Here is a 55,621-nt window from a genome sequence, read left to right as displayed (position 1 = left end):
GGGAGTTCTTCCACGACGACAACGTGGCGGTGCCGATCGTTGACCGGATCATCCACCACTCACACCTCTACCTGCTCGGCGGGGAGAGCTACCGGCTGAAGCAGAAGACGCTCAGCTGACGGTCATGGGTGGGTCAATTTTGTTGACCGCTGGTGGGTCATTTCTGATGGCCATTGACACTTGAGTCTAATGCTTTTTCATCGTCGGTAGGTGTTATTGTCTTGCAGTACGATTTTGATAATTATGATATATGCGCCGACGAGGCGGCTAGCCTCAAGAATCAGGGGCTTTGAAGTATAACTGGCTTGCTCGTTGTCAGCCGGCATCTGCACGCATGGGTGCTGGTTGATTGGTGAGTTGCAACAGGGAAAGTTGCTTATGACTACCTATGTAGTATCGCGTCACCCAGGGGCTGTGCAGTGGCTGGTACAGCAAGGGGTGGCTTTGGATCATTGTTTGCCGCATTTGCATGGGCAAGAGCTGCGGGCAGGTGACCGTGTGGTTGGCACGCTACCACTGCAGCTGGCCTGTTGGGTTTGTGAGCAGGGTGCCGAGTATTGGCACCTGGGTATGGATATTCCCGCGCAGTGGCGTGGCCAGGAGCTCACACCGGCGCAGATGGATGCCTGCCGGGCGCGGCTTGAGCGCTTTGAGATCCAGCGAATATCTGTGCCCAAAGTCTGGTAAAGTCAGGGCGAGTCGGTGTCAGTGATCTACTGCCAAGGAGTGCCTGATGACACGTGTGTTACTGACCCAGATTGGTAAGCCCCGCCTCGCGCGGGGTAGCCAAGAGCTGGATGCGCAATACGAGACCACTACCTATGAATTGGATGGTCAGAGGTTCACCACCCCAATGATGGGCTTTGGGTTGGCTGAGCTGATGAAACCGGACCGCATGGTGGTGCTGGGTACTACGGGCAGTGCCTGGTCGTCGCTGATTGGCGTGATGCTGGAACGTCTTGATGAGAACGAGCAGGACACTGCACTGGAGCTGATGGCGGAACTTCAGGAACAAGAAAACGAAGATGGTGTGACCGCCAAGTGGCTGGAGCGGTTGAGTTCACACCTGACCCGATGGCATGGCTTTCTTGTGGATTGCCAACTGACTCCCTACCTGGAGAGCGATCCGAGACGTGATACGGCCAATTATCTCACGGTGCTGGATAGCGTAATTGAGCATGAGGATCGCCTCCTGATCGATGTGACCCATGGGCTGCGCTACCATCCAATGCTGGGCTTGCTTGCCGCGCAGTACTTTGCCGTAGTGCGTCAGACTACCTTGGAAGGGATTTTCTATGGGGCATTTGATCGCAGTGAGGCTCATGGTGGTGTCACCCCAGTGCTGCGACTGGATGGCATGCTGGAGGTGCTGAGATGGGTTCAGGCGCTCAACAGTTTCGATAAAGATGGTGACTACGGCGTCTTTACCGAGCTGCTGCAAGAGGACCAGGTTCCTCCTGCTGTATGCGGTGCCATGCAGCAGGCGGCGTTTTTCGAGCGGGTGACCAATGCCTCCAAGGCGCGTGAACAGCTTACTCCACTGCACCAGTATGCTTTCGATTCCGGTGAACAGCCTTTGTCAGTACTGTTTGCACCAGCGCTTCAACAGCGCATCGCTTGGTCGAGGGTCTCTGGCCGCGGCAATATCGAACTGCGCCTGGCCAAGCAGTACCTGAAGCGGCGTGACTACTTGCGTGCGGCGATCTATGCCCAAGAGGGTTATATCAGTAAGCGTCTAGATCATGAGCGAGACAACGTTGATGACTTCGAGCGGCGGCGAGAAATCTTGGATGCCGCAGGTCACCCCAAGGCTTTCTATCAGCTGAAGAAGCTACGTAACGCTCTAGCACATGGGCAGCGCAATTCAGATCACGCTGTGGGTAGACTTCTGCAACATGAAGATGAGCTTCACAGTACGCTGAAACATGTGCTCGTGGCGCTGGAAAATGGCTGAAAACTGGTGGAGTGCTGATTGATTCACGCCGGCCTTCGGGCCGGCGTGAATGTTCAGCAGGGGTGTCGCCTGCCTACACTTCCTTGTACAGCTCGGCGCCCTCCTGGCGGAACTTCTCCGCCTGCTCTTCCATGCCCTTCATGACGGCTTCCTGGTCGCCGTCGAGGCCGTTGTCTCGCGCATAGTCGCGGACCTCCTGGCTGATCTTCATGGAGCAGAACTTGGGGCCGCACATGGAGCAGAAGTGGGCCACCTTGGCGGAGTCCTTGGGCAGGGTCTCGTCGTGGTACTCCCGGGCGGTGTCCGGGTCCAGGCCGAGGTTGAACTGGTCCTCCCAGCGGAACTCGAAGCGCGCCTTGGACAGCGCATTGTCGCGGCGCTGGGCGGCAGGGTGGCCCTTGGCGAGATCCGCGGCGTGGGCGGCGATCTTGTAGGTGATGATGCCGGTCTTGACGTCATCCTTGTTGGGCAGGCCCAGGTGCTCCTTGGGGGTCACATAGCAGAGCATGGCGCAGCCGTACCAGCCGATCATCGCCGCGCCGATGCCCGAGGTGATGTGGTCGTAGCCGGGGGCGATGTCGGTGGTCAGCGGGCCGAGGGTATAGAAGGGCGCCTCGTGGCACTCTTCGAGCTGCTTGTCCATGTTCTCCTTGATCAGGTGCATCGGCACATGGCCCGGCCCCTCGATCATCACCTGGACGTCGTGCTTCCAGGCGATCTTGGTCAGCTCGCCCAGGGTCTCGAGCTCGGCGAACTGGGCCTCGTCGTTGGCATCGGCCACCGAGCCCGGGCGCAGGCCGTCACCCAGCGAGAAGGCCACGTCGTAGCGCTTGCAGATCTCGCAGATCTCCTCGAAGTGGGTATAGAGGAAGCTTTCGCGGTGGTGGTAGAGACACCACTTGGCCATGATCGAGCCGCCCCGGGAGACGATGCCGGTGACCCGCTTGGCGGTGAGCGGCACATAGCGCAGCAGCACGCCGGCGTGGATGGTGAAGTAGTCCACCCCCTGTTCGGCCTGTTCGATCAGGGTGTCGCGGAACACTTCCCAGGTGAGGTCCTCGGCCACGCCGTTGACCTTCTCCAGCGCCTGGTAGATCGGCACGGTGCCGATGGGCACCGGGGCGTTGCGGATGATCCACTCGCGAGTCTCGTGGATGTTCTGCCCGGTGGAGAGATCCATGACGGTGTCCGAGCCCCAGCGGATGCCCCAGGTCATCTTGTCGACCTCGTCCTCGATGGAGGAGGTGACCGCCGAGTTGCCCAGGTTGCCGTTGATCTTCACCAGGAAGTTGCGGCCGATGATCATCGGCTCGGATTCCGGATGGTTGATGTTGCAGGGGATGATCGCCCGGCCGGCGGCGACTTCGGCGCGCACGAACTCCGGGGTGATCTCCTCGGGCAGGCGGGCGCCGAAGCCCTGGCCCGGGTGCTGGTGGCCCAGGATGCGCTCCACCTCAGCGGTGCCCAGCGCCTGCCGGCGCTGGTTTTCGCGGATGGCGATAAACTCCATCTCCGGGGTGATGATCCCTTGGCGGGCATAGTGCAGCTGGGTGACGTTCTTCCCCGCCTTGGCGCGCCGCGGCGTGCGGGTCAGGTCGAAGCGCAGCTGGGCCAGGGTCGGGTCGTTGGCGCGGCGCTTGCCGTATTCGGAGGTGGGGCCGTCGAGGAACTCGGTGTCGCCGCGCTCCTCGATCCAGGCGCGGCGCAGCTCGGGAAGGCCCTTTCGCAGATCGACGCTGACCTCGGGGTCGGTATAGGGGCCGGAGGTATCGTAGACCAGCAGCGGCGGATTCTCCTCGTCGGCGCCGGAGGTCTTGGTCGGCGACAGCGAGATCTCGCGGAAGGGCACGCGGATATCCGGGCGTGAGCCTTCGACATAGACCTTGCGCGAGCCGGGCAGCGGCTGGATGGCGGCCTCGTCGACCTTGGCGGTCTCGGCGAGGAAGTGGGCGGTCTTGCTCATATGGTGTCTCCCTAGAGTTGTCAGGGGCTTATCAGGGAGGACAGCTGGGGAGGACAGGGGCAGGGCGGGCCTGGGTGGCCGTGCTGCGTGTCGCTTGATCCCTACGCTGGTCCTAGCCAGTTCAGGTTCAACGGGATCCATGCTTGGGCACATGATCTCAGCCGTCGGTAACGGCACCCCGTCAAGCGTTCAGTGCCCGCCGCTGTCGGCGAGCGGTGTGATCACAGCAGGCGCCTGACGACTCGTCCCGGGGCTGTTCCGGCGGCAGGTCTCTGCGGAGGCGCTGTAAACCCTTCCCTGGGCGCTACATTTGCCTTCCCTGGCAAATGACCTCCGCTGCGACCTGCCCCCGGCGCCCCTCTTGTCGGCGCCACTGCAATGCTCTTTGGGCAGATAAGGGTCAGTCAGCGCGGTCCAACCCCATCTGCCAGAAGTCGATTTCGAGGCGCGTGGCGTCACGGAAGATCCGCGTCAGTTCCTCGAAGCGCGCCGGGGTGACATCGGCCAGGCGGGCGTTGAGCCACTCAAGCTCGGCGTCCATGGCGGCCTGGAACTCCTCGCCCTCGTACATGGCGATCCAGGCGTCATAGGGGTTGGCCTCACCGCGCAGGGTGGAGGGCCGAGCGTTGAGCCAGTTGGCGATCTCGCCATAGCCCACCAGGCAGGGGGCGAGTGCCACGTGAAGGTCGAGCAGGTCGCCGCGGTTGCCGGTATCCAGCACGTAGCGGGTGTAGGCCATGGTGGCCCGGGCCTCGGGCAGGCTGGCGAGCGCCTCCTCGGTGATGCCCCACTCGCGGCAGTAGCCCACGTGGAGGCCGAGCTCCACGTCGACGATGGCCTTGAGGCCCTCATGGGCCTGGCGCAGGTCGGCAAGCGTCGGGCTCTTGTAGGCGGCCAGCGCATAGGCGCGGGCGAAGTGAATCAGGAACAGGTAGTCCTGCTTCAGGTAGTGACGGAAGGCGTCCTCGTCGAGGGTGCCGTCGCCCAGGCCGCGCACGAAGTCATGCTCGATATAGGCCCGCCAGTCGTCGTGAATGGCGGCCGTCAGGTCGTCGAAGCGATAGCCCATTGGCGTCTCCGCTGGTCGGTGACGATCCGGTGCGAGGGCTGCGAAGGGCGAGGGGAGGCAAGGTCGGGTAAGGGGCGTTAAAGGGTACCCGACACGGCCTGATTCCCTACGCCGGTTCATGCCGCCGTCCTTGTCAAGGACGGGCTCACCCGGATCAGGTTCCACGGGATCGGCGCTGGTGACAGCGGTGGTCGTCTCGCCGCTGTCTGCGCCATCTCAGCCGGATTCACCGGCACCCCGTCAAGCTAAGCGCCAGTCTAGCAGGACGGTCAGGGGTTGCCAGCCCCAGGTGGAATCATTTTTCAGAAATATTTTTCATTTTCTGTTCCGCCATAGCCAACGCACGTCCACCGCGAAGGAACCCGCCAGCCCGACTAGCGCCGTGGCCGCCAGCCAACCGGCGACCTGGGCGCCGAGGGGCGGCAGCAGGCCGAGCATCAGCGCCACGACCTGCCAGACGCAGACCGCCTTGCGGCGCCGGCTCTCCGGCAGCGGGGCGCGCAGCCAGGCGTGGCGGTGCCCGGCCAGCACGAAGCCGTAGCGCATAAGGCCGATGCCCAGCACCCAGGGCCCGACCTTGCCCAGCGACAGCAGCGCCAGGCACAGCACCAGGATGAAGAAGGCGTCCAGCTCCATGTCGAAGCGTGCGCCGAAGGCGCTGGCGCTGCCGGTGCGTCGCGCCACCCAGCCATCGGCGCCGTCCAGCAGCAGGGCCAGCAGCGCCAGGCCGGCCAGCGGCCAGGGGTGGCGCGCCAGCAGCGCCGGGTCGACCAGGGCGCCGGCCAGCAGCGCCACCACCACACCGCGTAAGAGGGTGAGGCGGTTGGCCCAGCCCAGCCCCCGCCGGTCCGGCCAGGCGTGCTGGATGAGCCCGGCCATGGCCAGGTAGACGAGCGTGGCGAGACTCGGCACCCAGCGGCTGGCCTGCAGCCACAGCGTCAGCAGCACGCCCAGCACGAGCACGCTGGCCAGTCCGGCCAGCAGCTCACTCAGCGTGGAGAGGGGGCCGGCCGGGGGGCGGCGTTTGTCGCTATGCTGACGAGATACAGGGGGCATGGGGCTCACCGGGCTATCGGAGTACGAGAAATAATTGATGCAGTAATGTATAGCTGTACCATTATTGTGAAAGAAATTTGCTGGCAATGAAGCCGATGTGCGCTGCCAGTTGTCATGAAGAAGGAGGTGTGACGAACCAGCGCCATTATCGGTCCCAGAGTCAGGATGAGTATCGCAGAGGAGACGCCATGCGTGACGCGACCGCCACCGCCTATTGGATTCTCGCCCCCGGCCGCGGGGCGCTACGCGAAGAGCCGCTGCCGTTGCCGGCGAGCGGCCAGGTGGAGGTGCGTGCCCTGTACGGCGGTATCAGTCGCGGCACCGAAGCGCTGGTCTTCCGGGGGGAGGTGCCGGTCAGCGAATACGCCCGCATGCGTGCGCCCTTTCAGGTCGGTGATTTCCCCGGCCCGGTGAAGTATGGCTACGTCAGCGTCGGCCGGGTGGAAGCGGGAGATGCCGACCTGCTGGGCCGTGAGGTGTTTTGCCTGCACCCCCACCAGGACCGCTACGTGGTGCCCCGCGCGGCGGTGGTGCCGCTGCCCGAGGGGGTGCCGGCCGCCCGGGCGGTGCTGGCGGCCAACATGGAAACCGCCCTCAACGGCCTGTGGGACGCCGCTCCCGTCCTGGGCGAGCGCATCACCGTGATCGGCGCTGGCGTGGTAGGGGTGTTGATGGCCTGGCTGTGTGCGGCGATGCCCGGCACCCGGGTGCAGCTGGTGGACGTGGCGCCCCAGCGGGCCGGCGTGGCCGAGGCGCTGGGACTCGACTTCCGCTGCCCCGAGCAGGCCGATGCCGAGCGCGACCGGGTGATTCACGCCAGCGGCAGCGCCGAGGGCCTGCGGTTGGCGCTCACGCTGGCCGGCCTCGAGGCGCGGGTGGTGGAGATGAGCTGGTTCGGCAGCCGCGAGGTGACGCTGCCGCTGGGCGAGGCCTTCCATTCCCGTCGGCTGACCCTGCAGGCCAGCCAGGTGGGCAGGCTGCCCGTCGCCCAGCGGCCACGCTGGGACCACCGCCGCCGGTTGACGCTGGCCCTGGAGCTGCTGCGCGAGGCGCGCCTGGAGGCCCTGATCAGCGGCGAAAGCGACTTTCAGGCGCTGCCCGAGCTGATGCCGCGCCTGGCGGCCGGCGCCGGCGAGGTGCTCTGCCATCGGCTGCGCTATTCCTCCGCGCCCGTCCCGCGGTCCGCCTGATTCCTTCTGCCATGGAGATTCTGCATGTACAGCCTGACCGTTCGTGACCACTTCATGATCGCCCACAGCTTCCAGGGCGCTGTCTTTGGTCCCGCTCAGCGGACCCACGGCGCCACCTATGTGGTGGATGTCACCTTCCAGCGCCGCGAGCTGGATGACGACGACCTGGTGGTGGACATCGGCCTGGCCGGGGCCGCTCTGAAGCGGGTGCTGGATGAGTACAACTTCCACAATCTGGACGACCTGGAGGCCTTCCAGGGGCGCAATACCACCACCGAGTTCATGGCCCGTGTGATCTTCGAGCGGCTGGTGGAGGCGATTGGTCAAGGCGAGCTGGGCCCGGGCGCCGAGGCGCTGGCCGCCATGCGAGTCACGCTGCACGAGTCGCATGTCGCCTGGGCCAGCTACGAGGCCGAGCTATGACCCTCGCGTCCGCGACCGCCGAGCTGACGCTGATTGTCGCCGGCGACCCCGACCAGCTGACCGGTGGCTATCTCTATGACGCGCGCATCGTCGCGGCGCTGCGCGAGCGGGGCTGGCGGGTCGAGGTGGCGGGCCTTGCGGGGCGCTTCCCCGACCCCGATGCCCTGGCCAGGGCGAGCATGGCCGCGGCGCTGGCGGCGCTGCCCGATGGTGCCCGGGTGGTGATCGACGGCCTGGCCCTGGGTGGGCTGCCCGAGGTCGTCGCGCCCCACGCCGACCGGCTGAGGCTTATCGCCCTGGTGCACCATCCGCTGGCCGACGAGACCGGCCTGGATGACGCCACCCGGGAGCGCCTGCGACACAGCGAGACCCGCGCCCTGGCGCTGGCGCGGCGAGTGATTGCCACCAGCGCCTATACCGCCCGTGGCCTGGCGCGCTTCGGGGTGCCGCCGTCCCGGGTGGCGGTGGTCGAGCCCGGCGTCGACCCCGCCCCGCTGGCCGATACGGCCGCGTCCCAGGCGCGGCGGGAAGGCCCCCAGCGGCTGCTCTGCGTGGCGACCCTGACGCCGCGCAAGGGGCACGACCTGCTGGTCGAGGCGCTGGCCTCGCTGAGGCAGCATGACTGGCGCTGCGACTGCATCGGCGGGCTGTCCCGCGACCCGGCGCATGCCGCCCGGGTCGCCCAGCGAATTCGTCACCACCGCCTGGAAGCGCGGCTGCGGCTTTGCGGCGAGCAGGGGCCCGAGGCACTGGCGGCGGCCTACCGCCAGGCGGATCTCTTCGTGCTGGCCTCCCACTACGAGGGCTACGGCATGGTGGTCACCGAGGCGCTGGCCCGGGGCCTGCCGGTGATCACCACCACCGGCGGCGCCCTGGCCGACACCCTGCCGGCAACGGCGGGCCTGGCGGTGGCGCCCGGCGACAGCCATGGGTTGGCCGTGGCGCTGGCGCGCTGGTTCGAGGAGCCGGAGCTGCGGGCGCGGTTGCGCCACGGTGCCCGGCAGGCCCGCGCGCGCCTGGGCGACTGGTCCGATGCCGGTGCCGCCTTCGCGGCGGCGCTCTCCGACCCATCGGAGGTGGTGCCATGAACGCCCCCGCCGCCAATAGCCGTTTCAGCGCCGACTGGCTCGCCCAGCGCGAGGCGCTGGACGCCCGCTCGCGCAGCCAGCGGCTGACCGGCCTGGCCGCCGAGTGGCTGGCCGCCCGTCCCGCCCCCTTTGGTCTGGTCGACCTGGGCAGCGGCACCGGCAGCAATCCGCGTTTCCTGGCCCCGCGCCTGCCCGGCCCCCAGCGCTGGCGGCTGGTCGATCACGATGCCGCCCTGCTGGCCCGCGCCCGACGCTCCCGCCTGCACGACGCCGCCGGTCGGCGGGTGGCGATGGAGATCCGCTGCCGCAGCCTGGCGCCCTTCGATGCGACGCTGCTGGAGGGGGCGTCGCTGATCACCGCCTCGGCGCTGTTCGACCTGGTGTCGCGGCCCTGGTGCGAGGCGCTGATCGACGCCGCGGCCCGGCGCGGTCAGGCGCTGCTGGTCGCCCTCAGCGTCGACGGCGACTGGGCGTTTCTGGATGCCCAGGGCCAGCGCTGCGACGATGACGCGGACGCCGAGGTGCGGACGCTGTTCCAAGCCCACCAGCACCGCGACAAGGGGCTGGGCGCCGCCCTGGGCGGTGAGGCCCCGGCGCTGTTGGCCGAGCTCATGGTCGCCGCCGGCTACCGGGTGGCATCCGCCGCCACCCCCTGGCATCTGGCGGCCGGCGGGGAGACGGCGTGCACCCTGGGCCTGACCCTGGTGGAGGGCTGGGCCGCGGCGGCGCTGGAGCAGGCCCCGTCACAGCGTGCCTGGCTGACCAGCTGGCGCCAGCGGCGCTGCGCCGAACTGGCGGCCGGTGAATGCGGGATCAGCGTGGGGCACCGCGACCTGTTCGCCTGGCCCGGCCGGGACGGCGTCGGGGGGCGCGCATGAGACGCCGCCTGCTGGCACGCCTGTGGCGGCCGCTGGCCAGCCTGCTGCTGCTGGCGGCGCTGGCCGTCTGGCTGGACCCACGCGCGGTGATCGCCGAGGTCGAGCGTCTCTCACCGGGCTGGGCCCTGCTGGCCCTGGTGCTGACGCTGCCGCAGGTGGCGCTGTCCGCCTGGCGCTGGCGCTTCACCGCGCGCCTGCTGGCGGTGCCCCTGGATTGGGGGCGGGCGCTGCGCGACTACTACCTGGCGATGTTTCTCAATCAGGTGCTGCCCGGCGGGGTGATGGGCGACGCCGCCCGGGCCTGGCGTCACTCCCAGGCCAGCGGCCGGCAGGGCGCCGCCTGGCGGGCGGTGATCATCGAGCGCGCCTCGGGCCAGCTGGCGGTGCTGCTGCTGACCCTGCTGGTGCTGGCGGCCTCACCGCTGTGGCACGGCGTGATGGCCGAGATGGCGGCCTGGGCCGCCGGTTCATCGCCCTGGCGGCTGGTCGCCTGGCTGCTGCCGATCGTGCTGGTCGGTTTGGCAGTGGGGCTGCTGGGACGCCGGCTGGTCCGCTACCCGCCCCGGGCGCTGATTGGGCTCGGCGGGGATCTGTATCGCAGCCTGCTGGCGACCTCGGCGTGGCCGCGCCAGCTGGCCGGCTCGCTGCTGGTGGTGATCAGCTATGCGCTGGTGTTCGTCTGCGCCGCCCGGGCCATCGGGGTCACCCTGCCGACCACGACCCTGCTGGCGCTGGTGCCGCCGGTGCTGCTGGCGATGCTGCTGCCGCTGACGCTGGCCGGCTGGGGGGTGCGCGAAAGCGCCGCGGCACTGGTCTGGGCGCTGGTCGGGCTGCCGGCGGCCCAGGGAGTGGCGGTGTCGCTGGCCTACGGCGCCCTGGTGCTGCTGGCCAGCCTGCCGGGCGGGCTGTGCGTGCTGGCGGAGATGCTGCGCGGGCGGCGGCGCGGGCAGCGGCGTGGGCCGGGCGGAGCCTCAGGCGTTGCGGAGGATCAGGTCGAAGAGGGTGTCGTCGCCGCAGCGAAAGGTTCGCGCCCGCGGGCGTCGGGCGTCGTCGAGGGTGGCGATCGGCGCAAGCGTCAGGCCGGGGCGACCGGAGCCGATCAGCAGCGGCGCCACCAGCAGGTGCAGGCGGTCGAGCACTCCGGCCTCGAGAAAACGCGATACCGTGACCCCGCCGCCCTCGATCAGCACCCGGGGGAGGCCCCGCTCGGCCAGGGCCTCGAGCACCGCGGCGGGCGAGAAGCCGTCGCCCGCCAGCGGCAGGGTCAGACGCGTCACATGACGCCCCGTGGGCGTGGCCGGCATGGTGTCGGGGCCCACCAGGTGCAGGGTCGGGGCAGCCGCGTCGCGCAGCAGGCGGACATGCCCCGGTACCCGGCCCCGGGGATCGAGGATCACCCGTACCGGTTGGCGGCCGGGCACGTGGCGCACCGTGAGCAGCGGGTCGTCGGCGACGACGGTGCCGGCGCCCACCACCACGGCGTCGAGCAGGGCGCGCAGGCGGTGCAGGTGGGTGCGGCTCTCCAGGCCGTTGATATAGTGGGAGTGACCGCTCTGGGTGGCGATGCGGCCATCCAGGCTCTGGCCCAGCTGGGCCACGGCCAGCCGCTCGCGGTGGGTGGCCAGCGGCACCAGGCAGTCGAGCAGCTCGCGGGTGGCGTCGCCGACGGCGTCGCGCGCCTGCCAGGCGCCTTGGGCGTCGAGCCACAGCCGGTCGTCTTCCGGCGGCCGCTCGTGGTCACGCAGGCGGCACAGCCATTGCCAGGCCGCATCGCTTTCCAGGGTGTCGGGCGCCGTTGCGCTCATGGAGCCTCCGGGTCGGATTCAGCGTTTCATCATGCGTAGTCCGCCACGGCGGCACAAGGCACGCAAGGAGATCGTCATGCATCAGGTAGAACGCGCCATCTTCGATATTCGCCGTGGCCTGCCGGTCCTGCTGGTGGCCGGCGAGGAGCGCGTGCTGGTCCAGGCCCTGGAGGGGGCCGGCGACGGCGTGCCGACACGGCTGGCCGAACAGGCCGGCACGGCGCCGGCGCTGGTGCTCAGCCAGCATCGGCTGACGCTGCTGGGGGGGCAGGCGCGCAGCGCTCCGGCGCGACTGTCGCTGCCGCCAGGGCTGAGCGGGCGGCGCCTGGCCGCGCTGGCCTTTGGCGCCGAAACACTGCCGGCGCCAGAGCGTCGGGCGTGGCGCGCTCGGCTGCGGCCGGCGGAGCTTGCCGACCGCGGGGCCCTGGCGCTGATGCGTCGAGCGCTGCTGATTCCCTCGGCGCTGGTCGCGCGGGTCAGCGCGGCGCGGTGGGCGGCGGTAGAGGCGTCGCTGGCCAGCGGCGAGTTGCTGGCGGTGGACGCCGAGGCCGCCGAGCGCTGCCTGGATAACACCGGCGGCATGCTCAAGCGGGTCAGCGAGGCGCATATTCCCTTGGCCGACGCCTTCGACACCCGCTTCATCCTGTTCCGCGAGCCCGACGGGTTGCGCGAGCACGTGGCGGTGGTGATCGGTGAGCCCGAGACCGGGGCGGCCCCGGTGCCGCTGCGGCTGCATTCGGCCTGTCTCACCGGTGATCTGTTCGGTAGCCTGCGCTGCGACTGTGGCGAGCAGCTGCGCAACGCCGTGGCCGAGATCGAGGCGCTGGGCGGCGGCGTGCTGCTCTACCTGGCCCAGGAGGGGCGCGGCATCGGCCTGGCCAACAAGCTGCGCGCCTATACCCTGCAGGACGGCGGCCTGGACACCCTGGATGCCGACCACACCCTGGGCTTCGGCGAGGACGAACGACACTACGGGGTGGCGGTGGACATGCTCAAGGCGCTTGGCATCCGCCGGGTGCAGCTGCTGACCAACAACCCGCGCAAGGTGACCGCGCTGGCGGACGGCGGCATCGAGGTGGTGGCGCGCCAGGCCCTCTACGGCAGCCTCAACGACCACAACCGGCGCTATCTCAGCGCCAAGGCCGAGCGCGCCGGCCACCTGCTCGACGAGGTGCTCAGGGTCCGCCGCTGAGGCGCTTGAGCCGCATGGCGCGGGTCTCGTGAAGGATGCGGGCGATGCGCTGGGCGTAGTGGGCGACCAGGCGTTCGCCCAGTGCGGCGGTGCCCAGGTGGGCGTTGCCCACTACCCCCTCGGGGTGCAGGTCCTCGGCCAGCCAGGCGAAGGCGGCCTCGCCCTCCGGGCCCAGCAGCTGACCCTCTTCCGCCATGGCCTGGCCCCGGGAGCGACGCGCTTCAAGGTGTTCGAGGCGCACCTTGTCCGGTGCCAGGTGGCGCATCAGCGCGGTCTCCACGGCGCCGCCGTGCAGCCCGTGGCGCAGCTCCTCGGCGGGCAGGCCGTCGCCTGGCAGGGTCTCCGGCGGTGCCATGCGCATGTAGTGCAGCTTGACCACCAGCATGCCGTGGCGGCGTCGCAGCGCCAGGGCGGTGCTGTCCATCACCGCCTTGTTGCCGCCGTGGCTGTTGAGCAACACCAGCCGCGAGAGACCGGCGCGGGCCACGGCGTCGCCGTGGGCCTCCAGAAGGGCGGTGGCCAGTGCCGGCGACAGGCTCAGGGTACCGGGAAAACTCAGGTGTTCCTCGCTGGCGCCCACCGCCAGGGGGGGCAGCTGTACCAGGGGAAAGCCGTCGGGCAGGTGTGCCAGCGCCGCGGCCAGCAGCCCTTCGCCGATATCGAGGTCGGTGGAGAGCGGCAGATGGGGGCCGTGCTGCTCGATGGCGCCGAGCACCATCACCGCCACGCTGTCGCCGTCGAGCCCGGCGATCTCGCGGCTGGTCAGGTCCTGCCAGTGGGGAAAGGCGGTAAGGGGGGCGTCATGCATCCGTTTGCCTCCTCGGGTGGGGGGAGTCGAGTCGCGCATAGAGATCGCCGGAGGCCAGGCCGTCGGCGCCGCTGGCCAGCCAGGCGCGGGTCGCCGCCGGAGAGCGCCAGTCCGGCCAGCGCAATCGGCGCCCCTCGCCGGCGATAGCGTTATAGCGATAGTCGCCCAGGGTGGCCAGGCGTGCCACGCAGGCGTCGGCCACCTCCAGGGCACCGGCGACGAACTCCACCGAGACGCCGGCCAGCGGCTGGCTGAGCCCGGCCAGCACCTCGGCCTCGAAGCCTTCCACGTCGATCTTGCAGAAGCGCGGCACGCCGTGCTCGGCGATCAGTGCGTCGAGGGTGGTGACCGGCACCCTCAGACGCTCCTCCCAGCGCACCTGGCGAAAGCCGGGGTTGCGCTCGCCAATGGCCTGGCGCCAGCCATGGGCCAGGGTCGAGACCGTCGGCGTGGCGCGGCTGATGGCCAGTTCGGCCTCCCCGGGGTGTGCGCCGGCCGCCACCGGCAGCAGGGTCACGGTAGCGTGCCGGCCCACCAGTCGGGTAAGCCAGCGGTAGAGCGCCGGCTGGGGCTCCAGGGCCACGACCCGGGCGCCGAGCCCGGCGAAGGCCGCGGTGCGGTCGCCCAGATGGGCGCCGATATCGAACACCAGATCGCCCGGGTCGATGAAGTCGGCATACAGTCGGCGCAGGGCGCGCTGGCGGCCGGGGCGCCAGTAGACGAGCAGTGAGCGGGCCAGGCCGTAGCCGCGGCGCAGGGGAGTGACCAAGGGCATGTCGGCGTGTCTCATGGGCGGGGTGACGGTGTGGCGGCGCCGTGGGGCGAGCGACGCGAGAGCCGCGCCAGCGGCATGTCGCCGGGGCGCTCGGGCGGGGGCGGCAGCGGTGGGTCGCCGGGAGTGGCGCTCGTCACTGCGTCCTGGGCGAGCAGCGCGGCGTCCTCGGCCCGGGGCCGCAGGGTCAGAAGGCCGAGCCGTGCCAGCCCGTCGGCCGGCCGGCGCTCGCCGCTCCAGCGGGCCAGCAGCGGGGCCAGCAGCAGGCCGCCCCAGATGGGGCTGAGCCACCACAGCAGCGCCGGGGCCAGCCAGCCCACCAGCCCCGCCCAGAGGGCGCCCAGCAGCATGGCGGGCGCGGTGTGACGCAGGGCGTCGGCCCAGGCCACCGCGCGACCCTCCCGGGCCTGGGCGCCCCACTCCACGCGGGCGCCGGTGAGCACGCCCAGCACGAAGGCGCTGTGGAAGAGCATCATCACCGGCGCCAGCAGCACCGCGACCAGGGCTTCCAGCAGGGCGCTGGCCAGCAGGCGCAGGCGGCCGCCGAAGGGCTCGGGGCGCCTGACCAGGGCCAGCAGCAGGCCCATCAGCTTGGGCAGCAGCAGCAGGCCCAGGGTGGTGGCGAAGAGTATTGCGATCAGCTCGGGGCGCGCCTGGGGCCAGAGCGGGAAGAGCTGCTCGGGGTGGGGGAAGTAGGTCACCTGGCGCTGGGCGCGCAGCACGGCGTCGAGGCTGCCCAGCAGCAGCACGGCCAGCCACAGCAAGGAGGAGATAAAGGCCATGGCGCCCATCACGAAGTGGAGGCGGCTCATAACCTGCAGCCCCGGAGCGGCCAGCAGGCGCAAGTGCTGCAGGTTGCCCTGGGTCCAGCGCCGGTCGCGACGGGCATAGTCGAGCAGGTTGCCGGGCATCTCCTCGTAGCTGCCGGCGATGCGGGTATCGAGCTGGACCTCCCAGCCGGCGCGGCGCAGCAGCGCGGCCTCGACGAAGTCGTGGCTGAGGATTTCGCCGCCCAGCGGCGGCCGCCCGCGCAGTTCGGGCAGGCCGCAGTGAGCCATGAAGGCGTGCAGCCTAAGGATGGCGTTGTGGCCCCAGTAGTTGGCGGCATCGCCCTGCCAGCTGCTCTGGCCGGCGGCGAGCATGGGGGCGTAGAGCGCGGCGGCGAACTGGGCCAGGCGACCGAAGAGGGTGGCCTGACGGGCGGGCAGCGGTACGCTCTGAATCAGCCCCACCTCGGGGCGTGCCTGCAGGGCGCGGACCAGGTCCAGCAGGGCCTCGCCGCTCATGCGGCTGTCGGCATCCAGCACCACCATGAAGTCGTAGCGCCGGCCCCAGCGGCGGCAGAACTCGGCCAGGTTGCCGGCCTTGCGCCCCCGGTTGTCGGCGCGGCGCCGATAGTGCACGACAAGCCGGTCGGCCAGGCGCCGCTGCAGGGCGGCGATCGCCGCGGCTTCCCGTGCGGCGAGGGCCGTATCGGTGGTATCGCTGAGCACGAAGCCTTCGAAGTGGTGGGCCTCACCGGTGGCGATCAGGGCGTTGGCGGTGGCTTCCAGGTTGGCCACCACGGCGTCCGGCGGCTCGTTATGGATCGGCATCGCCAGCACGGTGCGCTGCCGGATCGGCAGTGCCCGTTCGTGGGCACGGCTCGGCAGTCGCGCCAGGGTCAGCGGGTCGCGCCCGCTGAGGGTCACGACGAAGCCGAAGGCCGCCGACCAGAAGGCGGCGGTGATCCAGGCGAAGGTCAGGGTGAACAGTGCCAGGATGATCGCCGCCAGTACCCCGAGGCCGTCGGCGTCCAGGATGCGCCACATCAGCAGAGCGCCGACCAGGGTGGTGGCGGCTACCAGGGAGGCAAACAGGGCACGCCGCGTGCGCAGCCAGGGCAGCCGCGTCTCGCCTTTGCCGCGCTGGGCGCCGAGCTCAGCGCGATTCGTCCGGGTACCAGACATGGTTCCAGGTCTCGCTGATGGTGTCGCCGTAGAGACGCAGCCGCAGGCGCATGTCGGCGGGCTGGCCCCCCTCGGGGTCGAGCCGGAAGCTGGCCCGCCAGCCGCGGCCGTCGGGCAGCGGCTGGGTCTGCAGGTGGCGCACCCGACCGCGGCTGAGGTCGAGCTCGGCCTGGACGGGCTGGTCCGGGGCCAGCCCCTCCAGCTCGCCACCGCGAAAGTCGATCATGAAGTGACGTCGGCTGCGCGGCGGCGGGTCGCTCTGGCCGGGGACGGCGCCCCAGCCGTGGCGGGTGCGCACCACTCGGGCCTGCGGCGCCTCGGGCAGCGAGGCGCCGAAGGTGTGGGTGCGATAGCGAAAGCGGCGCGCTTCGCCGGCCTTCAGCGGCGTGTCGCCGATCCAGTAGGCGACGATATTGTCGTGGGTCTCGTCGGGGGCGGGGATCTCCACGAGCTCGACCCGACCGGCCCCCCAGTCGCCGAGGGGTTCGACCCACTGGCTGGGGCGGCGCTCGTAGCGGGCTTCCAGGTCCAGGTAGCGGGCGAAGTCGCGGCTGCGCTGCACCAGCCCGAAGCCGGCCGGAGCGGCGTCCAGGAACTGGGAGACGCGCAGCTGACGGGGATTGGTGAGCGGCCGCCAGATCCACTCGCCGCGGCCGGTGTGTATCAGCAGCCCCTCGGAGTCGTGCACCGCCGGGCGATGGTCGTCGATGGGGCCAGCGCTGGTGTCGCCGTGGGCGAACATGCTGGTCAGCGGCGCCACGCCGAGCTTCGCCAGGTCCCGCCGGGCGAACAGCCGGGCTTCCACCTCGACCCCGATGTCGCGCCCCGGGGCGATGTCGAAGCGGTAGGCCCCGGCCAGGGAAGGGCTGTCGAGCAGTGCCAGCACCGTCATGCGGCTGGCTTCGGGGGCCGGGCGGACCAGCCAGAACTCGCGAAAGGCAGGAAACTCCTCGCCGTGGGGCAGGGCGGTGTCGATAGCCAGCCCCCGGGCCGACAGCCCATAACCCTGGTCGCGGCCCACTAGGCGGAAATAGCTGGCGCCGAGAAACACCGCGAACTCGTCCTGATATTCGGCGCGATGGAGCGGAAAGTGCAGGCGAAAGCCGGCGTGGCCGGCCCCGTCCAGATCCTGCTCGAGCAGCTCGGCAGCCTGGCCGTCGTAGCGGAAGCGCTGCGGGTCGAAGGTGAGCGGTGTTGTGTCGCCCTCTTCCACCAGATGGAGCTGCACGGGGGTGTCGAACAGGAAGCCGGTGTGGAACAGCTGGATCGAGAACAGCCCAGCGTCGTGCCACAGCGCCGCCTCGGGGTCGAAGCGAATCTGCCGGTAGGTATCGTAGTCGAGATCACGCAGCGCCTCGGGCAGGGCGGCGGCCCCGCGGCGATAGGCGGCCTCGGCGCGCGCCTGCGCCTGCTCGGTGACGCGATCGAACAGCGCGTCGATCTCGGCCGTCTCGCCGCCCTCCGCGCCCGCTGGGGGGGCAGCCATCAGGGCGAGCCCCAGGGCCAGGCCGAAGCGTCGCTTGCGCTGGTGCATTCACGTTCTCCTCCGCCGCTCGCCATCTCCTGGCCTCAGTGTCGCCGCTGATGCCGTTTCCTGCACGGGGCGGCAAGGCTGGTAATTATTGAGACATGGGTTGTACGTTGATTGCTGAAATGTACACCTGATTCCGGTGGGCTACCATTCGGGTGATGCCGTCTTTCCCATCGCCGCCGAGGAGTGCCGCCATGCTGCGCCTGCTGATCGGTGCCGCCCTGCTCAATGTCGCGCTGCTGCTGCCGTTGTGGCTGCGCTTCGGCGAGCTGTCGCCGCGCTGGCTGGCCCTGGAGGCCCTGCTGCTGGCGGCGCTGTTCGCGCTGTTGCCGGCGCGGGGACCGGCGAGTTGGCTGCGCTGGCCGGCGCTGGCGGCGGTGGCACTGGCGCTGCTGGCTGGGCTTGGTGATGCGGCGACCCATCAGGCGCTGGGGCGCTCGCTCAACCTCTACTTGGACCTCCCGCTGCTGCGATCGGTTTACCATCTGCTGGCGGGCAACCTGGGGACTCCCCTGGCGGTGCTCGCCCTGCTCCTGGCGGTGGTAGCGCTGGTGGGGCTGCTGTGGGGGCTGTGGCGGGGGCTCGCCGCGCTGCAGGGGCGGGCGCGTCGAGGCGCCGCCCTGGGGCTGGCGCTGTTGCTGGTCGTGGGGAGCGGGGCGCTGCTCGCCGCGGAACTCAACCAGGCGCGGCTGGTGCCGGTGGCGCGAGCCCCGCTGGTGGACACCCTGCGCTTCCAGGGCCAGCAGCTGATCGAGACCCACCGGGCGCGACGTGACTTCACGGCGCGCCTGGCAGACGCCCCCGGCCCGGTTCGGGAGCTGTCGGGGCTGGCCGGTCGCGACGTGCTGCTGGTGTTCGTCGAGTCCTACGGTGTTTCGGCGGTGAACGACGAGCGCTATGCCGAAGTCATCCTGCCGCGTCTCGACGACATGGCGGCCCGGCTGGAGACGGCCGGCCTGGCGGTGGTCTCGGGGACCCTGGACGCGCCGATCCGCGGCGGTCAGTCGTGGCTGGCCCACGCCAGCACGCTCAGTGGGCTGTGGATCGACAGTCAGCTCTGGTACCGCCTGATGCTGGCCAGCGAACGCCCCACCCTGGTGGACGATTTTCGCGCCAGCGGCCACCGCACCCTGACGGTGATGCCGGCGATCACCCTGGCCTGGCCGGAAGGGGAGGCCTACGGCTTCGACGAGATCCATGCCGCCGCGGACATCGACTACGCCGGGCCGCCGCTCAACTGGGTGACCATGCCCGACCAGTTCACGCTTTACTATTTCGAGCGCCATATTCGACAGCCGGCGGCCGCGCCGCTATTCGCCCAGATCGCCCTGATCTCGAGCCACGCGCCCTGGACGCCGATCCTGCCGGTGCTCGACGACTGGGACGAGGTCGGCGACGGCAGCGTTTTCCAGCGCTGGGCCGATGCCGGCGACCCGCCCGAGGTGCTGTGGCAGGACCTGGAGCGGGTGCGCGAGCACTACGCCCTGTCGGTGGACTACTCGCTCAACGCCAGCATGCGCTGGATCGAGGACTTTCTGGGCGACGACAGCCTGCTGATCCTGCTCGGTGACCACCAGGCGGCGCCGCTGATCACCGGCGACGACGCCAGCGGTGGGGTGCCGGTGCATGTCATCAGCGGTGACCCGGCGTTGCTCGCGCCCTTCGAGGCGCGCGGCTTCGTCCCCGGCATGCTGCCGCCAGAGCGCGAGGAGCACCCGGGCATGGACCGCCTGCGCGCTTGGCTGCATGAGGACTTCGGCGGATGATTCCGGTGACTCTAGCCGACAGGCACAGTGTGCAGTTGGGAGAGCATGGCCGGATGGTGGATATTGAAGATCACGCCCCTTGAGGATTGGTGGGCAGGGCGGCCACCGCGGATATCTCCACCAGCAGCTCCGGGCTGGCCATGCGGGCCTCTACGCAGGCCGCACACCCTCCCCTGGCAGGGGCCCATGCCGGCGCGGCAGAAGGCCTTGGCCTGGTTGGGTCCCTGGCATCCGGCCTCGGCGATTTGGCGAAGTTCGCCTGCTGTGACTTATGGCAGTGGTCCGCCAGACAGCCGCTGGAACTGATCGAAGTGCAGTCCGGCGGCTACCTGGGCGAGGACGACATCGTGCGGCTCGATGACGACTAAGGGCGGGAGTGAGGGCTACTCCAGGCCATGCAGCGCTTTCCAGTTGCCGGGATACAGTGCATAGCCGAACAGCGCATGGCCGCCATAGACCAATTCGGTGCCCTCGGGAATCCACAGCATCTGACCCGGCGTGATGATATGCGTCTCGCCCGCGGCGGTGACCTCGAGCTTGCCTTCGATCACGAAGATCACCTCGTCATAGAGCACGGTCCAGGCGACGTCGGCGCCTTCCCAGCGTGCGAAGCCGGCGCCCAGGGTCTCGCTCAGGGTGGTATCGACGGTACGGCCGACTTCGGCGTGACCGGGCGGTCCGCCGCGATGGCGGAAGGTGGTGTCACGGTGGTCGAACTTGATGGCGCGCGTGGGCATGTCACTCATGGGGTCGTCTCCTGTGCCAGGGGTGAAGCGTGAGGCGTGAGGGGTTAAGGAGTCACACACAAGCGCCCGGCCGCCAGCGGTGGCCAGGCGCTCACATGCTTGAGGGTCGGGGCTGACTTACAGTTCGGCTCGGCTGGCCCAGGCCGCGTGCTTCATGCGCGTTTTCACCCCGAGGCTCAGGAAGGGCTCCGGCGGATTGCGTGCCGGCTTGCCGGAGACCGCCAGCATATCGGCCAGCTGACTGGAATCCTGGCCGGTGGCCAGCTCGGCGAGCAGCTTGCCGGAAATGGTGCCGCGGGCCGCGCCAACGCTCTGATGCACGCCGGACATCCAGGCGTTATCACCGACCTTGCCGAAGAAGGCGGTGTAGTTTCGCGACAACCCGCACGCGCCGCCCCAGGTGGCCGCGAAGGGCACATGGGTGAGCTCCGGGTAGCGGGCCTCGAAAGAGACCCGATGCCCTTGGCGGATGCGGGTCCGCTCGGCCAGGTCGTCGTGGTAGCGAGGCACGAATCGGTACTGGTTGCGAATGATCAGCCGGCGGTCCGGGGTCAGCCGCACCGTGGTGCCGGCATGGTCGGCAGGGGTCAGGCCAAAGTGGTGGGGCGCAGCAGAGAACAGCGCCATCTCTGACTCGGTCAGTTCTCGGGTCATGCTGGCGAAGGTCATGACCGGCAGCATGCGCGCCTTGAGGAAGCCGAACTCCTGGGAATAGATGTTGGAGCCCAGCAGCAGCTTGGTGGCACGGATCTCACCCTCCGGCGTCGTGGCACACCACTGCCCGCCCGAGTGGGTGAGGTTGACCACCGGGGAGTGTTCATGGAGCTCGACATTGGCTGGCAGGGTCTCACCGAGCCCGCGAACCAGGGCAGCGGGCTGCATCAGGGCGGTATTGGCCGTGTAGATGGCTGCGGCGTAGTGGCGAGTGCCGAGAATCGGCGCCAGCTCGTCGCGCTCCAGGCGGCGATAGGGATAGTCGAAATCCCTGAGCAGTGTCTCGTAGTGGTCGAGGTACTTGAGGCCGCGCTCGCCCACCGCCCCCTGATACTTGCCGGCCAAGGACCAGCCACAGTCGAGAGCGTGGCGCCGGACCAGGGTCTGGAGATCCTCCACCGCCGCACGATTGAGCGATAGCAGCTTCTGCTTGCGCTCGAGATCGTCGCCCTCGAGATCGCGCTTATGGGGCAGGTCGATGACGAAGCCGGTGTTACGTCCCGAAGCGCCCTGACCGACGCGCAGGGCCTCGAGCAGCACCACCCGCTCGCCGGGGCGCAGCTCGGCCACGCGCCGGGCCGCGGCGAGGCCAGTGAAGCCGGCGCCGATCACCAGCCAGTCGGCCGTGGTAGACGCATTGAGACGATTCGCCGGAGCAGGTTCTGGCAATAGCTGATACCAGCCATTGCACTTGTCATCCTGGGGAATGATGGAAGTTGTCATTGTGGACTCCCGCGCACGGCGCGACGTCGTCACCGCGTATCCGGTGTTGTCAGGGGAGCGTCAAGGTGCTCATCACACCTTGACGCGTTTTCTATCCCGTTCAGGCGGCCAGATCCTGACCACAGGCCTTGACCCAGTCGCTGCGACGGGCCATGGCGGCCTCACCCACCAGGGCGAAGCCCAGCAGTCGACCAATGGCGTCATGGGCACCGGCCTCGATGCCATCGGCGGTGACGGTAACGCGCCAGCTCACCTTGGCCTCTGCCGGGGGCGCCACCACGCAGATCGGCGCCGCCGGCGTCTTGACCATCACCGGCATCACCGGATAACTGACCGTTGTCGGCGTGCCGGTCAGGGTCGCCGCCAGGGCCCTTATGCCCGCATTGATCGGCGCCAGGTAGGGCAGTAGTTGGCCGTCGATCTCCACGGCGTCGCCCAGCGCGAAGACGTCCGGCCGCGAGGTGGCGAGCTGATCATCCACCCGGATGCCGCGCCCGCAGTCGATACCGGCCGCCTGGGCCAGGTCGAGGTTGGGCACCAGTCCCACGGCGCTTAGCACCAGGTCCGCCTCGAGCTCGCTGCCATCGGTCAGGATCAGCCGGTAGCCGGCCGCCTCGGCGGCCACGCTGGCCACCGAGCGGGACAGGTGCCAGCCCACGCCAAGCCGGGAGAGCGCTTCGCGCAGGACCTGGCTGCCCGCCTCGGGGAGCAGCCGCGGCAGCGGGCGCTCGGCGAGGCCTACCACTTCGACCGCGTGGCCCGCCCGGGCTAGGTCATTGGCGAACTCGCAACCGATCAGGCCATCGCCGATGATCGCCACCCGCGCCGGGCGCTCCAGGGCGTCGAGGCGCCGGCGCATCTCGCCATAGTCGCCGCGGTCGTTGACCGAGAGCAGTGCGTCCGCCTCGCCCGCTACCGGGATGCGGATCGGGCGGGCGCCGGTGGCCAGGACCAGCTGGCCGTACTCCAGCTCACCGAGGCGGGTATGCAGGCACTTTGCCTCGGCGTCGATGCGCGCCACCGGGCAGAAGGCGTGCACGCGGATACTCAGGCGCTTCTCGATGGATAGCGCCGACTCGTCGAGCAGTGTCTCGGCGCTCTTGCCCAGCGCCAGGGCATTGGACAGCGCTGGCTTCGAGTAGAGACCACCGTCATCGGCGGTAACCACATGAATCTCGCGGTGACTGTCGACGGCACGCACCGCCTCGGCCAGCCCGTAGCCCGCATGGCCGCTGCCGATAATCACCAACGGGCCCTGGGGCCTGTGGGCGGCCACGGCATCGACCAGCGGCGCCGGAGCCACTGCAGCGCCGGCCGCCAGCGGGATGTCATCGGTGATCTCGAGCATGTCGAAATCCATCTTGCCCACGCCGCAGTCGGGACACAGCCAGTCGTCCGGGACGTCTTCCCAGCGGGTGCCGGCAGCGATGCCGTCGTTGGGCCAGCCCTCGGCCTCGTCGTAGATCAGGCCGCAGATGATGCAGAGCCACTTCTTCATCGGGAGCTCCTTCACGCGCCCTTGACGCGGATGGCGATATTGCGGGTCTGGACGTAGCTGTAGAGCGCCTCCTGGCCTTTCTCGCGACCGAAGCCCGAAAGCCCGACGCCACCGAAGGGCGTTTCCACCCCGCCGGCGAACCACTCATTGATGAACACCTGTCCGCCACGCAGGCGCCGCGCGGTGCGCAGGGCCCTGTCCAACTGGCTGTCGAAGACGCCGGCCACCAGACCGAACTGGGTGCCATTGGCCAGCTCGACGGCCTCGTCTTCCGTATCGAAGGGATGGATCACCAGTACCGGGCCGAAGACTTCCTGTTGGAAGATCTCGCTGTCCACGGCGACATCGGTGAACAGGGTCGGCTGCATAAAGTAGCCGCGGGTTCCGGAGACCCGCTCGCCGCCGGTCAGGCAGGTGGCGCCCGCCTGGATGGCACGCCGACACATGCCCTCGACCTGGTCGAGCTGCTCCCGGGAGACCAGAGGGGTCAGGTCCGGGTTGTCCACGCCGGGACCGATGGATAGGCCCTCGGCGAGCACGCGGGCACGCTCAATGACCTCGTTGAAGCGCGAGCGGTGCACCAGCAGGCGGGACAGGGCCGAGCAGACCTGGCCGGCATTGAAGAAGATGCCTGCCTTGACGCTGTCGATGACCTGCTCGATATCGGCATCGGCATGCACGATAGCCGCCGACTTGCCGCCCAGCTCCATGACGCTGGGCGTGGCCCGCTCGGCGGCATCGCGCAGGATGCGCTGGCCGGTGGGCACCGAGCCGGTGAAGACAATCTGGTTGGTATCGGGATGTTGGACCAGATGGGCGCCGACGACCGACCCCGTGCCGCACAGTAGGTTGACGGCCCCCTTGGGCAGGCCCGCGCGCTCGCAGGCCGTCATCAGGAAGGTCATGGCCAACGGCGAGACTTCCGGCGACTTGATCACCACGGCATTGCCGGCGGCGAGCGCCGGCGCCAGGGAGCGGGCGCAGATCGACGGCGGGAAGTTCCAGGGCACGATCTGCACCGAGACACCCAGCGGCTCATAGCTGGTGAAGTCCAGGTAACCATCGCCAAGTGGAATCGACACGCCTTCGATCTTGTCGGCCATCCCGGCGTAGTACTCGAAGTAGCGCGCCGCCTCGATGAATTCACCGCGGGCTACCTCAAGTGACTTGCCGTTCTCCCGACACAGCACCAGGGCGGCCTCGTCGGTCAGCGCCCGGATCTGATCGGCGATGGCCAGCAGCCAGGTGACACGCTGGGCCGGGCGTACCGCGCTCAATTCACCCGACGCGACGCAGCGGCGAGCCGCCGCCATGGCGGCATCGGCATCGGCGATGCTGGCCTCGGCGATCTCGGCATAGGGCGCGTCGGTGGCCGGGTCATGGATGACGCGCCAGGTGTCGGCGCCCGTCCAGGCGCCGCCGATGTAGTTGTAGTAGCGGTCGAGTGTGCTCATCAGGGGCTCCAGGACGGACAAAGTCAGGCTGCTGTTGCTTCAGTGCGGACGCGGCGCGCCACCCACTGATGGAAGTAATGGGTCGGATGGTCCAGCACCGGCGAGAAGACGCCGCCCTGGAAGCCCGGAGACTGACGACCACGCTGCATGCCTTCCACCGCACCGATATCCTCGCCAAACACCACCCGCCAGGACTCCAGGGTCGAGGTGCGGCAAGCGGCATACTCATCCTGGGTGGCCTCGTCGCCGACGTAGTAGACCCGCAGGTGCTCGACGGTCTTACCGGCGGAGACCGGCTCGAGCATCATGGCAAAGGCGTGGTCGGCCTGGATGCCCAGCAGCACATTGGGGAAGAAGGAGACGTATTCGGCGTGTTCCAGCTTGTCCTGGGGCCAGGACGGGAACTTGGGCAGGCGGGTGCCGGCCACGTTGGAGAGGCGGTAGGCCAGGCTGCCCTGTCCGGAGAAGTGCTCGCCGAACTGGATGTTGTAGTGGTCCTCGAGCCGCGAGTAGCTGTTCAGGCTGGGGTGGACCCAGGGAAGATGATAGCTCTCGCAGTAGTTCTCGACCGCCAGCTTCCAGTTACAGTTGACGGTGATCTCGAGATTGCCGCCCATATTGACGCGACGCAGCAGCGCGAAGCCGTCGGCACCGATAAAATCGCGCCAGCGGTTCTCAAGCGGTGCCACGTGCTGGGCAAATTCCGGCGCCTGGCCGTCCAGGTTGATGAACACCATGTCCATCCACACGGCGCTGCGCACCGGCTTGAGGCCATGCTTCTCGCATTTGAAGCTGTCCACCTTGTGCTGGCCAACGCCGCCGATATGCGGAGTCCCGCGCAGGTTGCCGTTCAGGTCATAGGTCCAGGAGTGGTAGGGGCAGCGAATCACGCCCTGCACTTCGCCCTCCTCGGCGACCAGCTGCATGCCGCGATGGCTGCAGACGTTATGAAACACCTGGGTGTCACCATCCTTGTTGCGCATCAGCAGCAGCGGCAGCCCCATGAAATCGACCGGCTTGACGTAGCCGTTCTTGATCAGATCGCTGGCAAACCCGACGCAGGTCCAGGTACTGGCCATCAGGCGGTCGCGCTCCTCAGCAAAGAAGGCATCGCTGACGTAGGCGGTGTTGGGCATGCCGGTGGCTTCTTCGATCGGGGCAAGCACACGGTCGAGGTGCTGGGCGGGGATCAGGGGCAGGGTGGTATCGGTCATGGGGCACTCGCTTGGACGGCTAGTTGTTGGCGTTGCTGGTAGCCACCGGGCTGAGACTGCCTCAGCGAGCCGGTTGGTGCTGGCGAGTCTGGGAGCGTCGACCCTCTGATGACAATCGATGATTCCGCATCAATGGATGACAAAAACTCATGCGGTGAAATGCCCGCTAACCGATCAAAAAATGACCTTGCTCAACAATTAGTTAAAAAAAAGATCCGGCAACTGATCCAGGGCAATGAAATGAATGAGAAAAACTCATCCATGCATGACAAAAAATGCCTTGCCCATGCGGCGAGACTGCCTTCACTCTGCGCGCCTGGCGTCCGCTTCCCCAGCGGCTCGCCCGACCTGACGACATCACGACAACAACACCCATTGCCAATCGAGAAACATGCCATGCGCGCAGAAAGCGGCCTGTTCAAAGGCCTCAATCCCACGGTGACCATCGCCTCCAAGGTGCTGGTCATCGGCTTTGTCATCTTCTGTGCGGTGCTGGCCGACCAGGCCGGTGCCATATTCCAGCAAGCCTCGACGGCCGTACTGAACAATGCCAAGTGGTTCTACCTTGGCCTGGTCAGTGCGGTGCTGTTCTTCCTGCTCTACCTGATGGTCAGCCGTTTTGGCCACATCCGGCTGGGCAAGGACGACGAGAGACCGGAGTTCAGCTTCATTTCCTGGGTCAGCATGCTGTTCTCCGGTGGCATGGGCATCGGACTGATCTTCTGGTCGGTCGCCGAGCCCATGTGGCACTACGCCGACAATCCCTTCACCCAGGGCATGAGCGAAGAATCGGCCGCCATGGCCATGCGCCTGACCTTCTTCCACTGGGGTCTGCATCCCTGGGCGGTCTTCATCATCGTGGCGTTGTCGCTGGCCTATTTCGCCTACCGCAAGGGACTGCCGCTGACCCTGCGCTCCATTCTCTACCCCTTTATCGGCGACCGTATCTACGGCCCCATCGGCCACACCGTGGATATCCTGACGGTGGCCATCACCGCCTTCGGCGTGTCCCAGTCCCTGGGTCTTGGCGTGGTTCAGATGAACAGTGGCCTGAACAAAGTCTTCGGACTGCCGATTGGCATTGGCGTGCAGCTGACCATGATCGCGCTGATCATGTTCTTCGCCATCGCGTCGGTGATGTCGGGGGTCGGGCGTGGTATCCGGCGCCTCTCCGAGTGGAACATGGTGTTGTCGGTGGTGATCGTGCTGGTAGTGCTGGCTATCGGCCCCACCCGCTATATGCTCAATACTTTTCTTCAGAGCACCGGTGACTATGCCAACAACCTGGTCGGCATGAGCCTGTGGAGCGATGTGAATGCCGACAGCGGCTGGCAGAACTGGTGGACGGCCTTCTACTGGCCGTGGTGGATGACCTGGGCCCCCTTCGTGGGCATGTTCATTGCGCGCATCTCCCGGGGACGCACCATTCGTGAGCTCATCGGCGGCGCCCTGATCGTGCCGACCCTGGTGACATTCATCTGGATGTCAGTGTTTGGGGGCAGCGCCCTGCATGAAGAGCAGCAGGCCTACCAGGCCCATGAGCAGGCCATCGCCAGCGGTGAACTGGCGGCCGACAGCGAGTTCATGGGCGGGGCGATCCTGCAGGCCACCCAGGAGGACAACACCCTGGCCCTGTTCACGCTGTTCGAGGCGCTCGACCCGGGCCTGCTGGGCAGTGTGCTGTCGATGCTCGCCGTCCTCCTGCTGGCCACCTACTTCATCACCTCTGCGGACTCCGGCACCCTGGTGCTGTGCATTCTGGACAGTGCCGGGAGTTCGGAGCCGCCTCAGGCCATCCGGGTGGTCTGGGGCTTCGTGATCGCCTGCATCGCCGGTGCGCTTCTCTATGCCGGAGGTCTACAGACGATCCAGACGGCCTCGATCATTGCCGGCTTGCCCATCGCCGTATTCATCATGTTGATGACGATCAGCCTTTACCGCACCCTTCGGCGCGAGCCGATGGCCGCCGCCATGCTGCCTCCCCAGGCCAGGCCCGATGCGGCCGACATCGACCAGGCCAGTGGCCAAGCGGCCAGCTAAGAAGCCCCCGAGATGAGGCCCATTTCACTCTCCAGCTAACGAGTGAAGCGAGCCTGCCAGGGGCCTCCGTGATGTCGCATCGCGGGGGCCCCTGGCATTGTTTCGGCTGCTCAACTCAGCCCCAGATCACCCACCTCCTTGGGGATGGTATCCAGTAGCCAGGCGCGGAAGGCGCGCACGCTGGCCTGCCGTGAAGGGGATTCGCCGGGCTCCAGTAGGCAGAAACGTGCCTCGGTTCGCAGCACTGTCTCCATCGGACGCACCAGCAGGCCACGCAGCAGCTGGTCGTCGACCAGCTGGCTCCAACCCAGTGCCACGCCCTGGTCCATCATCGCTGCCTGCACCAGCATCGAGTAGTTGTTGATATTGAGTCGGCGCCGCGGCGGTCTGACTTCGGCTCCCACCGCGGTGAACCACTGCTTCCAGCTCATCCAGTCCTTATCGGCATCCTCCAGGGACAGCAGCGTACAGCTGGACAGTGCTTCGGGGCTGTCGAGGGGACCATGGCGCTCCAGATACCCCGGGCTGCACACCGGAAACACTTCCTCGTGAAACAGGGTGGTGGCCTGCATGGAGGGCGGTGGCTGCCGGCAGTAATAGAGCGCGATATCAAACTCGACCCGACGCAGGTCACGGACCTGCTCGAGGGCCACGATGCGCAGCTCGATATCCTCATGCGCGCGCTGGAAAGCCGAGATCTTGGGCAACAGCCACATGGAGGCCATGGCACTGGAAGTGGCCACGGTGATCTGCTGCATGCCTTTCCAACTGCAGGTCTCTTCGGTGGCTGCGGCGATACCCATCAGTGATCCGCGGATAGCCTGATAATACTGCAGGCCGCTGGCTGTCAGCCTGACGCTGCGATTGGCTCGTTCGAACAAGGGTTTGCCGAGGTACGCTTCAAGGCTGCGCACCTGCCGACTGATGGCCCCCTGGGTAACGTGTAGCTCATCCGCTGCCAGGGTGAAGCTCAGGTGGCGCGCGGCGGCCTCGAAGGCTACGAGGCTGTTCAATGGTGGCAGCGGGGATATCTTCATTGCTGGTCTTTCGCCAGGGGATGAGGTAATGCCATTGTGGCACGTGGCCTCATCGTGCGCTGCGGTGAGCGGACATTTTCGCTGATGGGCCCTCTGTGAGTGGGCTTAATAAATCCGAAACGACTCGTGCTCGGGGTGGCCTTCGAGCTTCTGGACCACCTTGCGGTAGCGCTTGTACTCCCACTGATACTGGGCCGGGTCCAGGGCGATGGCGGCCTCCACGCTGGCGTTGACGCCGGTGGCGGACTCGGTCTCGTCCGGCGAGTAGACCCGCTCGTCGGCGGGCAGGAAGTGGAGGGCGAAGCCCTGGCCCGGCAGGCGCCTGGCCACCCCGGTGACCACCCGGGCCTCGGTGCGCGCCACCAGCTTGGGCAGCAGGGTGGCGGTATAGGCCGGGCGGCCGAAGAAGGGGGCGAATACGCCGCTGCCCCAGCTCGGCTCCTGGTCGGGCAGGATGCCGATCGCCTCGCTGCGCTTGAGCGCCTTGAGCAGTGCCGCCACGCCGCGCGGGTTGGTGGGCACCAGGCTGGCGCCCATGCGCTCGCGGCCCCGGCGGATCACCGGGTCGAGTCGGTGGAGCTTGGGCGGCTCGTACATGGCGGTGAAGGGGAAGTGGCTGGAGAGCCAGAAATTGAGCACCTCCCAGTTGCCGAAGTGCGGGGCCAGCACGATGACGCCGCGTCCCTCGGCGCGGACCTCGTCGAGCAGCTCGCGGCCGTGGACCTCGACGATGGCGGCCTCGACTCGCGCCGGCTCGGCCATCCAGGCCAGTCCCAGCTCGAGCATGGTGGCCGCCGAGTGGGTCAGGCTTTCGCGCGCCAGGCGTCGGCGAGCCGCGGGGTCGAGGTCGGGATAGACCTGGGCCAGGTTGATCTCGGTGACCTCGCGTTCGCGCTGGCTGAAACGGTGCACCAGCGGGCCGGTCCAGCGCGCCAGCCGCCATAGGGTGGTCAGGCGACGGCCGGCGAGGGCGTGCCACAGGGCGGCGATCGCCTGGGCCTGGAGGGTATGAATGGGCTTGTTGCGTTTGGCCATGGGGTCAGAACAGCCAGGTGTCCACGTTGTCGGGGGCGCGCCGCTGCTGCAGGTGGCGCAGCCCCTTGGCACAGCGGACCACCAGCCACACCACCGCCAGCAGCCAGAGCACATAGCCGATCAGCACCAGGGTCAGCAGCCCGGCGATGAAGAAATAGAGCAGTGCCATCCAGAAGGTGCGTACCTGAAAACGGTAGTGCTCGTCGAGCCACTCGGGGCCGCTGCCCCGATAGACGTAGGCGATCACCGCCCCCACCAGCGAGGTCAGGCCACCTGAGACAATGGCGAGCAGATGGAGCACATAGACCACGATGGCCAGGGTGGTGTCCGGCCCCTGGTCCTGCTTGGCGACATCGTGGTGAGGTTGCGGGGTGTCGCGCATGGTCATCCCTGAATTGGTGAATGTCTGGGGGCCATGATACCGGCCGAGCACGGCTTTGCCATCATCGCTCCGGGCGGCTGATCTCCAGCAGGTTGCCGTCGGGGTCGCGCAGGTAGAGCGACTCGATGGGCCCCTTGGCGCCCTGGCGCGTGACGGGGCCGAGCTCCACGTCCACGTCCAGCGCCTCCAGGTGGCGCGCCACCTCCTCCAGCGGCAGCAGGCTGCGCAGGCAGAGGTCGAGGCTGCCCGGCGTCGGCGTGGCGGCGCGGGGTTGGATGTCGGTGGCGGTCCAGTGCAGCCGCAGGGCCATGTCGCCAAGCATCAGGTCGACGCGCTCGCGGTCGCGATAGCGCACCTCGAGCCCCAGTACCCGGGTGTAGAAGTCCACGGCGCGGGCAATATCGGTCACGGTGATGACCAGGTGGTCCAGACCTGACAGCATGCCGATCTCCTTGTGGTCAGGGGTTTTCTGTAAGCTTCTCAGTCGTCAGGCCCAAGAGGATACGATGATGCTGACCTGCCCGCTATGCGCCGGCACCGATACGCGCCACTTCCACCGCGACAGGTGGCGGGATTATTACCGTTGCGAATGCTGCCGGCTGGTCTTTGTACCGCCCCATCAGCGCCTCGCGCCAGCGGCCGAAAAGGCGGTCTACGACCAGCACGAGAACCGGCCCGACGACCCGGGATATCGGCGGTTTCTGGCGCGGCTTTATACGCCCCTGCGTGCCCGACTCACACCCGGCGCACGCGGACTCGACTTCGGCGCCGGCCCCGGCCCGACGCTGTCGGTGATGTTCGAGGAGGCGGGGCATCCCATGGCGATCTACGACTCCTTCTATGCGCCGGATGACAGGGTCCTCGCGAGCGAGTACGACTTTATCACCGCCACCGAGGTGGTGGAGCATCTCTTCGCCCCCGGCCGCGAGCTCGAGGCGCTGGCCGGCCTGCTGAGGCCCGGCGGCTGGCTGGGGCTGATGACCAAGCGGGTGAGCACGCCCGAGGCCTTCGCCCGTTGGCACTACATTCTCGACCCCACCCACGTCTGCTTCTTCAGCGAGGCGAGCTTCGAATGGCTGGCTGACCACCTGGGCATGGACCTGCTGCTGCCGGCGCCGGATGTGGCGCTGCTACAGCGCCGTGGCGGCTGAGGCGCCAAGCAAACACCGTGAGACGTTATCGGGCGCTTTCGATAACTTGCTGTTATTCTGTGAAAAATTTCTTCACCCGGCGTTGACTTATGGCGCGTCGGGCGTATGATTCGCGCCGCATGTTGGCATGGTCAGCCCTACCGATTGACGCCCTTGGCCGATGGCGGCGGGCGTTGCCCCGGCTTTTCTACCATCCTGAGGGATCCCCTTTCCAAGCGAGGCGTGACATGTCGCGGCAACTGCTGGCCATGGCGCTGGCGCCCCTGTTGGGGCTGTTTATCCTGGGCATCGGCAACGGTTTTCTGGCCACGGTGATTACCCTGCGGCTGGACGCCGCCGGTGAGTCGCCGGTGGTGATCGGCTGGGTCTCCTCGGCCTACTTCATCGGCCTGGCGCTGGGCGCCATGCTCAACGATCGCCTGCTGCTGCGTATCGGCCATATCCGCGCCTACGGCAGCTTTGCCTCGTTGGTGGCGGTGACCGTTTTGCTGCAGGGCCTGGTGGCCGAGCCCTGGGCCTGGTTCGTGCTGCGCCTGATCGGCGGCTGGGCTACCGTAGGCGTCTATCTGGTGATCGAGAGCTGGCTGCTGACGTCCGGTGATCAGAAGGTACGCGGACGACTGCTGGCGCTCTACATGATCTCGCTGTACGCCGCGGGCGTGCTCGGCCAACTGCTGTTGGGGGTCACCGAGGCCATGGGCGGGGCGGCCTCCTTCATGGTAATCGCTATGCTGGCCTCGCTGTCGGTGCTGCCCATGGCGATGATTCCGCGGGACTCGCCGCTGATCGAGAGGGCCGAGCCGCTCTCGCCGCTGCGCCTGATCACGGTCACCCCCACCGGGGTGATGGGCAGTTTCGGCTCGGGGCTGGCGGTGGCCGCGGTCTACTCCCTGCTTCCCTTGTATCTGCAGCGCATCGGCCTGTCGGTGGCCCAGGTGGGGCAGATGATGGCGGTGGTGGTGCTCGGTGCCATGCTGCTGCAGTACCCGGTGGGGCGCTGGTCCGACCGTCATGACCGTCAGATGGTGCTGATCCTGATCGGCGCCTTTACGGCGCTGATCTCGGCGGCCGTGCTGATGCTACCGATGACCCCTTGGACGCTGGCGGTGGCGCTGTTCTTGCTCGGCGGCGGGGTCTTCTCGCTCTATCCGGTGGCGGTCGGCCATGCCGCGGACCGGGCCCCGGCGGGCGCTCTGGTCCGCATGAGCCAGGGGCTTTTGCTGATCAACGCCATCGGCTCCACTCTTAGTCCGCCGTTGATCTCGCCGATCATGGTGGCGGTGGGCGATGCGGGCCTGTTCTGGTCCTTGGGCGGCCTGGGCCTGTTCCTGGTCGCGTTCTTCGGTTGGCGGCGCAGCGTGCGTCCGGCACCGGTGCCGGTGGCGCCCTTCGCCCCCACTACACCGATGTCCTCGGCGGGCGCCGAGCTGGTGGTCACCGAGGAGCTGATGCAAGGCGCCATCGAGCATGAGCACATGGAGGACCTCTCCGAGGTGATGCCCGAGGTCGCGGTGGCCGAGCCGCTGGTGGGGCCGCCGCCGCCCGATGAAGCGCATATCGTTTACTTCGATGAGGCCGATGATAGCGAGCCGGCCGAGGGCGAGCAGGGCGAGCTGGCCCTGGCCGAGGAGAGCGATAGCGATGCGCGGCGCTGATCACTGAGTTCTGTCCTGCCCACTAGTCACTGTCCACCTCCGCTGCGCGGCATCGGCCGCGCAGTTGGGGACTCTCGCCTGGCATATGAGATGCGACCTAGGGATAATGGTTAACGAAAAGTAGTGAATCTACTATCGTTGCTATCATTTTTCCCGAGGTATTGTCATGTTTCCCTTCGTCCCTCCCGTTCGTGATCTCCGCTTCGTGCTCGAGGAACTGCTTGAGCATCGCTCTCTGGCGTTGCCGGGCTTCGAGGAGGCCAGCCCCGACCTGGTGGAGGCGGTGCTGGAGGAGGCGGCGAAACTGGCCGGTGAGGTATGGGCGCCACTCAATGCCAGCGGTGATCGCCAGGGCTGCGCGCGGCGCGATGATGGCGGCGTGACACTGCCCGAGGGCTTTATCGAGGCCTACCAGGCCTACGCCGAAGGCGGCTGGAACGGCATCGGCGTCGCCGAGGCGCTGGGCGGCCAGGGCCTGCCCGAGGTGGTGGCGAGCAGCGTGCAGGAGATGCTGCACGGCGCCAACATGGCGCTGGGTCTGTGTCCGATGCTTACCGCCGGCGCCATCGAAGCCCTGGCCCACCACGGCAGCGATGAGCAGAAAGCCGTCTACCTGCCCAAGCTGGTGGAGGGCAGCTGGACCGGCACCATGAACCTCACCGAGCCCCAGGCCGGTTCGGATCTTTCCAAGGTGCGTACCCGGGCCGTGCCCGAAGGGGATCACTATCGCCTGTTCGGGCAGAAGATCTTCATCACCTGGGGCGAGCACGACGCCGCCGAGAACATCATCCACCTGGTGCTGGCGCGCACCCCCGACGCTCCGGAGGGCAACAAGGGCATCTCGCTGTTCCTGGTGCCGAAGTACTTGGTTAAGGAGCCTCTGGTCAATGCGGACGGCTCGCTGGGCGAGCGCAACGACGTCACCTGCGCCTCCATCGAGCACAAGCTCGGCATCCACGGCTCACCCACCTGCACCCTGAGCTTCGGCGAGGGCGAGGGCGCCATCGGCTACCTGGTGGGCGAGGAGGGGCGCGGCCTCAATCATATGTTCACCATGATGAACGAGGCGCGCCACAAGGTGGGCATTCAGGGCATCGGCGTGGCCGAGCGCGCCTGCCAGCACGCCTTCGGCTATGCCAACGACCGCGTGCAGGGCAGAAGTCCGCGCTCCGGTCGCAGCGACTGCCTCATCAGCGATCACCTGGACGTACGGCGCATGCTGCTCTCCATGCGTGGGCGCACCGATGCGCTGCGCGCCCTGGCGCTCTACTGCGCCGCCGAGCTCGATGTGGCCCGCCACGCCGCTGACCCCGCCGAACGTGACGCCGCCCAGGCCCGCGTCGACGTGCTGATTCCGGTGGTCAAGGCCTTCTCTACCGATCAGGCCGTGGAGATCGCCTCCCTGGGGGTGCAGGTGCATGGTGGCATGGGCTTCATCGAGGAGACCGGTGCCGCCCAGCTGTTGCGCGACGCCCGCATCGCGCCCATCTACGAGGGCACCAACGGTATCCAGGCCCTGGACCTGGCCGGCCGCAAGCTGCAGCGCGACGGCGGCGCGGCGCTGACCGGGCTGATCGATGAGGTGGAGGCCACCGCGGTGGCGCTGTCCGCCAGCGCCGAGCTGGCGCCCCTGGGGGAGAGCCTGGCCGCCGGCGCCACCGACCTGCGCGCCGCCATGGCCGTGGTGCTGGCCCAGGGTGGCGACCCCGAGCGCGGGCCCGACGCCGTTCAGGCCTACGCCACCCCCTTTCTCAATCTCGCCGGCCACGTGCTGTGCGCCTGGCAGATGGGGCGGGCGGCGCTGGCCGCCGGCGCTGCCCGGGCCGCTGGCAGCGAGGACCCCTTTTATGCCGCCAAGCTGGCCAGTGCCGACTATGCCCTGCGCCAGTGGCTGCCGGTGGGCCGCGCCCAGCGCGCGGTGATCGAGGCCGGCATGGAGAGCCTGGCCGGCTTCGACGCCGCAGCCTGCTGATCTGCCCCTTGCGCCGTCGCTCGCTGCGGCGGCGTTCCCTCCCAGCCGTTCTGACCATAAAAACGACTCGACACCGGAGCCCACCCAGCATGAACGACAGCATCTTCGAGCAGGGCCTGCCCAAGACGGCGGCCAACCATGTGGCGCTGTCGCCACTGACCTTCATCGAGCGCAGCGCCTCGATCTACCCCGACTACCCGGCGGTGGTGCATGGCGAGATCCGCCGCGACTGGGCCGAGACCTGGTCGCGCTGTCGCCGTCTCGCCTCGGCGCTGGAGAAACGCGGTATCCAGCCCGGCGAGACCGTGGCCGCCATGCTGCCCAACGTACCGGCCATGTTCGAGGCACACTTCGGCGTGCCGCTGGCCGGCTGCGTGCTCAACACCCTGAACATTCGCCTCGACGCCGAGGCCATCGCCTACATGCTCGAGCACGGCGAGGCCCGGGTGGTGCTGGTCGACCCGGAGTTCGCCGACGTCATCGAGGACGCCGTGTCGCGCCTGGCGATCAAGCCGCTGGTGATCGACGTCGACGACGCCATGTTCGAGGGCGAAGCGCGCCATATCGGCGAAGTGGAATATGAGGCGCTGCTGGCCGAGGGCGATCCCGACTACGCCTACCGGCTGCCCGAGGATGAGTGGCAGGCGATCTCGCTGAACTACACCTCCGGCACCACCGGCAAGCCCAAGGGGGTGGTCTACCATCACCGCGGCGCCTACCTGAATGCGGTGAGCAATATCCTCGAATGGGCCATGCCGCACCATCCGGTCTATCTGTGGACCCTGCCGATGTTCCACTGCAACGGCTGGTGCTTCCCCTGGACCATCGCCGCCCGTGCCGGTACCAGCGTCTGCCTGCGGCGGGTCGATCCGAAGAAAATCATGAACCTGATCGCCGACGAGGGCGTGACCCACTTCAGTGGCGCGCCCATCGTGCTCAACGGCCTGGTCAACCTGCCCGACGAGGACAAGCGCTCCTTCGACCATCCGGTGAAGGTCACCACCGCCGGTGCCGCGCCGCCCGCCTCGGTGATCTCCGGTGTGGAGAAGATGGGCATCGAGGTGACTCACGTCTATGGCCTCACCGAGGTCTATGGTCCGGTGACCGTGTGTGCCTGGCGCGAGGCGTGGGATGAACTGCCGGTGGAGGAGCGGGCGAAGATCAAGTCGCGTCAGGGGGTGCGCTACCACATGCTCGAAGCGCTCTGTGTGGCCGACCCCAATACCCTGGAACCCGTGCCCAAGGATGGCGAGACCATCGGCGAGATCCTGATGCGCGGCAACAACGTCATGAAGGGCTATCTCAAGAACGAGGCCGCCACCGAACAGGCGCTGGAAGGCGGCTGGTACCATACCGGCGACCTGGCCGTGTGGCACCCCGATGGCTATATCGAGATCAAGGACCGCTCCAAGGACATCATCATCTCCGGCGGCGAGAACATCTCCACCATCGAGGTGGAGAACGCCATCTACGGCCATCCGGCGGTGGAGGAGGCCGCGGTAGTCGCCAAGCCCGACGAGAAGTGGGGCGAGACCCCCTGTGCCTTCGTCAAGCTCAAGGTGGGCTACGGCGAGGTCACCGAGGCCGACATCATCGATCACTGCCGCGCACACCTGGCCCGCTTCAAGGTGCCTAAGACGGTGGTGTTCACCGAGCTGCCCAAGACCTCTACCGGCAAGATCCAGAAATTCGTACTGCGCGAAGAAGCGCGTAAGCAGTAGGGTCAGGTCAACAGGAATAATCGCCGTCGACCCCAGCGAGTAGCGTCCGAGGGCAAGCCGTAGGGGAGGTCCTACGCCAGGGATGGCGTCGGTAGCGCCCAGGGAGGGGTTTACAGCGCCTCCCCGCAGGCTTGCCGTCGGAAAATGCTCTGAGCGACAGTCCTCGGCAGACTACGAGAAATCATCAGGAGAGATGCAATGAGCCAACAACCAATCGGTGTGGTGGGTGCCGGCACCATGGGCCAGGGCATCGCCCAGGTCCTGGTCACCAGCGGCTTCGAGGTCCAGCTCTACGATGTGGCCGACGAGCAGCTGACCCGCGCCCAGGCGGCCATCGACAAGGGGCTGGGCAAGCTGGTGGCCAAGGAGAAGCTCGCCGAGGCGGACAAGGGCACCGCCCTGGCCAGGCTTCAGGTGACGACCGCGCTGGACGCCCTGCGCGACTGCGAGGTGATCATCGAGGCCGCCCCGGAGCAGCCGGCGCTCAAGGAGAAGCTGTTTCGCGACCTGAGCCGCCTGACCCACGACGCCATTCTGGCCTCGAACACCTCGTCGCTGTCGCTGACCCGGCTGGCCGCGGTGTGCGAGCGCCCCGAGCGGGTGGTGGGCATGCACTTCTTCAACCCGGTGCCGGTGCTCAAGCTGGTCGAGGTGATCCGTGCCGAGCAGACCTCTGACGCCACCGTGGCGCGCATCGAGGCGCTGACCCAGGAGATCGGCAAGACCGCGGTGGCCATCGCCGACTCGCCCGGCTTCGCGGTCAACCGCCTGCTGGTGCCGATGATCAACGAGGCGGCCTTCCTGCTTCAGGAGGGCGTGGCCAGCGCCGCGGACATCGATGAGTCGATGAAGCTCGGCGCCGCCCACCCCATGGGGCCGCTGGCACTGGCCGACCTGATCGGCCTGGACGTCTGCCTGTCGATCATGGAAGTACTGCAGGAGGGCTTCGGCGATCCCAAGTACCGCCCCTGCCCGCTGCTCAGGCGCATGGTGGCGGCCGGCTACCTGGGTCGCAAGAGTGGACGCGGCTTCCACGTTTACGAATAGCGGGTCGACGAAGCCAGGTTCGGTCGTCCTTCGGCGATGGCTGGGCCGATATCGGCGCAATGGCGCGGTAATGCTGTGATACGAGCCGGGGGCCGACATGCCCCCGGCTTGTTCTTGCTATTTTATAGACGGTCGGTCTATATTGTGTCGCATGACCCATTCAGCAGCCAAGCCCCGCCGCGGGCGTCCCCCCAAGTCGCCCCGGGCCGATCAGGACACGCGCGCCGCGCTGATTCGAAGCGGCACCGAGGTGTTGACCGAGCAGGGGTTCACGGCGTCCGGGATCGACGGCATTCTCAAGCGAGTCGGCGTCCCCAAGGGGTCCTTCTACTACTACTTCTCCAGCAAGGACGCCTTCGGCCTCGCCATCCTGGCGCATTACGGGGCCTATTTCGCCAACAAGCTGGATCGCCACCTGTTGAACACGCAGCTACCGCCGCTTCGTCGAATCGATGCCTTCGTGGCCGATGCCAAGACCGGGATGGCGCGTCATGATTTTCGGCGGGGATGCCTGGTGGGGAACCTGGGGCAGGAGGTCGGCAGCTTGCCGGATGCGTATCGACATCGACTGCAGGAGACGCTGGATGATTGGCAGCGGCGCCTGGCGCGCTGCCTGGAAGAGGCGCAAACGGCGGGTGAGCTTTCCCGGGACGCCGATTGCAGTCTGCTTGCCGAAGCTTTCTGGATCGGCTGGGAGGGCGCCGTGATGCGTTCCCGGCTGGCGCGAAGCGTGCGGCCCATGGAAGTGTTTCTCGAGTGCTATCTTCAAGGGCTGCCTCGGTAATTTTTTCATGCCATTAACTAGACGATCGGTCTAAAAGTGAGGTGAATGATGTTCAAGGCAATTTTGATCGAGAAATCAGATGGTGAGCAGCGGGTCGGACTCCAGACGCTGGACGAAGCGCAGCTCCCGGAAGGTGACGTGACCGTACGGGTCGACTGCAGCACCCTCAACTACAAGGATGCGCTGGCGATCACCGGCAAGGGGCCGGTGGTCCGGCAGTTTCCCATGGTGCCGGGGATCGACCTGGCAGGCACGGTCGAAGCCTCGACTTCCGAGGAGTTCCAGCCCGGGGACAGCGTCCTGCTCAATGGTTGGGGCGTGGGCGAGGGGCACTGGGGCGGCCTGGCCGAGAAGGCGCGGCTGCAGAGCCGCTGGCTGATCCCGCTCCCCTCGGCCTTCAGCGCTCGCCAGGCCATGGCCATCGGCACTGCCGGCTACACGGCGATGCTCGCGGTCATGGCGCTGGAGCGTCACGGCGTCGACCCGGACCAGGGCGACGTGCTGGTCACCGGCGCCAATGGCGGCGTAGGGAGCTATGCCATCGCGCTGCTGTCGCGGCTGGGCTATCGGGTCATCGCCGCCACGGGACGGCCCCAGGAGGCAGCCTATCTGCGTGAGCTCGGGGCCCAGGAGATCCTCGACCGCGGTGAGCTGTCGGAGCCGGGGCGGCCTCTGGCCAAGGAGCGCTGGGCCGGCGCCATCGACTCGGTGGGCAGCCACACCCTGGCCAACGTTCTCGCCTCCACGCGCTACGCCGGCACGGTGGCGGCCTGCGGATTGGCGCAGGGCATGGATCTGCCCGCCACGGTCGCGCCCTTCATCCTGCGAGGCGTGACCCTGGCCGGCATCGATAGCGTGATGAAACCCCGGGCGGAGCGACTCGAGGCATGGCGCCGGCTGGGCGAACTGCTCGACCCCGAACAGCTGGATGCCATTACCCAGACCATTGGCCTCGAGGAGGCCATCGGCAAGGCGGAGGAACTGCTCGCTGGCCGCGTGCGCGGCAGAGTCGTCGTCAGCATGGCGTAATCCCTCGCGGGCAGCGTGCCGACCGGCCCGCGTGGCGCTGTCGGCGAGCCGCCCCCGACAAAGAGGGGATTGCCGACCAACCTAGCGTTCGCTAGGGTAAGGGGTCTTCCCTGAATAACAACTGCAGGAGTTCCCATGAGCGAAAAGCTGATCGAGGTGGTCGATACCGCCGGCGTCGTGCGCCTGACCATCTCCCGCCCCAAGGCACTGAACGCGCTGAACAGCGCGGTACTCGGCGAGCTGGAAACCGTGCTGACCGAGCTGGAGGCCCGCAATGACCTGCGCGGCGTGCTGATCACCGGGGCGGGCGAGAAGTCCTTCGTCGCCGGCGCCGACATTGCCGAGATGCGCGACAAGACGCCGGAAGAGGCGCGTGCCTTCGCCCGCCAGGCGCTCCGCACCATCAAGCGTCTTGAGACCTTGCCGGTGCCGGTGGTCGCCCTGGTGAACGGGTTTTGTCTTGGCGGCGGCTGCGAACTGGCGCTGGCCTGCGACTGGGCGGTGGCTAGCGACAACGCCGTCTTCGGCCAGCCGGAGGTGCTGCTCGGCGTGATTCCCGGTTTCGGCGGCACCCAGCGGCTGCCGCGCCGGGTCGGCCCGGCCATGGCGCTCGACCTGGTCACCACCGGTCGCAAGATCGATGCCAACGAGGCCCTGCGCATCGGCCTGGTCAACCGGGTGATGCCCCAGGCCGAGCTCGAGGGCTACGTCGAGGAGCTGAGCAAACAGCTCGCCGGCAACGGCCCCGAGGCGGTGCGCAATGCCAAGCAGGCGGTGCACGATGGCATGGATCAGGACCTGGACAGCGCCCTGGCGCTGGAGACCAGCCTGTTCGCCCTGGGCTTCGCCGGCGGCGAGCAGAAAGAGGGTATGAGCGCCTTCCTCGAGAAGCGCAAGCCCAATTTCTGATGGCGTTCGGGTACCCGAAAATGAAGGGGCCGTGGCGGCAACGCCACGGCCGCGTCGCATGGGAACCAGGGCTACTTGGCGAAGAGCTGGCTCCTGTCCTTGAAGGCCTTGAACTCCAGGGCATTGCCGCAGGTGTCGAGCAGGAACAGGGTGGCCTGCTCGCCGACCTGGTCCTTGAAGCGCACTTAGGGCGCGATCACGAACTCGACGCCGCGGGCCCTGAGCCGCTCGGCCAGGGCCTCCCACTCGTGCCACTCCAGCACCACGCCGAAGTGGGGTCGTGGCCGTCCACCGGGTTGGTGTGGGCCTCCTTCAGAACTCCATCCGGAATCCGACATCGACCTGATAGTGGCGATAACCACTCCGACCTTCCACGCTCTCGAGGAAGACATAGGCGGCTCGGCCCCGGGGCATCTGGGCCGTGAGCCCGGCGCCCAGGTTGAGATAGGTGCGGTCGGGGGAGTCGGTGCGCAGAGCAAAGGTCGTATTCGTCGGATCCTCCTGGAACTGGGCCGTGATCGAGCGGCTCCGGTCGCCGAATTCATGCTCCAGGCCCAGGCGACCGCTGTAGTGCATGACGCCCCAAGACTGGCTGGCGGCATAGGAGAGCTGGACGGCGGCCTCCGCCGTCTTCGATTCGATGGTCTGACTGTCGAGATTCAGAAGTGTCCCGGCACCCAGGTTGTCCGGGTGGCTGGGGTTCTCAGTGTAGCCGTCGATGCGAGTGCGGAGATAGTCGAAGCCGGCCTGGTAGCTGGTCGTCCAGGGACCGCTGGGGCGGTCGTAACCGACATTCAGCCCCAGCCCATATTCGTTGCCCCTGGGCTTGGCCATCGCGCTCTGGGTGCCGATCGGTTCAACGAAGACGGTGCGCACCGTATCGTAGCGGTTGCGTCCCGCCGTGGCGATGCCCTCGACGTAGAACGCCTCACCCAGGAAACGGGTGCCATAGAGCGAGAGGCTGTAACCGTTCACGTCCACCTTCCCCGCATTGCGGCGCAGGTCCGTGTCGGTCCGGGTGAAGCCCAGGGCGGCACCGACGATGGTATCGGCGGTGAGACGATAGTCCACGCCGGCAGTGAGGCCGTAGCTCTCGCGGCGGAATCCCGGCTCCCCCATGGTGGTATCGCGGCGGCTCTGCGAGACGGTACCGTTGACGAAGACGCCCCATTGGCTGAATGCCAGGATGTCGTTGTCGCCGCTGGCGCCGGCGCCAAGTACGTTACCGTACAGGCCGGAGGGCGTCAGGCCATCGTGCTGGGCGAGGGTGAGACCACCGGTACTCAGGCCGGTGGTTCCTGCACGCAGCTCGCCCATGCGCTGGGCCACGTTGTCCATCTGCTGGCGCAGGCTCTGCAGGCTGACTCGGCCCTGGGCGGCCACTTCCTCGGGCGCCAGGCCGTCGTAGTAGTTGGTGCCGGGGTCTTCGGAGGCCGCCGCGGCTTCACAAACGGCGATCAGGTCGCGCTGGCGGGTCGTCCAGCTCTCGGTCGGCATCTCCCTTACGCTGTCACAGGCGTTGTGCAGGGTACGCGCAACTTCCCGTTGACGCTCCGTCAGGCCTTCCCGCTCCGCCGGGGAGACGCGCTCCGGCTCCGATTCATCCGGCTCCTGCTCCTGCTCGAACTCCTCTTCATCGAACTCCTCTTCATCGAACTCCTCTTCATCGAACTCCTCTTCATCGAACTCCTCTTCATCGAACTCCTCTTCATCGGGCTCCTGCTCGACCTCCTCTGCTTCATCGGGAAAGTCCGGAATCTCCTGCCCATGTGACGGGGGCGAGAGGGTCAGGCCGAAGAGTAGCGCGGCGATAGCACTCGAGCCGGCGACGAGGCGACAGGGCCAGAGGCGTCCCGAATGCTGGCTGACGGTTGGCTTGCTGCCATCCTGCAGGTTGCTTGGCTGGATCACGGTGCACCCTCCCTGTCCCATGCTGGAGATATGCCGACTCGAAGCGATGTGTCCACCGGCCTTCCCTTGCAGGCGATGTCGCCCGGCAAGCGGTTCTCTTGACGCGTTCGATTTGAGACTAGTCACAGCCTCTGGACGCTGCAAGGCTCCTTCCGGTAGGGCTTATGCAGGTTTCACGGGGCTCGACTAGACTGCCTCTCATACCGCCAGCGCTGCCAGGCGTCATGAGATAAGGCAGAGGACGATGAGTGAGCAGCAGCATCTCCGGCTCACCGGCCGTTACTCCAATGACTTCCGCATTCTGCGGCTCTCGGGTACCGAGGCGCTGGGACGGCCCTTCGACGTTACCGCGGATCTCCTGGCTACCTCGGAGGATATCCCCTTCCCCGATGTGCTGGGCGGCAAGCTCACGCTCAGCCTCGAGCTGGAAGAGGGCGAGCGCTATTTCGATGGCTGTGTGGTGGCGTTTTCTCAGGTGGGCAGGCGTGGGCGGTATGCACTCTACCGGGCGCGGCTTCGCCCCTGGTTCTGGTATCTCAGCCTGACCCGGGATTGCCGCATCTTTCAGAACCAGAGCGTGCCGGAAATCATCCAGACGCTGTTTTCGGAGCATGGCCAGTCGGACTTCGAAGATGCCCTTTCCCAGGATTACGAGCCTCGGGAATATTGCGTTCAGTATCGCGAGAGCGACTTCGACTTCCTGAGCCGTCTCATGGAGGAGGAGGGCATCTATTACTTCTTTCGTCATGCCCAGGGGCAGCATGTCCTGGTGCTGGCGGATGCTCCCGTTTCCCATGAGCGCATACCGGGATGCGAGGAGGTGAGCTTCTTTCCCCCGGAGACGGAGAGGGGGCGGGCTCAGGATCATGTCTGGGACTGGTGGCTGGGCCAGCAGATCCAGACCGAACTCTTCGCCTTGCGCGACTTCGACTTCGAGAATCCGCGCAATCCGCCTGAAGCCAAGGAGTCTCGTCCCCGGGAGCACCTGGCGGCCAGCTACGAAGCCTACGACTACCCGGGCCGGTTTCTCCAGGCGTCACCCCAGGGGAGCCACCTGGCGGCGGTGCGCAGTGACGAGAGCCAGACGCAGTTCGAGCAGATCAAGGCCATCGGCAACCTCAGGGCACTCATGTGCGGTGGCCTCTTCGAGCTGAAAGGGCACCCTCGAGGGGATCAAAACCGAGAGTACCTGGTCACCGCCAGCGAGATCGATATCCGGGCCGCGGAATACGAGGCCACCGCCCAGCCCGAAAAGGCCTCCAGCCGTTGCACCTTCTCGGCCATCGATAGCGGCGTCTGTTTTCGGCCGGCACGACTGACGCCACGGCCGGTGGTGCAGGGGCTGCAGACGGCCATCGTGGTCGGCAAGGCGGGGGAAGAGATCTGGACGGACCGCTATGGCCGCGTCAAATGCCAATTCCACTGGGATCGGCAAGGCGCCAAGGACGAGAACAGCTCCTGCTGGGTTCGCGTCTCCCAGAGCTGGGCCGGGAGTGGCTGGGGGGGCATGTTCGTGCCCCGCATCGGCCAGGAGGTGATCGTCGCCTTTCTCGAGGGAGATCCCGATCGGCCGATCGTCGTCGGCCGGGTCTACAACGCCGACTGCATGCCGCCCTTCGATCTTCCCGACCAGGCTATGGTCGGGGGGGTCAAGTCGAATTCCACGCCGGGAGGGGGCGGCTACAACGAGATCTCGATGAACGACACGGCGGGGGAGGAGTTGCTGCATGTCCATGCCCAGAAGGATCAGGATACCGTCGTCGGCAACGACGAGCGGCATGCCGTGGGGAACGACCGCACCCGCTCCGTGGGTAACGACGAGCAGACCACCATCGGCAATGACCGTAGCGAAACCGTCGGCAGCAACGAAACGATCCAGATCGGGGCGAACCGCACCGAGGCCGTGGGCGGCAGCGAGTCCGTCGCCATCGGACAGAACCGTACCCATACCGTCAGCGGCAACGATGTGCTCAATGTGGCCATGACCCGCACCCAGTCCGTGGGGGTCAACGACATGATCAACGTGGCGGGGGCCCAGGAGACGAACGTCGGTGGTCTGCGTTCGGTGATCGTCGGGGGCCTCCAGAGCCTGGCGGTGGGGGCCAGCCTGCGGGAAGCCGTGGCTGGCAGCCGCGACGAGCAGGTCGGTGGCAACCGATCGAGTGCGGTAGGAAGCAGCGATTCCCTCAGTGTGGGCCAGGGCATGACCGTCACGGTGGGCAAGGGGCTGAGCATCGAGGCGGGTGATCAGGTCGTCATGCGCACCGGCCAGTCGAGCATCACCATGAAGAAGGATGGGTCCATCACCATCCAGGGCAAGGACATCACTATCCAGGGCTCCGGTGGCGTCCAGATCAAGGCCGGCAAGGATGTGGTGATCAAGGGCAAGAAGATATTGCAGAACTGAGCGGGGCCTACCGGCAAGGAGAATCACCCATGGCCGACGATCTTGCGGACGTCGTTCTCCAGCAGCACCCCCCGGTTCGCCAGGAGCGAATCGATGGCGTGGTGATCGGCGTGCTGGTGGACTTCGATGAGGGGGGGCATCCCCGGGTAGCATTGCCCGAGGGCCTGCTGTCCGGTGGTGAGGCTGGGGCTGCCTGGCGTGCTCGCACGGTCGCTGCCCTGGGGCGCGAGGACATCGGGTGTGAGCTGGCCCTGATGTTCGAGAGCGGCGACCCGGCACGCCCGCTGATCCTGGGGCGGATGCATCGCCCCCTGGGGAGCCCCGGCGTGGCGCCGGCGATGATCGCCGAGAGGGACGGCGAGCGCCTGGAGCTGCGGGCCGACCGGGAGATCGTGCTGCGCTGCGGGCGCGCCAGCATCACCCTGACCCGGGCCGGCAAGATCCTGCTGCGCGGGGCCTATCTGCTGAGTCGCTCCTCGGGCGTGAACCGCATCAAGGGCGGCTCGGTGCAGATCAACTGACGAGCCCACGCCCATGGAACTGATCAATGCCACTCCGATGCAGGCCGGCTATACCCAGGGATTGGAGCCCAGCGGCCGGGAGCACCTGGTGGTGGTCGTCAAGGGCACCTTCGAGTTCCCCCGAAGCGAGGTGGGGGTGCGTCTGGCCGAGGAGCAACTCCCCCTGGTGACGGCGGATACCTTCACCGGCGAGCCGGGCTTCTCGGCACCGGTCTTCGAAACCGACTATGTCCCCTGGAAGCCGCGCTGCGATGTGCTGCTGCACGGTACCGCCCATGCGCCAGGCGGCCGGCCGGCGGCGCGAGTGCCGGTGGGGTTGCAGGTGGCGGGCATGGCCAAGGAGTTCCTGGTGGTCGGCGAGCGCCGCTGGCAGGCCGGGCTCATCGCCATCAGCCCCGGGCCGCCCCAGATGTTCACCCGCCAGCCCGTTACTTACGACCAGGCCTTCGGTGGCCTCGATGACTTCCACCCGGATGAGAGCCGGCACTCGGCCTACATGGCCAATCCAGTGGGCAAGGGGTACCACCGCAAGCTCAAGGGCGGCTACATCGACGGTACGCCCATGCCCAGCACCGAGGAGCTGGATCGCCCCGTGAAGATGCCCAATCGGGACTACCGGCCGATGGCATTCGGCCCGCTGGGGCGTGGCTGGCAACCGCGGCTGGGCTATGCCGGCACCTACGATCAGCGCTGGCTGGACGAGGAGTTCCCCTTCCTGCCGCAGGACTTCCAGGACGCCTACTACCAGGCCGCGCCGGCGGATCAGCAGATTACCTTCCCTCGCGGTGGTGAGCCCGTGCAGTTGCTCAATCTGACCCCCGAAGGGCGCACTCTCTTCCACCTGCCCCAGGTGGAGGTGCCGGTGGTCTTCTTCCGCAAGAGCGGTGAGCGTCACGAGACCCTGGCCGTTCTCGACACTATCTTCCTGTTGCCGGATGCCGGCCTCTTCACCCTGAGCTGGCGGGCCAGCCTCCCGTTGCGCCGTAACCTCTTTGAGATTCCCCAGGTGCTGGTGGGACGGATGTCGCGTGGCTGGTGGCGGGCCCGAGAGCTGGGCAAGGAGTACCACGCCTCGCTGGCCTCCGTGGTGCGTGCCAAGCGTTCCGGTGAGCCGGGAGACGAGCCATGAACGCGCCGGCGCTGGCGATCCTCGGCACCGGCATGGTCACCGGTGTGGGGCTGACGGCGCCGGCTGCCTGTGCCGCCATTCGCTGCGCCATCGACAACTTCCAGGAGACCCGCTTCATGGATGCCGGCGGTGAGTGGCTGCTGGGCTGTGACGTGCCCCTGGAACAGCCGTGGCGCGGCCGGGCCAAGCTGGTGAAGATGCTGGCCATGGCCCTGCAGGAGTGCCTGGACGAGGTGGCCGGCCTGGACCCGGCGGTGACGCCGCTGCTCCTCGGCGTTGCCGAAGCGACGCGCCCCGGTCGCCTCGATGGGCTGGACGATGCCTTGCTGACCGAGGTCGAAACCGAACTCGGCCGGCGTTTTCACCCTCAATCACGGCTCATCGCCGGCGGGCGTATCGCCGTAGCGGCGGGCTTGTGGCGTGCCCGGGAGCTGCTCGTCAGCCGCGAGGTGGATCGGGTCATGGTGGCGGGGGTCGATGGCCTGCTGAGCGGGCCGACCCTGGCGGCCTATGAGGCTCGCGACCGGCTGCTGAGCAGCCAGAACTCCAATGGCTTTATCCCCGGCGAAGCGGCCGCGGCGCTGGTCGTCGAGCTGGCGCGTCCCAGCGAGACGCCGCAGCTGCTTTGCCTGGGACTGGGCTTCGGCACCGAGACTGCCCACGTGGAGGCCGAGGAGCAGCCCCTGCGGGCGGACGGCCTGGTGGCGGCGATCCGCGCCGCCCTGGCCGAGGTGGGCACCACCCTGGCGGCCACCGACTTCCGCATCGTGGATGTCTCCGGCGAGCAGTACGGCTTCAAGGAAGCGACCCTGGCCTTGAGCCGGCTGCTGCGCGAGCGCAAGGCGGAGTACGACATCTGGCACCCGGCGGACTGCATCGGCGAGGTGGGGGCCGCCATCGGCGGCGTGGTACTCGCCGTCGCCCGTGCCGCCGTCACCAAGGCCTATGCTCCGGGCAATAACGTGCTCGCCCACTTCGGCAACGACGATGGCCGCCGCGCCGCCGTCATCCTGAGCTACCAGCCGGTGAGGGTCTTCTGATGGGCAACGACGTCTTCGCCAACGGTCGTGAGATCTCCTGCAAGGCCGCCGATGGGAAAGCCATCGCCGCCTTCCCCGATGTCTGCATGACCCCCCCGGAAAACCCGGCCACCCCGCCCGGCGTGCCGGTGCCCTACCCGAATACCGGCATGGCGAAGGATACGACCAGCGGCAGCAAGAACGTCAAGATCTCCCGGAAGGAGGTCATGCTGAAGAATAAGTCGCATTTCAAGAAAAGTATAGGAAACGAGGCGGGGAGTGCGGCCAAGAAAGGTGTCGTGACCAGCGTTAATCGAGGGAAGGTGTATTTTACTAGCTGGTCGATGGATGTGAAGTTCGAGGGGGAAAATGTCGTTCGACATATGGATGCGACGACACATAATCATGCCTCAATGCCAGCTAATACGCCAACATGGCCTTATATTGATCAGATGGCGAATCCTCGGGGAGGCCCTTGCTCAAAAGAGAAAGCAGCTGAGAAGGAAGCATGCGAAGGGCTAGATGATGAGCAGCAATGCAGTGACAAGAAATGTCAGAAAGCGAAAAAGTGCATGTTGGTTCCGTACAAGCCAGACAAGGAGGCTGGTCAAAAGGGCTGCTGTCAAGGACAAACCCCTCATCACCTGATTGAGGTGCATTGTTTCACTAAAGTAGGTGAGCGAGCCAGTGGTAATCGGGTGCATGGGTTTGCCAGGTATGATGACAAGAAAGCGCCCTGTGTCTGTTGTGACGAATCCTCTCGTTACGATGGTGACCACGGAAGTATGCACGCGATACAAGGCATGCATGAGCGATCCTATATGGCTCCAGAGGGGCCTAGAAGCCAGATGGGAGGTGATGGAGGAAGTTGGAACTATGGTGCTGCCAAGAAGGGGGCAATTGCGGCTCATGAGGAAACATTTCCGAAATCAAAATGTCGTTCTAAATGTCTAGAAGCACAGCTTGATTCATACCATGGCCAGATTGGTGTAAAAAGCGATGAGACCAAGCTTCGTGCGGATAGATCGCCACTTACCGATGCCCAGAAAGATGTCGGTGCAGATGCTCTATAGGTGAGTATATATGTCCATTATGCCGCCCTCGTCCAGTGACCTTATTTTTTCGCGGGTCTTCGTATGCAATAGAGACCGTGTCTGGGTGCTTTCTCAGGAGAAAGATCTGATTCAGGAGGAGGCGCGCCATACGAAGTTTCTGCAGCTTCACAACGATTCATGGATCTATCGAAGGATCAATTGGGATTCCTCAGCCATTTGCGGCACCGATAATCCTGGAGTTCAACTTTTCGTCATAGGGGTTGATGGAGAGGTTCTCAATGGATCGACTGGCGGATTCTCAGAGGAGATGATCGATTCATCGCATGAAGGGCCTCGTAGTGTGGGGTATATGCGTGATGCAAGGTATATTGATGGTAAATGCTATGTGGTTGGGATGGGTAGAATGGCCTACAGACGAGAAGAGGCAGGAGCGTGGAACCGGATTGACGCAGGGGTCAGAGCGAGTAAAGGAGAGCTGGCTGGGTTTAATTCAGTTGACGGGATGTCGGTAACAGATATCTATGCGGTGGGTTATTCGGGTGAGATGTGGCGGTATGATGGAGCGTTCTGGATCCATCTGGATAGTCCAACCAATGTTGCTTTGTACAGGGTTGTCTGTGATCGTAATAATAATATGGTCATCTGCTGTGGCGCGGGAGGTGTTGTGCTGGCGGGTAGCGGAGACAATTTTGTGGCAGTTGGTCATGATGTTACGGAAGATAATCTATATGGACTTGAGATTTTCAAAGGTAAGGTGTATCTGGCATCTTTGACGAAAGTGTACGTCTTGGAGGGTGGCGGCCTTGTCGAACAGGATCTTGGACTCGGTGATGGACTTACGACTGGCTGCCTCCATGCTGGTGATGGGGTGCTTTGGTCAGCGGGAGCCAATCACTTGGTGTATACGGATGATGGGGTTCTCTGGAAACAGGTTTTCTATACAGGTGCGTAAATGTGAATTTGATCTCACGCATCCTTGATCAAGTAGTTGATCACCATGCCGAAGAAGCAGCGTTCCTGTGGCTGCTGCGTGAGGGGGCTGTTGCTGCGCCGCATTATTCATTGGTCGATCTGGCCAAGTTGGACAAGCGTGTCGAGGCCCACCTCGACGGCCTGCGTATCGCCGGAGACGCCGGCTGGGCCGCCTGCGTTGAGCAACTGGAGTATCGGGAGCCCGGCGAGGTCTTTGCCGCCGCGGTGCTGGCGCTGGAAAGCGGCGAGGCGGGGCGGATCCGCCGGGTCTACGAGGCGGTCGGCGCGGCGCCCGAGGCGCAGCGGGGGCTGGTGTCGGCCTTCGGCTGGGTCGATCGCGCCTGGTGGCGCGGCGAGATCCGGATGCTGCTGGCGGCGGAAGCGCCCTTTTGGCGCCGGCTGGGGCTGGCGGCGGCGGCTTCACAGGGGGTGGATCCTGGGCGGCCGCTACTCGACGCCCTGGGGGCCGATGATCCGGCCCTGTGCGGGACGGCGCTGCGGGTGGCCGCACGCCTGGGGAGAACGGACCTGCTGCCGTCGGTGCAGGCCCGCCTGGCCAGCGACGACGAGACGGTGCGCTTCTCCGCCGCCTGGGCGGCGACCCTGCTCGGGGATCGCGCCACCGCCCCCCGGGTGGCCCTGGCGTTTGTGGAGGCGGCTCACCCGCGATGGGCCATTAGGGCGCTCGGGGTGGCGCTGCGTGCACTGGCCCCGCAGGAGGGGCAACAGTACCTGGAGCATCTCGCCCGACAGCCGCAGCGGTTGCGCCAGGCGGTGGTGGCCAGCGGCATCCTCGGCGATCCGAGTAATGTGCCCTGGCTGCTGGCGCAGATGGAGATTGCGGAAATCGCCCGTGTCGCCGGTGAAGCCTTCACCCTGATCACCGGGGTGGACCTGGCCTACGAAGAGCTCGAAGGGGAGTGGCCCGAGGGATTCGAGGCCGGCCCCCCGGAGAACCCCGAGGATGAGACCGTGGCGATGGATGCCGACGAGGATCTGCCCTGGCCGGAGGCGACACGCGTCACCGACTGGTGGAGCCGCCATCGGGCGACGCTTCAGCCGGGGCGGCGTTATCTGCTCGGTCACCCCTTGTCGCCGGAGCATCTTCAGTGGGTGCTGTGTCGGGGCCTGCAACGTCATCGCGTAGCGGCGGCGCTGGAGCGAAGGCTGCTGGCGCCCGGTGAGCCCTTGTTCGAGGTCCGGGCGCGGGGAGAGATCCAGCAGCAGAGGTTGGGGTCGCAGCCGGGAGTTCGATGATTGGGCATCCGAAACGCCTGGGGAAATGGCAACGGACTTTCAGTTGGTTGCCGGACAGGTTCCGCGTCGGCTCGGGGAAGTTCCAGGACGTCAGGGTTTCGCGCAGTGCCGATACTGGTGCTATACCTCATACAACAGGATGAGGGGTTCCGCGTCCTCGTGGTGTTCCGTGGGGCAGGCGATACCGCAGCGAGGCCAGGCGTGTCGCCCATACACCGAGATGGAGATCCTTCCATGGATCTGCAAGCGTTGCTCGAGCCGCATCGTGAGGAGTCGCCGGCAGGGGTGGATCTGGATGCGGAGGGCGAGATTATCGCCCTGGACATGTTGGCCAAATGGGGGGCTCCCGAAGAGGAGCCCGAGTGGGAAGCGTTGCGGTCAGCCTGTATCGCGGCGCTGGAGAGGAGCCATGATCTTCGCCCCGCCGTCTATCTGACCGCCGCCCTGCTTCATACCCAGGGACTACCCGGCTTCGCCGAAGGGCTGCAATTACTCCGTGGCCTGCTGGAGCAGCATTGGGAGTCGCTGTTTCCGACATTGGATGAAGACGGCGATGCCTTGGAGCGTTCCAGCGCCCTCTTCAATCTCACCAATTATCACAAGGTGTTGAAGCCTCTGCGCCATCTTCCCCTCGTCACCGATCGGGCCATGGGGCGATTCAGCCTGCAGGATATCGAGATTGCCGAGGGCAAGGTCGAGGCGCCCGAAGGGGACGAGGGGGAGTTGCCCGAGGTGGGCGTCATCCAGGCCGTCTTCCGGGCCGTGGGCCAGGAGGCGACGGGAGAGCTGGAAGCGGCGGTCGCCAGCGCCACCGAGGAGGTGGCGGCGATCGAGGACCTGTTTCGCGATCACGGCGGTTCCGAACAGGCACCGGACCTCTCCCGCTTGAAGGAGCAGCTGCAGCGGATCGGTGTGGCGCTGCGCACCTACCTGCCCGAGGGGACGGGGGCCGGGAGCGAACAGGGGATGCCGGATAGCCCATCCTCCGCCCACGATCCCCCGGCCGTGTCCGCCTCCCCGGACGCGCCGATCGCGCCGGCCGCGGACGGTGAGATCCGCAGTCGTCGGGAAGCGGTTGCCGCCATGCAGGGAATCGCCCGTTACTTTCGCCGCCACGAACCGTCGAGTCCGGTACCGCTGCTGATGGAACGGGCACAGCGGCTGGTGGATATGGACTTTCTGACTATTCTTCGGGATGTGGCGCCTGATGCCGTGGCCCAGGGAGAGAAGCTAAGGGGAGACGGCAACTCAGAGTGACGATGTCGACCGGAAAGTGAAGGAGCCGGCGATATCGTCCGAACGTCTGGATTGAGGAGAGTACACCATCATGGCCAAGCCCAGTTCCCAGAAATTCATCGCCCGGAACCGGGCGCCGCGTGTGCAGATCGAGTACGACACCGAGCTGTACGGGGCCGAGAAGACGGTACAGCTGCCATTCGTGATGGCGGTGCTGGCCGATCTGGTGGGCGATAGCCAGGAGCAGCTACCCCCGGTGGATGGCCGCAAGCTGCTGGAGATCGACGTCGACAACTTCGATCAGCGCATGAAGGCACTGCGCCCCAGCCTCCAGTTTGCGGCGCCGAACCGGCTCACCGGAGAAGGCAATCTGGCGGTCGAGCTGGAGCTCGAGAGCATGGACGACTTCTCGCCGGCGGCGGTGGCGCGCAAGATCGAGCCACTGCGTCAGCTCCTGGAAGCGCGCCAGCAGCTTGCCAATCTGGTGACCTATATGGATGGCAAGTCCGGTGCCGAGGAACTGATTGCCAAGGTCCTGAACGATCCGGGCCTGCTCGAGACCCTGGGAGCCAGGCCCAAGGGCGACGAAGACACCCAGAGCGAGGGCTAAGTTATGGCCGAGACAGACACCGACAAGGATCCACAGGGTCAACCCGAGGCGGCCGAGGCGGTCTCGGCGGATGACTTCAGCCAGTTGCTGCAGAAGGAGTTTCGACCCAAGTCCGACCGGGCCCGCGAGGAGGTGGAGACGGCGGTCAAGACCCTGGCGGCACAGGCGCTACGGGAAACCACGGTGATCTCCGACGATGCCATCAGCACCATCAATGCGATGATCGCGGAGATCGACGAGACGCTCACCGAACAGGTCAACGAGATCCTCCATCACGAGAAGTTCCAGGCGCTGGAAGGGGCCTGGCGGGGGTTGCACCATCTCGTCAACAACACCGAGACCGACGAGATGCTGAAGATCCGCTTCATGCCGATCAGCAAGAAGGAGTTGCACAAGACGCTACGCAAGTACAAGGGGACCGCCTGGGACCAGAGCCCGGTCTTCAAGCGGATCTACGAGGAGGAGTACGGGCAGCTCGGTGGCGAGCCGGTGGGCTGCATCCTCGGCGATTACCATTTCGATCACAGCCCCCAGGACGTGGAGCTGCTGTCCGGCATGGCGCAGATCGCCGCGGCCGCCCACGCTCCGTTCATCGCGGGGGCCGATCCCGGCTTGCTGCAGATGGATTCCTGGCAGGAACTGACCAACCCCCGTGACCTGACCAAGATCTTCTCCACGCCCGAATATGCCGCCTGGCGTTCGCTCAGGGAGTCGGAAGACTCCAAGTACCTGGCGTTGGCGATGCCGCGATTCCTATCCCGGCTCCCCTATGGGGCCGCCACCGAACCGGTGGAGGAGTTCAACTTCGAGGAGGATACCGCGGGGCCGGATGCCGGCAAGTACACTTGGGCCAACTCCGCCTATGCCATGGGGGTTAACATCAATCGTTCCTTCAAGCAGTACGGATGGTGCACCCGGATTCGGGGTGTCGAGTCAGGTGGGAGCGTGGAGGGGTTGCCGGTGCACACCTTCCCCAGTGACGACGGCGGCGTCGACATGAAATGTCCCACCGAGATCGCCATCAGCGATCGGCGCGAGGCCGAGCTGGCCAAGAGCGGCTTGATGCCGCTGATCCATCGCAAGAATACCGATGTAGCCGCGTTCATCGGCGCCCAGACCCTGCACAAGCCGGCGGAGTATGACGACCCGGATGCCACGGCCAATGCCCAGTTGGGGGCCCGGTTGCCGTATCTGTTCGCCACCACGCGGTTCGCGCACTACCTGAAGTGTATCGTGCGTGACAAGGTCGGCTCCTTCAAGGAGCGCGAGGATATGCAGAAATACCTGCAGGGCTGGATCATGAAATACGTCACCGGCGATCCGGCCAATGCCACCGAAGAGACGAAGGCGCGCAAGCCCTTGGCGGCGGCCGAGGTGCAGGTCACGGAGGACGAGGCCAATCCCGGCTATTACAACTCGGTCTTTCATCTTCGGCCGCACTATCAGTTGGAAGGACTGAAGGTCTCGCTGCGGCTGGTCTCGAAGTTGCCCTCCGCCAAGGGGTAGAGGAAGCGGCCGGAGCGTAGGGGCCGGCAGCCTGGCGTGATCCAGGGTCGGCGATCGCGGAGTCTTCCCGAATACCATCGGGAAAGGAGTAAGGCATCATGGCCGTAGACATGTTTCTGAAACTGGACGGAATCGATGGTGAGTCCTCCGATCACGCCCATGAGAGCGAGATCGATTTGCTCTCCTTCACCTGGGGGGCGAGCAACTCCGGCACCATGCATATCGCCCGCGGCGGCGGCGCCGGCAAGGTCAGCGTACAGGATCTCACTATCGTCAAGTACGTGGACAAGGCCACGCCGGCACTGGTCCAGGCGGTGTCCGTCGGCAAGCATATTGCTTCGGGCACGCTGACCTGCCGCAAGGCGGGGGGCGACGAGCCGGTCGAGTTCCTGGTGATCGAACTGGAGAACATCCTGGTCAGCTCCTGGCAGACCGGCGGTGCCCAGGGCGAGGAGCGGTCGACGGAGACCTTCTCCCTCAACTTCGGGGAGTTCAAGGTGACCTATACCCCCCAGGACAACGACGGCAGTCCGCTGGCTTCGGTGGACTTTGGCTACAACATTGCCAGGAACGAGCCGGCCTGAGGGTCGGAGTGCTCGTGGTGATCGCCGACGGTTCGGCCGAGGCCGGGCCCGTCGGTCGGGAGGGACATGCCGGAACTGTTGAACAGGGAGGCCCTGCAGCCGTCACTGCTGGATCGGCTGACGGATCGGGCCCGCTTTCTCGAGCGACTCGGCCTGGCCTACCGGGACGAGGCGCTCGACCAGGCGGGCCTGAGCCGCGAGACCCTCCGCGACATGCTCGGCACGCTCGGCATGGTGCGGGTGGTGGAACAGGACCAGGAGGGCATCGAGTGTTGGGAGAATCATCCGGAGGTCCGCCCCTTTCGTCAGGTGCTGGCACTCAGGCCGCGGCCCGAGGCGCCCCCTCTGTCGGCACTGCTGGAGGTGCGGCAGCGTCGCCTGGTGGCCAATCGCGATGAATCCCGCGACGACCGGGTGATCTCGTCGCGGCGCCTGCGGCAACTGGTGCTGCGAGACCTGGGCTGGCTGCTGAACACCGGTTGCCTGTCGGACCTGGTGCCCCTCGAGGGGTACCCCCAGGTCGAGCGCTCGGTGCTGAACTATGGCGTGCCGGAAACGGCGGGCCTGAACCTCTCCGGTACCGATGCCCCCCGGCTGGCAGAGCGGCTGCGCAGTGCCATCGAGCGGTTCGAGCCGCGGATTCGGCATGTCCTGGTGACCCCCCTCGAGCAGGGCGACGATGACCGGCTCAACACCCTGGTGTTCCTGATCGAGGGAGAGCTGTGGGGGCACCCCTTGCCGGAGCAGCTCTACCTGCACACCGAACTCGATCTCCACGATGCCTCGATCCGCGTGCGAGATGTCGCCGAACGATGATCGCTTCCTCGACCCCGGGCGTACGCTATGGATGCCAATCTAC

Annotated in this window: 49 protein-coding genes, 4 pseudogenes and 2 riboswitches (1 of these 55 only partly in view); of the genes and pseudogenes, 33 read left to right on the top strand and 20 right to left on the bottom strand. The window is 66.8% G+C overall.

Annotation, left to right across the window (positions count from 1 at the left end):
- The 3 genes from HOP52_RS07125 to csx2 form a co-directional block, all read left to right on the top strand.
- Positions 1-119 (top strand): ATP-binding protein (locus tag HOP52_RS07125; RefSeq protein ID WP_238976679.1); only part of this gene is annotated, 119 nt, incomplete at its 5' end.
- 259 nt (positions 120-378) lie between these two features.
- The gene (csx16, locus tag HOP52_RS19780) at positions 379-687 is read left to right on the top strand and encodes a CRISPR-associated protein Csx16 (RefSeq protein WP_422677692.1); all 309 of its coding nucleotides are present in this window, start codon (positions 379-381) and stop codon (positions 685-687) included.
- Positions 688-733: 46 nt separating this feature from the next.
- Positions 734-1,954 carry a TIGR02221 family CRISPR-associated protein gene (csx2, locus tag HOP52_RS07120; RefSeq protein ID WP_238976669.1) on the top strand — a complete coding sequence of 407 codons (1,221 nt, stop codon included), beginning with the start codon at positions 734-736 and terminating at the stop codon, positions 1,952-1,954.
- 73 nt (positions 1,955-2,027) lie between these two features.
- On the opposite strand, the gene thiC is transcribed toward csx2, so the two are convergent.
- From thiC to HOP52_RS07105, 3 genes are all read right to left on the bottom strand, one after another.
- Positions 2,028-3,917, bottom strand: a complete 1,890-nt coding sequence (gene thiC, locus HOP52_RS07115; protein ID WP_238976668.1) for a phosphomethylpyrimidine synthase ThiC — start codon at positions 3,915-3,917, stop codon at positions 2,028-2,030.
- An 81-nt stretch (positions 3,918-3,998) separates the two neighbouring features.
- Positions 3,999-4,108, bottom strand: a riboswitch (TPP riboswitch).
- A 209-nt stretch (positions 4,109-4,317) separates the two neighbouring features.
- Positions 4,318-4,986: a thiaminase II gene (gene tenA / locus HOP52_RS07110; RefSeq protein ID WP_238976667.1), complete on the bottom strand. Its 669-nt coding sequence runs from the start codon at positions 4,984-4,986 to the stop codon at positions 4,318-4,320.
- A gap of 85 nt (positions 4,987-5,071) precedes the next feature.
- Positions 5,072-5,236: riboswitch (TPP riboswitch) on the bottom strand.
- Positions 5,237-5,301: 65 nt separating this feature from the next.
- Positions 5,302-6,042, bottom strand: a complete 741-nt coding sequence (locus tag HOP52_RS07105; RefSeq protein ID WP_238976666.1) for a CDP-alcohol phosphatidyltransferase family protein — start codon at positions 6,040-6,042, stop codon at positions 5,302-5,304.
- Positions 6,043-6,230: 188 nt separating this feature from the next.
- On the opposite strand from HOP52_RS07105, the gene HOP52_RS07100 reads away from it, so the two are divergent.
- The 5 genes and pseudogenes from HOP52_RS07100 to HOP52_RS07080 form a co-directional block, all read left to right on the top strand.
- The gene (locus tag HOP52_RS07100; protein WP_238976665.1) at positions 6,231-7,232 is read left to right on the top strand and encodes a zinc-dependent alcohol dehydrogenase; all 1,002 of its coding nucleotides are present in this window, start codon (positions 6,231-6,233) and stop codon (positions 7,230-7,232) included.
- Positions 7,233-7,256: 24 nt separating this feature from the next.
- Positions 7,257-7,655 (top strand): 6-pyruvoyl trahydropterin synthase family protein, encoded by a 399-nt coding sequence (locus tag HOP52_RS07095; protein ID WP_238976664.1) that lies wholly within the window; start codon positions 7,257-7,259, stop codon positions 7,653-7,655.
- Positions 7,652-8,743 carry a glycosyltransferase family 4 protein gene (locus HOP52_RS07090; protein ID WP_238976663.1) on the top strand — a complete coding sequence of 364 codons (1,092 nt, stop codon included), beginning with the start codon at positions 7,652-7,654 and terminating at the stop codon, positions 8,741-8,743. The genes HOP52_RS07095 and HOP52_RS07090 overlap by 4 nt, the downstream gene beginning before the upstream one ends.
- Positions 8,740-9,621 carry a class I SAM-dependent methyltransferase gene (locus HOP52_RS07085; protein ID WP_238976662.1) on the top strand — a complete coding sequence of 294 codons (882 nt, stop codon included), beginning with the start codon at positions 8,740-8,742 and terminating at the stop codon, positions 9,619-9,621. The genes HOP52_RS07090 and HOP52_RS07085 overlap by 4 nt, the downstream gene beginning before the upstream one ends.
- Positions 9,549-10,502: pseudogene (locus HOP52_RS07080) on the top strand (lysylphosphatidylglycerol synthase transmembrane domain-containing protein); the annotation flags it as partial. The gene HOP52_RS07085 and the pseudogene HOP52_RS07080, both read left to right, overlap by 73 nt.
- A gap of 90 nt (positions 10,503-10,592) precedes the next feature.
- On the opposite strand, the gene HOP52_RS07075 reads toward HOP52_RS07080, so the two are convergent.
- Positions 10,593-11,426 carry a RibD family protein gene (locus HOP52_RS07075; RefSeq protein ID WP_238976678.1) on the bottom strand — a complete coding sequence of 278 codons (834 nt, stop codon included), beginning with the start codon at positions 11,424-11,426 and terminating at the stop codon, positions 10,593-10,595.
- 76 nt (positions 11,427-11,502) lie between these two features.
- Here HOP52_RS07075 and HOP52_RS07070 point away from each other — a divergent pair, with 76 nt between their 5' ends.
- Positions 11,503-12,618, top strand: coding sequence for a GTP cyclohydrolase II (locus HOP52_RS07070; RefSeq protein ID WP_238976661.1), 1,116 nt, complete (start codon positions 11,503-11,505; stop codon positions 12,616-12,618).
- On the opposite strand, the gene HOP52_RS07065 is transcribed toward HOP52_RS07070, so the two are convergent.
- The 4 genes from HOP52_RS07065 to HOP52_RS07050 are packed head-to-tail and all read right to left on the bottom strand — an operon-like array spanning position 12,602 to position 17,681.
- Positions 12,602-13,426 carry a creatininase family protein gene (locus HOP52_RS07065; RefSeq protein WP_238976660.1) on the bottom strand — a complete coding sequence of 275 codons (825 nt, stop codon included), beginning with the start codon at positions 13,424-13,426 and terminating at the stop codon, positions 12,602-12,604. The two genes, HOP52_RS07070 and HOP52_RS07065, sit on opposite strands and share 17 nt — an antisense overlap.
- Positions 13,419-14,201 (bottom strand): FkbM family methyltransferase, encoded by a 783-nt coding sequence (locus tag HOP52_RS07060; RefSeq protein ID WP_238976659.1) that lies wholly within the window; start codon positions 14,199-14,201, stop codon positions 13,419-13,421. Before HOP52_RS07060 ends, HOP52_RS07065 begins: the two co-directional genes overlap by 8 nt.
- 11 nt (positions 14,202-14,212) lie before the next feature.
- Positions 14,213-16,147 carry a glucans biosynthesis glucosyltransferase MdoH gene (gene mdoH / locus HOP52_RS07055; protein WP_238976658.1) on the bottom strand — a complete coding sequence of 645 codons (1,935 nt, stop codon included), beginning with the start codon at positions 16,145-16,147 and terminating at the stop codon, positions 14,213-14,215.
- The gene (locus HOP52_RS07050; protein ID WP_238976657.1) at positions 16,119-17,681 is read right to left on the bottom strand and encodes an OpgD/OpgG family glucan biosynthesis protein; all 1,563 of its coding nucleotides are present in this window, start codon (positions 17,679-17,681) and stop codon (positions 16,119-16,121) included. Before HOP52_RS07050 ends, mdoH begins: the two co-directional genes overlap by 29 nt.
- Positions 17,682-17,872: 191 nt before the next feature.
- Here HOP52_RS07050 and HOP52_RS07045 point away from each other — a divergent pair, with 191 nt between their 5' ends.
- Entirely contained in the window at positions 17,873-19,444 is a 1,572-nt protein-coding gene (locus HOP52_RS07045) for an alkaline phosphatase family protein (RefSeq protein WP_238976656.1), read from the top strand.
- 70 nt (positions 19,445-19,514) lie between these two features.
- Here HOP52_RS07045 and HOP52_RS19775 read toward each other — a convergent pair.
- Positions 19,515-19,634: pseudogene (locus HOP52_RS19775) on the bottom strand (RidA family protein); the annotation flags it as partial.
- A 103-nt stretch (positions 19,635-19,737) separates the two neighbouring features.
- Here HOP52_RS19775 and HOP52_RS07040 point away from each other — a divergent pair.
- Positions 19,738-19,812, top strand: a pseudogene (locus HOP52_RS07040) (mannose-1-phosphate guanylyltransferase); the annotation flags it as partial.
- Between the two features lie 15 nt (positions 19,813-19,827).
- Here the strand turns inward: HOP52_RS07040 and HOP52_RS07035 are convergent.
- The 6 genes and pseudogenes from HOP52_RS07035 to HOP52_RS07010 all read right to left on the bottom strand — a co-directional run bounded on the left by HOP52_RS07035 (position 19,828) and on the right by HOP52_RS07010 (position 25,793).
- A complete protein-coding gene (locus tag HOP52_RS07035; RefSeq protein WP_238976655.1) occupies positions 19,828-20,190 on the bottom strand; it encodes a cupin domain-containing protein in 363 nt (120 codons plus the stop codon).
- A 117-nt stretch (positions 20,191-20,307) separates the two neighbouring features.
- Positions 20,308-21,627 (bottom strand): NAD(P)/FAD-dependent oxidoreductase, encoded by a 1,320-nt coding sequence (locus HOP52_RS07030; RefSeq protein WP_238976654.1) that lies wholly within the window; start codon positions 21,625-21,627, stop codon positions 20,308-20,310.
- A gap of 100 nt (positions 21,628-21,727) precedes the next feature.
- Complete coding sequence (locus HOP52_RS07025; RefSeq protein ID WP_238976677.1) at positions 21,728-22,975, bottom strand: NAD(P)/FAD-dependent oxidoreductase; 1,248 nt, start codon at positions 22,973-22,975, stop codon at positions 21,728-21,730.
- Positions 22,964-23,125, bottom strand: a pseudogene (locus tag HOP52_RS07020) (rubredoxin); the annotation flags it as partial. The gene HOP52_RS07025 and the pseudogene HOP52_RS07020, both read right to left, overlap by 12 nt.
- An 11-nt stretch (positions 23,126-23,136) precedes the next feature.
- A complete protein-coding gene (locus HOP52_RS07015; RefSeq protein WP_238976653.1) occupies positions 23,137-24,579 on the bottom strand; it encodes an aldehyde dehydrogenase family protein in 1,443 nt (480 codons plus the stop codon).
- A gap of 23 nt (positions 24,580-24,602) precedes the next feature.
- A complete protein-coding gene (locus HOP52_RS07010) occupies positions 24,603-25,793 on the bottom strand; it encodes an aromatic ring-hydroxylating oxygenase subunit alpha (RefSeq protein ID WP_238976652.1) in 1,191 nt (396 codons plus the stop codon).
- Positions 25,794-25,901: 108 nt separating this feature from the next.
- Between HOP52_RS07010 and HOP52_RS07005 the strand changes: the two genes are divergently transcribed.
- On the top strand, positions 25,902-27,833 hold the full coding sequence (locus HOP52_RS07005; protein ID WP_238976651.1) for a BCCT family transporter: 1,932 nt from the start codon (positions 25,902-25,904) through the stop codon (positions 27,831-27,833).
- 110 nt (positions 27,834-27,943) lie between these two features.
- Here the strand turns inward: HOP52_RS07005 and gcvA are convergent, their stop codons facing one another.
- The 4 genes from gcvA to HOP52_RS06985 all read right to left on the bottom strand — a co-directional run bounded on the left by gcvA (position 27,944) and on the right by HOP52_RS06985 (position 30,729).
- Complete coding sequence (gene gcvA, locus HOP52_RS07000) at positions 27,944-28,870, bottom strand: transcriptional regulator GcvA (RefSeq protein WP_238976650.1); 927 nt, start codon at positions 28,868-28,870, stop codon at positions 27,944-27,946.
- Positions 28,871-28,975: 105 nt separating this feature from the next.
- Positions 28,976-29,905 (bottom strand): lysophospholipid acyltransferase family protein, encoded by a 930-nt coding sequence (locus tag HOP52_RS06995; RefSeq protein ID WP_238976649.1) that lies wholly within the window; start codon positions 29,903-29,905, stop codon positions 28,976-28,978.
- Positions 29,906-29,909: 4 nt separating this feature from the next.
- A complete protein-coding gene (locus HOP52_RS06990; RefSeq protein WP_238976648.1) occupies positions 29,910-30,287 on the bottom strand; it encodes a DUF4870 family protein in 378 nt (125 codons plus the stop codon).
- A gap of 61 nt (positions 30,288-30,348) precedes the next feature.
- Positions 30,349-30,729 carry a VOC family protein gene (locus HOP52_RS06985; protein ID WP_238976647.1) on the bottom strand — a complete coding sequence of 127 codons (381 nt, stop codon included), beginning with the start codon at positions 30,727-30,729 and terminating at the stop codon, positions 30,349-30,351.
- Positions 30,730-30,793: 64 nt separating this feature from the next.
- Here HOP52_RS06985 and HOP52_RS06980 point away from each other — a divergent pair, with 64 nt between their 5' ends.
- The 8 genes from HOP52_RS06980 (at position 30,794) to HOP52_RS06945 (ending at position 40,555) form a co-directional block, all read left to right on the top strand.
- Positions 30,794-31,438: a class I SAM-dependent methyltransferase gene (locus HOP52_RS06980; protein ID WP_238976646.1), complete on the top strand. Its 645-nt coding sequence runs from the start codon at positions 30,794-30,796 to the stop codon at positions 31,436-31,438.
- Between the two features lie 227 nt (positions 31,439-31,665).
- Positions 31,666-33,093 carry an MFS transporter gene (locus tag HOP52_RS06975; protein WP_238976645.1) on the top strand — a complete coding sequence of 476 codons (1,428 nt, stop codon included), beginning with the start codon at positions 31,666-31,668 and terminating at the stop codon, positions 33,091-33,093.
- 166 nt (positions 33,094-33,259) lie between these two features.
- Positions 33,260-35,065: an acyl-CoA dehydrogenase gene (locus HOP52_RS06970; RefSeq protein WP_238976644.1), complete on the top strand. Its 1,806-nt coding sequence runs from the start codon at positions 33,260-33,262 to the stop codon at positions 35,063-35,065.
- 89 nt (positions 35,066-35,154) lie between these two features.
- Positions 35,155-36,786, top strand: a complete 1,632-nt coding sequence (locus tag HOP52_RS06965; protein WP_238976643.1) for an acyl-CoA synthetase — start codon at positions 35,155-35,157, stop codon at positions 36,784-36,786.
- Positions 36,787-36,984: 198 nt separating this feature from the next.
- Positions 36,985-37,833 (top strand): 3-hydroxybutyryl-CoA dehydrogenase, encoded by an 849-nt coding sequence (locus HOP52_RS06960; protein WP_238976642.1) that lies wholly within the window; start codon positions 36,985-36,987, stop codon positions 37,831-37,833.
- A gap of 151 nt (positions 37,834-37,984) precedes the next feature.
- Positions 37,985-38,617 (top strand): acrylate utilization transcriptional regulator AcuR, encoded by a 633-nt coding sequence (acuR, locus tag HOP52_RS06955; protein WP_238976641.1) that lies wholly within the window; start codon positions 37,985-37,987, stop codon positions 38,615-38,617.
- A gap of 48 nt (positions 38,618-38,665) precedes the next feature.
- A complete protein-coding gene (acuI, locus tag HOP52_RS06950) occupies positions 38,666-39,646 on the top strand; it encodes an acrylyl-CoA reductase (NADPH) (protein ID WP_238976640.1) in 981 nt (326 codons plus the stop codon).
- A gap of 135 nt (positions 39,647-39,781) precedes the next feature.
- Positions 39,782-40,555 carry an enoyl-CoA hydratase-related protein gene (locus tag HOP52_RS06945; protein WP_238976639.1) on the top strand — a complete coding sequence of 258 codons (774 nt, stop codon included), beginning with the start codon at positions 39,782-39,784 and terminating at the stop codon, positions 40,553-40,555.
- A gap of 312 nt (positions 40,556-40,867) precedes the next feature.
- Here HOP52_RS06945 and HOP52_RS19710 read toward each other — a convergent pair whose 3' ends face one another.
- Positions 40,868-42,466 (bottom strand): autotransporter outer membrane beta-barrel domain-containing protein, encoded by a 1,599-nt coding sequence (locus HOP52_RS19710; RefSeq protein WP_238976638.1) that lies wholly within the window; start codon positions 42,464-42,466, stop codon positions 40,868-40,870.
- A 244-nt stretch (positions 42,467-42,710) separates the two neighbouring features.
- Between HOP52_RS19710 and HOP52_RS06930 the strand changes: the two genes are divergently transcribed.
- The 13 genes from HOP52_RS06930 to tssF all read left to right on the top strand — a co-directional run.
- Complete coding sequence (locus HOP52_RS06930; RefSeq protein ID WP_238976637.1) at positions 42,711-44,873, top strand: type VI secretion system Vgr family protein; 2,163 nt, start codon at positions 42,711-42,713, stop codon at positions 44,871-44,873.
- Positions 44,874-44,902: 29 nt separating this feature from the next.
- A complete protein-coding gene (locus HOP52_RS06925; RefSeq protein ID WP_238976636.1) occupies positions 44,903-45,394 on the top strand; it encodes a DUF6484 domain-containing protein in 492 nt (163 codons plus the stop codon).
- Between the two features lie 13 nt (positions 45,395-45,407).
- Entirely contained in the window at positions 45,408-46,523 is a 1,116-nt protein-coding gene (locus tag HOP52_RS06920) for a DUF2169 family type VI secretion system accessory protein (RefSeq protein WP_238976635.1), read from the top strand.
- Positions 46,520-47,563 (top strand): hypothetical protein, encoded by a 1,044-nt coding sequence (locus HOP52_RS06915; RefSeq protein WP_238976634.1) that lies wholly within the window; start codon positions 46,520-46,522, stop codon positions 47,561-47,563. Before HOP52_RS06920 ends, HOP52_RS06915 begins: the two co-directional genes overlap by 4 nt.
- Entirely contained in the window at positions 47,563-48,615 is a 1,053-nt protein-coding gene (locus tag HOP52_RS06910; protein WP_238976633.1) for a PAAR-like domain-containing protein, read from the top strand. The genes HOP52_RS06915 and HOP52_RS06910 overlap by 1 nt, the downstream gene beginning before the upstream one ends.
- A gap of 10 nt (positions 48,616-48,625) precedes the next feature.
- Positions 48,626-49,549: a hypothetical protein gene (locus HOP52_RS06905; protein WP_238976632.1), complete on the top strand. Its 924-nt coding sequence runs from the start codon at positions 48,626-48,628 to the stop codon at positions 49,547-49,549.
- A 2-nt stretch (positions 49,550-49,551) separates the two neighbouring features.
- Entirely contained in the window at positions 49,552-50,826 is a 1,275-nt protein-coding gene (locus tag HOP52_RS06900; protein WP_238976631.1) for a TIGR02270 family protein, read from the top strand.
- A gap of 234 nt (positions 50,827-51,060) precedes the next feature.
- On the top strand, positions 51,061-52,083 hold the full coding sequence (gene tssA, locus HOP52_RS06895) for a type VI secretion system protein TssA (RefSeq protein WP_238976630.1): 1,023 nt from the start codon (positions 51,061-51,063) through the stop codon (positions 52,081-52,083).
- Positions 52,084-52,153: 70 nt separating this feature from the next.
- On the top strand, positions 52,154-52,672 hold the full coding sequence (gene tssB / locus HOP52_RS06890; protein ID WP_238976629.1) for a type VI secretion system contractile sheath small subunit: 519 nt from the start codon (positions 52,154-52,156) through the stop codon (positions 52,670-52,672).
- 3 nt (positions 52,673-52,675) lie between these two features.
- Positions 52,676-54,178 (top strand): type VI secretion system contractile sheath large subunit, encoded by a 1,503-nt coding sequence (tssC, locus tag HOP52_RS06885; RefSeq protein WP_238976628.1) that lies wholly within the window; start codon positions 52,676-52,678, stop codon positions 54,176-54,178.
- Positions 54,179-54,276: 98 nt separating this feature from the next.
- The gene (locus HOP52_RS06880) at positions 54,277-54,762 is read left to right on the top strand and encodes an Hcp family type VI secretion system effector (protein WP_238976627.1); all 486 of its coding nucleotides are present in this window, start codon (positions 54,277-54,279) and stop codon (positions 54,760-54,762) included.
- Between the two features lie 66 nt (positions 54,763-54,828).
- Complete coding sequence (tssE, locus tag HOP52_RS06875; RefSeq protein WP_238976626.1) at positions 54,829-55,578, top strand: type VI secretion system baseplate subunit TssE; 750 nt, start codon at positions 54,829-54,831, stop codon at positions 55,576-55,578.
- Between the two features lie 27 nt (positions 55,579-55,605).
- Positions 55,606-55,621 carry the beginning of a type VI secretion system baseplate subunit TssF gene (tssF, locus tag HOP52_RS06870; RefSeq protein ID WP_238976625.1) on the top strand. 1,850 nt of this gene lie beyond the right edge of the window, so only the first 16 of its 1,866 coding nucleotides appear in the window; its start codon is at positions 55,606-55,608; its stop codon lies beyond the right edge, outside the window.

This window comes from Billgrantia campisalis (assembly GCF_022341425.1).
Lineage (GTDB): Bacteria > Pseudomonadota > Gammaproteobacteria > Pseudomonadales > Halomonadaceae > Halomonas > Halomonas campisalis.
The sequence above is the reverse complement of the archived record's forward strand: the minus strand, read 5'-3'. Positions and strand labels throughout refer to the sequence as shown.

Bases quoted from the DNA above. Each gene is read 5' to 3' on its own strand.
- HOP52_RS07075 (WP_238976678.1), bottom strand. From the start codon at position 11,426: ATGAGCGCAACGGCGCCCGACACCCTGGAAAGCGATGCGGCCTGGCAA.
- csx16 (WP_422677692.1), top strand. From the start codon at position 379: ATGACTACCTATGTAGTATCGCGTCACCCAGGGGCTGTGCAGTGGCTG.
- HOP52_RS06910 (WP_238976633.1), top strand. From the start codon at position 47,563: ATGGGCAACGACGTCTTCGCCAACGGTCGTGAGATCTCCTGCAAGGCC.
- tssE (WP_238976626.1), top strand. From the start codon at position 54,829: ATGCCGGAACTGTTGAACAGGGAGGCCCTGCAGCCGTCACTGCTGGAT.
- HOP52_RS06995 (WP_238976649.1), bottom strand. From the start codon at position 29,905: ATGGCCAAACGCAACAAGCCCATTCATACCCTCCAGGCCCAGGCGATC.
- acuR (WP_238976641.1), top strand. From the start codon at position 37,985: ATGACCCATTCAGCAGCCAAGCCCCGCCGCGGGCGTCCCCCCAAGTCG.
- HOP52_RS06980 (WP_238976646.1), top strand. From the start codon at position 30,794: ATGATGCTGACCTGCCCGCTATGCGCCGGCACCGATACGCGCCACTTC.
- HOP52_RS07065 (WP_238976660.1), bottom strand. From the start codon at position 13,426: ATGCATGACGCCCCCCTTACCGCCTTTCCCCACTGGCAGGACCTGACC.
- HOP52_RS06975 (WP_238976645.1), top strand. From the start codon at position 31,666: ATGTCGCGGCAACTGCTGGCCATGGCGCTGGCGCCCCTGTTGGGGCTG.
- tssB (WP_238976629.1), top strand. From the start codon at position 52,154: ATGGCCAAGCCCAGTTCCCAGAAATTCATCGCCCGGAACCGGGCGCCG.
- HOP52_RS07095 (WP_238976664.1), top strand. From the start codon at position 7,257: ATGTACAGCCTGACCGTTCGTGACCACTTCATGATCGCCCACAGCTTC.
- HOP52_RS06925 (WP_238976636.1), top strand. From the start codon at position 44,903: ATGGCCGACGATCTTGCGGACGTCGTTCTCCAGCAGCACCCCCCGGTT.
- acuI (WP_238976640.1), top strand. From the start codon at position 38,666: ATGTTCAAGGCAATTTTGATCGAGAAATCAGATGGTGAGCAGCGGGTC.
- HOP52_RS07105 (WP_238976666.1), bottom strand. From the start codon at position 6,042: ATGCCCCCTGTATCTCGTCAGCATAGCGACAAACGCCGCCCCCCGGCC.
- HOP52_RS06930 (WP_238976637.1), top strand. From the start codon at position 42,711: ATGAGTGAGCAGCAGCATCTCCGGCTCACCGGCCGTTACTCCAATGAC.
- HOP52_RS06970 (WP_238976644.1), top strand. From the start codon at position 33,260: ATGTTTCCCTTCGTCCCTCCCGTTCGTGATCTCCGCTTCGTGCTCGAG.
- tenA (WP_238976667.1), bottom strand. From the start codon at position 4,986: ATGGGCTATCGCTTCGACGACCTGACGGCCGCCATTCACGACGACTGG.
- HOP52_RS06965 (WP_238976643.1), top strand. From the start codon at position 35,155: ATGAACGACAGCATCTTCGAGCAGGGCCTGCCCAAGACGGCGGCCAAC.
- HOP52_RS07025 (WP_238976677.1), bottom strand. From the start codon at position 22,975: ATGCTCGAGATCACCGATGACATCCCGCTGGCGGCCGGCGCTGCAGTG.
- HOP52_RS06945 (WP_238976639.1), top strand. From the start codon at position 39,782: ATGAGCGAAAAGCTGATCGAGGTGGTCGATACCGCCGGCGTCGTGCGC.
- mdoH (WP_238976658.1), bottom strand. From the start codon at position 16,147: ATGTCTGGTACCCGGACGAATCGCGCTGAGCTCGGCGCCCAGCGCGGC.
- HOP52_RS07015 (WP_238976653.1), bottom strand. From the start codon at position 24,579: ATGAGCACACTCGACCGCTACTACAACTACATCGGCGGCGCCTGGACG.
- HOP52_RS07030 (WP_238976654.1), bottom strand. From the start codon at position 21,627: ATGACAACTTCCATCATTCCCCAGGATGACAAGTGCAATGGCTGGTAT.
- tssA (WP_238976630.1), top strand. From the start codon at position 51,061: ATGGATCTGCAAGCGTTGCTCGAGCCGCATCGTGAGGAGTCGCCGGCA.
- HOP52_RS07045 (WP_238976656.1), top strand. From the start codon at position 17,873: ATGCTGCGCCTGCTGATCGGTGCCGCCCTGCTCAATGTCGCGCTGCTG.
- HOP52_RS06990 (WP_238976648.1), bottom strand. From the start codon at position 30,287: ATGCGCGACACCCCGCAACCTCACCACGATGTCGCCAAGCAGGACCAG.
- csx2 (WP_238976669.1), top strand. From the start codon at position 734: ATGACACGTGTGTTACTGACCCAGATTGGTAAGCCCCGCCTCGCGCGG.
- HOP52_RS06880 (WP_238976627.1), top strand. From the start codon at position 54,277: ATGGCCGTAGACATGTTTCTGAAACTGGACGGAATCGATGGTGAGTCC.
- thiC (WP_238976668.1), bottom strand. From the start codon at position 3,917: ATGAGCAAGACCGCCCACTTCCTCGCCGAGACCGCCAAGGTCGACGAG.
- HOP52_RS06960 (WP_238976642.1), top strand. From the start codon at position 36,985: ATGAGCCAACAACCAATCGGTGTGGTGGGTGCCGGCACCATGGGCCAG.
- HOP52_RS07010 (WP_238976652.1), bottom strand. From the start codon at position 25,793: ATGACCGATACCACCCTGCCCCTGATCCCCGCCCAGCACCTCGACCGT.
- HOP52_RS06985 (WP_238976647.1), bottom strand. From the start codon at position 30,729: ATGCTGTCAGGTCTGGACCACCTGGTCATCACCGTGACCGATATTGCC.
- HOP52_RS06920 (WP_238976635.1), top strand. From the start codon at position 45,408: ATGGAACTGATCAATGCCACTCCGATGCAGGCCGGCTATACCCAGGGA.
- HOP52_RS06915 (WP_238976634.1), top strand. From the start codon at position 46,520: ATGAACGCGCCGGCGCTGGCGATCCTCGGCACCGGCATGGTCACCGGT.
- HOP52_RS07085 (WP_238976662.1), top strand. From the start codon at position 8,740: ATGAACGCCCCCGCCGCCAATAGCCGTTTCAGCGCCGACTGGCTCGCC.
- HOP52_RS07070 (WP_238976661.1), top strand. From the start codon at position 11,503: ATGCATCAGGTAGAACGCGCCATCTTCGATATTCGCCGTGGCCTGCCG.
- HOP52_RS07060 (WP_238976659.1), bottom strand. From the start codon at position 14,201: ATGCCCTTGGTCACTCCCCTGCGCCGCGGCTACGGCCTGGCCCGCTCA.
- HOP52_RS07005 (WP_238976651.1), top strand. From the start codon at position 25,902: ATGACAATCGATGATTCCGCATCAATGGATGACAAAAACTCATGCGGT.
- HOP52_RS07050 (WP_238976657.1), bottom strand. From the start codon at position 17,681: ATGCACCAGCGCAAGCGACGCTTCGGCCTGGCCCTGGGGCTCGCCCTG.
- HOP52_RS06905 (WP_238976632.1), top strand. From the start codon at position 48,626: ATGTCCATTATGCCGCCCTCGTCCAGTGACCTTATTTTTTCGCGGGTC.
- tssC (WP_238976628.1), top strand. From the start codon at position 52,676: ATGGCCGAGACAGACACCGACAAGGATCCACAGGGTCAACCCGAGGCG.
- gcvA (WP_238976650.1), bottom strand. From the start codon at position 28,870: ATGAAGATATCCCCGCTGCCACCATTGAACAGCCTCGTAGCCTTCGAG.
- HOP52_RS07090 (WP_238976663.1), top strand. From the start codon at position 7,652: ATGACCCTCGCGTCCGCGACCGCCGAGCTGACGCTGATTGTCGCCGGC.
- HOP52_RS07035 (WP_238976655.1), bottom strand. From the start codon at position 20,190: ATGAGTGACATGCCCACGCGCGCCATCAAGTTCGACCACCGTGACACC.
- HOP52_RS07100 (WP_238976665.1), top strand. From the start codon at position 6,231: ATGCGTGACGCGACCGCCACCGCCTATTGGATTCTCGCCCCCGGCCGC.